The organism is Collinsella sp. wc0583, from assembly GCF_046116915.1.
Classification (GTDB): domain Bacteria; phylum Actinomycetota; class Coriobacteriia; order Coriobacteriales; family Coriobacteriaceae; genus Collinsella.
The window spans coordinates 1-57671 of sequence record NZ_JBJXBN010000002.1; the positions used below are offsets into that span (position 1 = coordinate 1).

General features: G+C 58.5%; 48 protein-coding genes, 9 tRNA genes and 1 pseudogene (1 of these 58 running past the window's edge). 29 read left to right on the top strand and 29 right to left on the bottom strand.

What is annotated here, in order from left to right; genetic code table 11:
- Positions 1-630: 630 nt before the first annotated feature.
- The 12 genes from ACKUUJ_RS01735 to ACKUUJ_RS01790 all read right to left on the bottom strand — a co-directional run bounded on the left by ACKUUJ_RS01735 (position 631) and on the right by ACKUUJ_RS01790 (position 12199).
- Positions 631-703 (bottom strand) — tRNA-Lys (locus tag ACKUUJ_RS01735).
- Positions 704-731: 28 nt separating this feature from the next.
- A complete protein-coding gene (locus ACKUUJ_RS01740) occupies positions 732-2012 on the bottom strand; it encodes an aminopeptidase (protein WP_409064462.1) in 1281 nt (426 codons plus the stop codon).
- An 89-nt stretch (positions 2013-2101) separates the two neighbouring features.
- Entirely contained in the window at positions 2102-2677 is a 576-nt protein-coding gene (locus tag ACKUUJ_RS01745) for a hypothetical protein (protein ID WP_118079980.1), read from the bottom strand.
- Positions 2678-3556, bottom strand: a complete 879-nt coding sequence (locus ACKUUJ_RS01750; protein WP_349074458.1) for a phosphoribosylaminoimidazolesuccinocarboxamide synthase — start codon at positions 3554-3556, stop codon at positions 2678-2680.
- 117 nt (positions 3557-3673) lie between these two features.
- Positions 3674-5239 (bottom strand): sensor histidine kinase, encoded by a 1566-nt coding sequence (locus ACKUUJ_RS01755; protein ID WP_409064463.1) that lies wholly within the window; start codon positions 5237-5239, stop codon positions 3674-3676.
- 11 nt (positions 5240-5250) lie between these two features.
- Positions 5251-5973, bottom strand: coding sequence for a response regulator transcription factor (locus ACKUUJ_RS01760; RefSeq protein WP_118079985.1), 723 nt, complete (start codon positions 5971-5973; stop codon positions 5251-5253).
- 152 nt (positions 5974-6125) lie between these two features.
- Complete coding sequence (locus tag ACKUUJ_RS01765) at positions 6126-7337, bottom strand: hypothetical protein (RefSeq protein ID WP_409064464.1); 1212 nt, start codon at positions 7335-7337, stop codon at positions 6126-6128.
- On the bottom strand, positions 7337-7600 hold the full coding sequence (locus ACKUUJ_RS01770; RefSeq protein WP_349104435.1) for a TIGR03905 family TSCPD domain-containing protein: 264 nt from the start codon (positions 7598-7600) through the stop codon (positions 7337-7339). The genes ACKUUJ_RS01765 and ACKUUJ_RS01770 overlap by 1 nt, the downstream gene beginning before the upstream one ends.
- A gap of 113 nt (positions 7601-7713) precedes the next feature.
- Complete coding sequence (locus ACKUUJ_RS01775) at positions 7714-9363, bottom strand: GGDEF domain-containing protein (protein WP_409064465.1); 1650 nt, start codon at positions 9361-9363, stop codon at positions 7714-7716.
- A 139-nt stretch (positions 9364-9502) separates the two neighbouring features.
- The gene (locus tag ACKUUJ_RS01780) at positions 9503-10345 is read right to left on the bottom strand and encodes a substrate-binding periplasmic protein (protein WP_409064466.1); all 843 of its coding nucleotides are present in this window, start codon (positions 10343-10345) and stop codon (positions 9503-9505) included.
- 138 nt (positions 10346-10483) lie between these two features.
- On the bottom strand, positions 10484-11830 hold the full coding sequence (gene purB, locus ACKUUJ_RS01785) for an adenylosuccinate lyase (protein WP_117803432.1): 1347 nt from the start codon (positions 11828-11830) through the stop codon (positions 10484-10486).
- A 294-nt stretch (positions 11831-12124) separates the two neighbouring features.
- A tRNA-Gly gene (locus tag ACKUUJ_RS01790) sits at positions 12125-12199 on the bottom strand.
- A gap of 297 nt (positions 12200-12496) precedes the next feature.
- Here ACKUUJ_RS01790 and ACKUUJ_RS01795 point away from each other — a divergent pair.
- A complete protein-coding gene (locus ACKUUJ_RS01795; protein WP_409064467.1) occupies positions 12497-15928 on the top strand; it encodes a SpaA isopeptide-forming pilin-related protein in 3432 nt (1143 codons plus the stop codon).
- A gap of 62 nt (positions 15929-15990) precedes the next feature.
- Here the strand turns inward: ACKUUJ_RS01795 and ACKUUJ_RS01800 are convergent, their stop codons facing one another.
- Both ACKUUJ_RS01800 and ACKUUJ_RS01805 read right to left on the bottom strand, forming a co-directional pair.
- Positions 15991-16209 carry a hypothetical protein gene (locus ACKUUJ_RS01800; protein WP_118080001.1) on the bottom strand — a complete coding sequence of 73 codons (219 nt, stop codon included), beginning with the start codon at positions 16207-16209 and terminating at the stop codon, positions 15991-15993.
- Between the two features lie 21 nt (positions 16210-16230).
- Positions 16231-19320: a M28 family peptidase gene (locus ACKUUJ_RS01805; RefSeq protein ID WP_409064468.1), complete on the bottom strand. Its 3090-nt coding sequence runs from the start codon at positions 19318-19320 to the stop codon at positions 16231-16233.
- Positions 19321-19484: 164 nt separating this feature from the next.
- Here ACKUUJ_RS01805 and ACKUUJ_RS01810 point away from each other — a divergent pair, with 164 nt between their 5' ends.
- Both ACKUUJ_RS01810 and ACKUUJ_RS01815 read left to right on the top strand, forming a co-directional pair.
- Complete coding sequence (locus tag ACKUUJ_RS01810; protein WP_409064469.1) at positions 19485-20540, top strand: helix-turn-helix transcriptional regulator; 1056 nt, start codon at positions 19485-19487, stop codon at positions 20538-20540.
- A complete protein-coding gene (locus ACKUUJ_RS01815; protein WP_409064470.1) occupies positions 20527-21444 on the top strand; it encodes a helix-turn-helix transcriptional regulator in 918 nt (305 codons plus the stop codon). Before ACKUUJ_RS01810 ends, ACKUUJ_RS01815 begins: the two co-directional genes overlap by 14 nt.
- On the opposite strand, the gene ACKUUJ_RS01820 is transcribed toward ACKUUJ_RS01815, so the two are convergent.
- Positions 21441-24335, bottom strand: coding sequence for a helicase C-terminal domain-containing protein (locus tag ACKUUJ_RS01820; RefSeq protein ID WP_409064471.1), 2895 nt, complete (start codon positions 24333-24335; stop codon positions 21441-21443). The genes ACKUUJ_RS01815 and ACKUUJ_RS01820 overlap by 4 nt on opposite strands.
- A complete protein-coding gene (locus ACKUUJ_RS01825; protein ID WP_409064472.1) occupies positions 24329-25294 on the bottom strand; it encodes a D-alanine--D-alanine ligase in 966 nt (321 codons plus the stop codon). Before ACKUUJ_RS01825 ends, ACKUUJ_RS01820 begins: the two co-directional genes overlap by 7 nt.
- Before the next feature lie 85 nt (positions 25295-25379).
- On the opposite strand from ACKUUJ_RS01825, the gene rlmN reads away from it, so the two are divergent.
- Complete coding sequence (gene rlmN, locus ACKUUJ_RS01830; protein ID WP_390399326.1) at positions 25380-26432, top strand: 23S rRNA (adenine(2503)-C(2))-methyltransferase RlmN; 1053 nt, start codon at positions 25380-25382, stop codon at positions 26430-26432.
- 192 nt (positions 26433-26624) lie between these two features.
- Here rlmN and ACKUUJ_RS01835 read toward each other — a convergent pair whose 3' ends face one another.
- From ACKUUJ_RS01835 to rpmH, 9 genes are all read right to left on the bottom strand, one after another.
- On the bottom strand, positions 26625-26879 hold the full coding sequence (locus tag ACKUUJ_RS01835; RefSeq protein WP_390399328.1) for a hypothetical protein: 255 nt from the start codon (positions 26877-26879) through the stop codon (positions 26625-26627).
- Complete coding sequence (locus ACKUUJ_RS01840) at positions 26869-27747, bottom strand: ParB/RepB/Spo0J family partition protein (RefSeq protein WP_409064473.1); 879 nt, start codon at positions 27745-27747, stop codon at positions 26869-26871. The genes ACKUUJ_RS01835 and ACKUUJ_RS01840 overlap by 11 nt, the downstream gene beginning before the upstream one ends.
- Positions 27748-27766: 19 nt before the next feature.
- Complete coding sequence (locus ACKUUJ_RS01845) at positions 27767-28567, bottom strand: ParA family protein (protein WP_390399330.1); 801 nt, start codon at positions 28565-28567, stop codon at positions 27767-27769.
- A gap of 132 nt (positions 28568-28699) precedes the next feature.
- Positions 28700-29437, bottom strand: a complete 738-nt coding sequence (gene rsmG / locus ACKUUJ_RS01850; RefSeq protein WP_409064474.1) for a 16S rRNA (guanine(527)-N(7))-methyltransferase RsmG — start codon at positions 29435-29437, stop codon at positions 28700-28702.
- Positions 29438-29532: 95 nt separating this feature from the next.
- Positions 29533-30102 (bottom strand): R3H domain-containing nucleic acid-binding protein, encoded by a 570-nt coding sequence (locus ACKUUJ_RS01855; RefSeq protein ID WP_349124844.1) that lies wholly within the window; start codon positions 30100-30102, stop codon positions 29533-29535.
- A 44-nt stretch (positions 30103-30146) separates the two neighbouring features.
- Positions 30147-30917 carry a YidC/Oxa1 family membrane protein insertase gene (locus tag ACKUUJ_RS01860; RefSeq protein WP_349124843.1) on the bottom strand — a complete coding sequence of 257 codons (771 nt, stop codon included), beginning with the start codon at positions 30915-30917 and terminating at the stop codon, positions 30147-30149.
- Between the two features lie 29 nt (positions 30918-30946).
- Complete coding sequence (gene yidD / locus ACKUUJ_RS01865; RefSeq protein ID WP_022093804.1) at positions 30947-31171, bottom strand: membrane protein insertion efficiency factor YidD; 225 nt, start codon at positions 31169-31171, stop codon at positions 30947-30949.
- Positions 31168-31506, bottom strand: a complete 339-nt coding sequence (gene rnpA, locus ACKUUJ_RS01870) for a ribonuclease P protein component (RefSeq protein WP_117716212.1) — start codon at positions 31504-31506, stop codon at positions 31168-31170. The genes yidD and rnpA overlap by 4 nt, the downstream gene beginning before the upstream one ends.
- Before the next feature lie 20 nt (positions 31507-31526).
- Positions 31527-31661, bottom strand: a complete 135-nt coding sequence (gene rpmH, locus ACKUUJ_RS01875; RefSeq protein ID WP_019127408.1) for a 50S ribosomal protein L34 — start codon at positions 31659-31661, stop codon at positions 31527-31529.
- A gap of 345 nt (positions 31662-32006) precedes the next feature.
- Between rpmH and ACKUUJ_RS01880 the strand changes: the two genes are divergently transcribed.
- The 16 genes from ACKUUJ_RS01880 (at position 32007) to typA (ending at position 47271) form a co-directional block, all read left to right on the top strand.
- Complete coding sequence (locus tag ACKUUJ_RS01880) at positions 32007-33335, top strand: ATP-binding protein (RefSeq protein ID WP_409064475.1); 1329 nt, start codon at positions 32007-32009, stop codon at positions 33333-33335.
- A 15-nt stretch (positions 33336-33350) separates the two neighbouring features.
- On the top strand, positions 33351-35057 hold the full coding sequence (locus tag ACKUUJ_RS01885) for a DnaA ATPase domain-containing protein (protein ID WP_409064476.1): 1707 nt from the start codon (positions 33351-33353) through the stop codon (positions 35055-35057).
- A gap of 238 nt (positions 35058-35295) precedes the next feature.
- Entirely contained in the window at positions 35296-36399 is a 1104-nt protein-coding gene (gene dnaN, locus ACKUUJ_RS01890; protein WP_409064477.1) for a DNA polymerase III subunit beta, read from the top strand.
- A gap of 9 nt (positions 36400-36408) precedes the next feature.
- Positions 36409-37515: a DNA replication/repair protein RecF gene (gene recF / locus ACKUUJ_RS01895; protein WP_409064478.1), complete on the top strand. Its 1107-nt coding sequence runs from the start codon at positions 36409-36411 to the stop codon at positions 37513-37515.
- Positions 37502-38065 carry a DciA family protein gene (locus tag ACKUUJ_RS01900; protein ID WP_409064479.1) on the top strand — a complete coding sequence of 188 codons (564 nt, stop codon included), beginning with the start codon at positions 37502-37504 and terminating at the stop codon, positions 38063-38065. The genes recF and ACKUUJ_RS01900 overlap by 14 nt, the downstream gene beginning before the upstream one ends.
- Positions 38066-38170: 105 nt before the next feature.
- Positions 38171-40201 (top strand): DNA topoisomerase (ATP-hydrolyzing) subunit B, encoded by a 2031-nt coding sequence (gene gyrB / locus ACKUUJ_RS01905; protein WP_409064480.1) that lies wholly within the window; start codon positions 38171-38173, stop codon positions 40199-40201.
- A gap of 41 nt (positions 40202-40242) precedes the next feature.
- Positions 40243-42960, top strand: coding sequence for a DNA gyrase subunit A (gene gyrA, locus ACKUUJ_RS01910; protein ID WP_409064605.1), 2718 nt, complete (start codon positions 40243-40245; stop codon positions 42958-42960).
- A 300-nt stretch (positions 42961-43260) separates the two neighbouring features.
- Positions 43261-43337: transfer RNA gene (locus tag ACKUUJ_RS01915), tRNA-Ile, on the top strand.
- 67 nt (positions 43338-43404) lie between these two features.
- Positions 43405-43480 (top strand) — tRNA-Ala (locus ACKUUJ_RS01920).
- A gap of 4 nt (positions 43481-43484) precedes the next feature.
- Positions 43485-43561 (top strand) — tRNA-Ile (locus ACKUUJ_RS01925).
- 67 nt (positions 43562-43628) lie between these two features.
- Positions 43629-43704 (top strand) — tRNA-Ala (locus ACKUUJ_RS01930).
- A gap of 4 nt (positions 43705-43708) precedes the next feature.
- Positions 43709-43785, top strand: a tRNA-Ile gene (locus ACKUUJ_RS01935).
- 159 nt (positions 43786-43944) lie between these two features.
- Positions 43945-44445 (top strand): bifunctional nuclease family protein, encoded by a 501-nt coding sequence (locus ACKUUJ_RS01940; protein ID WP_368141474.1) that lies wholly within the window; start codon positions 43945-43947, stop codon positions 44443-44445.
- A gap of 33 nt (positions 44446-44478) precedes the next feature.
- Positions 44479-44835 carry a hypothetical protein gene (locus ACKUUJ_RS01945; RefSeq protein ID WP_409064481.1) on the top strand — a complete coding sequence of 119 codons (357 nt, stop codon included), beginning with the start codon at positions 44479-44481 and terminating at the stop codon, positions 44833-44835.
- A 30-nt stretch (positions 44836-44865) separates the two neighbouring features.
- Positions 44866-45315, top strand: coding sequence for a hypothetical protein (locus ACKUUJ_RS01950; protein WP_409064482.1), 450 nt, complete (start codon positions 44866-44868; stop codon positions 45313-45315).
- 117 nt (positions 45316-45432) lie between these two features.
- Positions 45433-47271: a translational GTPase TypA gene (gene typA / locus ACKUUJ_RS01955; protein ID WP_006235837.1), complete on the top strand. Its 1839-nt coding sequence runs from the start codon at positions 45433-45435 to the stop codon at positions 47269-47271.
- A gap of 128 nt (positions 47272-47399) precedes the next feature.
- Here typA and ACKUUJ_RS01960 read toward each other — a convergent pair whose 3' ends face one another.
- The 4 genes from ACKUUJ_RS01960 to ACKUUJ_RS01975 form a co-directional block, all read right to left on the bottom strand.
- Positions 47400-48545: a hypothetical protein gene (locus ACKUUJ_RS01960; protein WP_409064483.1), complete on the bottom strand. Its 1146-nt coding sequence runs from the start codon at positions 48543-48545 to the stop codon at positions 47400-47402.
- A 106-nt stretch (positions 48546-48651) separates the two neighbouring features.
- Positions 48652-49341 (bottom strand): trimeric intracellular cation channel family protein, encoded by a 690-nt coding sequence (locus tag ACKUUJ_RS01965; protein ID WP_390396261.1) that lies wholly within the window; start codon positions 49339-49341, stop codon positions 48652-48654.
- A 428-nt stretch (positions 49342-49769) separates the two neighbouring features.
- Positions 49770-49860 (bottom strand) — tRNA-Ser (locus ACKUUJ_RS01970).
- Between the two features lie 48 nt (positions 49861-49908).
- A tRNA-Ser gene (locus ACKUUJ_RS01975) sits at positions 49909-49999 on the bottom strand.
- 506 nt (positions 50000-50505) lie between these two features.
- On the opposite strand from ACKUUJ_RS01975, the gene rpsF reads away from it, so the two are divergent.
- The 9 genes and pseudogenes from rpsF to ACKUUJ_RS02020 all read left to right on the top strand — a co-directional run.
- Positions 50506-50799: a 30S ribosomal protein S6 gene (gene rpsF / locus ACKUUJ_RS01980; protein WP_006235831.1), complete on the top strand. Its 294-nt coding sequence runs from the start codon at positions 50506-50508 to the stop codon at positions 50797-50799.
- 48 nt (positions 50800-50847) lie between these two features.
- Positions 50848-51300 carry a single-stranded DNA-binding protein gene (locus ACKUUJ_RS01985; protein ID WP_006235830.1) on the top strand — a complete coding sequence of 151 codons (453 nt, stop codon included), beginning with the start codon at positions 50848-50850 and terminating at the stop codon, positions 51298-51300.
- 72 nt (positions 51301-51372) lie between these two features.
- On the top strand, positions 51373-51639 hold the full coding sequence (gene rpsR, locus ACKUUJ_RS01990) for a 30S ribosomal protein S18 (RefSeq protein WP_117778657.1): 267 nt from the start codon (positions 51373-51375) through the stop codon (positions 51637-51639).
- Between the two features lie 15 nt (positions 51640-51654).
- Positions 51655-52194 carry a 50S ribosomal protein L9 gene (rplI, locus tag ACKUUJ_RS01995; protein ID WP_118080028.1) on the top strand — a complete coding sequence of 180 codons (540 nt, stop codon included), beginning with the start codon at positions 51655-51657 and terminating at the stop codon, positions 52192-52194.
- A 217-nt stretch (positions 52195-52411) separates the two neighbouring features.
- The gene (dnaB, locus tag ACKUUJ_RS02000) at positions 52412-53809 is read left to right on the top strand and encodes a replicative DNA helicase (RefSeq protein ID WP_409064606.1); all 1398 of its coding nucleotides are present in this window, start codon (positions 52412-52414) and stop codon (positions 53807-53809) included.
- 91 nt (positions 53810-53900) lie between these two features.
- Complete coding sequence (locus tag ACKUUJ_RS02005; RefSeq protein WP_409064484.1) at positions 53901-55187, top strand: adenylosuccinate synthase; 1287 nt, start codon at positions 53901-53903, stop codon at positions 55185-55187.
- A 118-nt stretch (positions 55188-55305) separates the two neighbouring features.
- A pseudogene (purD, locus tag ACKUUJ_RS02010) lies at positions 55306-56601 on the top strand (phosphoribosylamine--glycine ligase); the annotation flags it as partial.
- 30 nt (positions 56602-56631) lie between these two features.
- Complete coding sequence (locus ACKUUJ_RS02015; RefSeq protein ID WP_409064607.1) at positions 56632-57327, top strand: NUDIX domain-containing protein; 696 nt, start codon at positions 56632-56634, stop codon at positions 57325-57327.
- Between the two features lie 184 nt (positions 57328-57511).
- Positions 57512-57671, top strand: partial view of an ABC transporter ATP-binding protein gene (locus tag ACKUUJ_RS02020; protein WP_409064485.1) — the 5' portion only. The gene runs 1613 nt beyond the window's last position; only the first 160 of its 1773 coding nucleotides appear in the window; its start codon is at positions 57512-57514; the stop codon falls past the right edge of the window.

Sequence of the window (57671 nt, forward strand, 5' to 3'; positions counted from 1 at the left end):
AATGGTTCGATGTCTGCCCGGATGCGACACTGAAGTAAGTGTCCATCCTCGCAGTATCCGGTTCTCAAGGTGCACGCTTTGCGGCTGATCCGGTCTCACCGGGCCGCGCGGCAAGGAGATATATTGCCAGACCGGAGGGGCCCCGTGGGCGGGAATCTGGCACTCCATATTTTGTTCACAAATGAATCGATCCTTCAGTTGTTCCACTGAAGTCATGTCTGAAGCATCGGCTTCTGGTATTGGCGATGACCAGCTGGTTTATAGGTGTTGAGGCGTCGGCCATCTCTGCTGGGCTACTTTACTCTAAAGACATTAGGTTTTGGTTTCCTGTCGGTAAAAGGCTGGTTTTGGCCGCCAGGCGTCCTTATATATAGAGAAGATCTGGTTCGAACCCGCGTCGCGACAACAAAAAAGCGACCGGCATCCGCCAGTCGCTTTTCTATTCTATGGTGGGCCGTCAGGGGTTCGGGCCCGCTGCGCGGGCGACCGCTGCGGCGCTTTCGCGCCTTGCGCGCTGCGCTGGCAAACGCTCGCGCGTTTCCTCAGCTCCGCGCCCTTTCGGGTTCGAACCCATGAAGGGGCGACAAAAAAGACGGCCAACCGAAGTTGACCGCCTCAACAATCTTTGGGTGGGCCGTCAGGGGTTCGAACCCTGGACCTTGGGATTAAAAGTCCCCTGCTCTGCCAGCTGAGCTAACGGCCCGCGGGTGGCATTGTACCACGGTCTGGGACTATTCCCAACTCCATTGGCCGTTCTGGAAAATCACAACTTCGCGTCCATCGGGCGTAATGCCTACAATATCGATGTCGTCCGTGCCAATCATAAAGTCGACGTGCGTGCTCGAAACGTTGACGCCATGCTCAATGAGCTCCTCTTTGGACATATCATATCCACCCTCAATGCACTCGGGGAAGCCGACTCCCAGTGCAAGATGGCAGCTGGCATTCTCGTCATAGAGCGTGTCATAGAACAGGATGCCGCTTTCGCGAATCGGCGTGTTCTTGGAAATGAGCGCAACCTCTCCCAGATGAGCAGCGCCCTCGTCAGTATCGATGATACTTGCGAGTGTCGCCTTTCCCACACGGGCGTCGTAATCCACCACACGACCGTTCTCGAACTTGATCCAAAAATCGTCGACCTTGTTACCGTGATGGATAAGCGGCATTGCGGAATAGACGATTCCGTCAGCACGCATACGATCGGGCGAGGTGAAGACCTCCTCGGTGGGGATGTTAGGGAAGAAGGGGTGACCGTCGGGGGTCTCGCCCTTACCGCCGGCCCACTCATGCCCCTTCGTCATACCAATTACCAGGTCGGTTCCATTCGAAGCGGTATAGCGCAGACAGTCAAAACGATTGTCGTTTAGGAAGCGCAAGTTCTTTTCGAACGCCGCGTCATGAAGCTCCCAGTCGCTCTCCGGGTCCTGGCCATCGGCGCGAGCGGTGTGCAGAATCGCATTCCATAGTTTATAGATTGCAACCTCATCGGCGTCTCCCGGGAACACCTCGCGCGCCCAAGCCACGACCGGAGCGCCGGCGATGCACCACGGATTGATGTTGTAATCCAGTCCACGGCGGAAAACTTTGCACTGCGTATTCCTCGCCTTGGATGCCGCGGCCGGCTTGGCTGGATCGATGCCCTTGAGGGCTGCAGGATCCGCACCCTCAATAAAGATAAAGCAGGCACCGTCCTGGGCCAGGGAATCCAGCTGCAGGCGCTTCCACTCGGGCGTCTGCTCAAAATAGCTTTTATCGACATGCTCGTACGTGAACCTCGTCACGGCGTCATCGGCCCAAATGACCGTCACGTGACCAGCGCCGGCGGCATAAGCCTCCGCGACCACCACGCGGGCAAAAGGCGCGCACTCGACCGGAGACTGAACGACGACCTCCTGGCCGGGCTTGACGTTTACGCCCTTGCGGACGACCAGGCGCGCGTAGTTTTTAATCTTGGGCTCCAGGGCCTTCATGCCCTCCAAAGCCTCTTCGACCGTTAGGGCAGCTCGAATCATGTGCCACTCCATCTATCTATAGAACAGTAAAAAGGCGCGCCGCAAAAACGACGCGCCTTATATCTTAGCGATATGTATGGATACAAACGCTACTTCTTCTTGGAGTCCTTCTTGTCCTCCTCGGCAGCCGAGCGCTCGATAAGAGCGTTGAGCTTGTTCTCGGACATGCCCTCGGCCTGCGCGCGGTACATGTTGCGCAAGGGACGAATACGAACGAAGTCGTAGATAAAGTCACCCAGGATGATGACATAGGACAAAACGATGCCGACCATCTGAACAGGACTGGACACCGTGCCGCCGGGAGCGAAGTAGAGCGAAGCCCAAATTGCCACGACGAGTACCATGCCGATGGCGAGCACGGCCCACCAGATACGACGGCGCTTGGTGTAGTCCTCATCCTGCTTGAGAAGAATATTCGACACCGTATAGATACGATCCTCGCGAGCACGCTGCTTGGCCTTGCGGGCGCGCTTCTCCTCCTTGGAAAGGCCTTCCAGGTTTTCACCCTTCTCGAGCTCTTTGCGGCGAGCTTTAGACGAAGCCGGCACGACGCGAACGGAGCTCGCTGCTTGGCGGGCGGGTTTAGCAGATGCGGCGGACTTGCGCGCAACCCCGGTAACCTCGTGGGATTGCGTGCGCTTGTTCGTGGCGCTACGGGTACTCACTTATGCGTTCTCCTTCATGCTTGTGAACTGGGAGCCCGTGATGATCTGGAAGGCCTCGCGATAGCGCTCGGACGTGCCATCGATGACCTCGGCGGGCAGATGCGGGGTCTCCCCCGTCATATCCCAGTTGGCCTTGAGCCAATTGCGGACGAATTGCTTGTCGTAGCTAGGCTGGATCTTGCCCTCCTCGTAGCTGGCAGCAGGCCAGAAACGACTGGAGTCGGGCGTGAGGCACTCATCGATTAGCGTGACCTTGCCATCGATGACACCAAACTCGAACTTGGTGTCGGCGATGATGATGCCACGGGTCGCTGCATACTCGGCAGCAGCCTTGTAGATCTTGAGGGAAAGGTCGCGAATCTGCGTGGCGATGTCCTCGCCCACGATCTCGCAGCAACGCTCATACGAGATATTCTCGTCATGGTCACCGATCTCGGCCTTCGTGGACGGCGTGAACAGCGGCTCGGGAAGCTTGGAAGCCTCCGTCAGGCCCTCGGGCAGCTGAATGCCGCAGACGGTACCGTTCTCGTCGTAGGTCTTCTTGCCCGAACCGGTCAGATAGCCGCGGACGATGCACTCGATAGGAATCGTCTGGGCCTTCTTAACCAGCATGGCGCGACCAGCGAGATAGTCACGATACTCAGCAAACTCCTCGGGGAAATCCGCCGGGTCGATGGAAACGAGGTGGTTAGGAACAATGTCGGCAAACTTATCAAACCAAAATGCCGAGATGCGGTTGAGCACCTCTCCCTTAAACGGAATCTCGTCGGGGAGAATAAAATCGAACGCAGAAATGCGGTCGGTGGCGACCATCAGCAGGTTTTCACCGGCATCGTAGATATCACGAACCTTGCCACGGGAATCCGGACGACGCTCCATCGTTGTCACGTGAGTCACTCCTTACCTAAATACGACAGAAATGCGGGTTTCTTCCCGCACGTTTTCGCAAACACGGAACGGCAGGGACGGGACCCTCCTTCACCGAATAGCGAAAAGCTAGTGCTCCATTGTAGTAGATGCCGCGTCCGCCGTGTGCTCGCGGGGCAGATGAATCGTAAAAGTCGTACCCTTTCCAAGCTCCGACTCCACGGATATGTAGCCATGGTGACGCTCGACGATCTGCTTGGTCACGGCGAGGCCAACGCCCAGGCCGCCAGCTTCGCGGGCGCGGCTGGCATCGGCGCGCCAAAACCGCCCGAAGATGCGCGACAGATCGTCCTTGGCAATACCGATACCGGTATCCGAAACGGCAATACTGACATGCTTGCGGTCACTGAGCACCGACACCACGACCCAACCGCCCTCGGGGGTGTAGCGCATGGCGTTGCTCATGAGGTTGATGACACATTGCGTGATCATGTCGGGATCGGCCTCGACGACATCGTCGTGACCCTGGGTCTCGTCCGCAAAACGCAGGCGCAGATCGCGGTCGACAAACAGGCGCTCCTGGGCATTAACGATGGAACGCACGAAAGGAACCATGTCCACCGGCTCAAGGTTGAGCGGAGCCGTGCTGTTTTCCATACGCGACAGGTCGAGCATCTGCTGCACCAGACGAGCCAGGCGACGCGTCTCGGAAGCAACGGTCTCCAAATGCTCATCGTCGGTGGGATACACGCCATCCTGCATGGCCTCGACCGTTGCGAGCATGGCCATAAGCGGCGTGCGAAGCTCGTGTGCAACGTCTGAGGTCAGGCGCTTCTCGTGCTTCATATCCTTCTCGAGCGAAGTGGCCATCTCATCGAAGGTCTCACCCAGCTGATCGATCTCGTCATCACCGCGCAGTCCCGTGCGAGCCGACAGGTCGCCGTCACGGATTTGCTTTGCGGTACTGGTGATGCGATGAATCGGCTTGGTGAGCATGCGCGACACGAGCGATCCGATAACGACCGAGATGCAGACTGCAACAACCGCGGCGAGGGCCATGGCGTTAAAGGTCTTCTCCCTAAACGCAGAGTCAGCCTTGGTGAGCAGAGCGTCGGAGCCGATGGCCCACAGCTTTACCTGTCCGACATGCTCGCCGGAAGACGTTATGATTTCGACGTTGGCGACGCTATCGGAGTCGGTGGGCGCCGACGAGACCGGGCTATGCGAGGCCTTTTTACCGCTCGAGCTGCTCGACGGTGATTCGCTCTCGCGCACATCGGCGGTCGCACTTGCCGAAGGCCATGAGTCGTCATAGACGACAACGCCCTTTTTGTTGACAACCTGCATACTCAGGTCGTCGGACACCAAGCTCGATGTCGCGACCGTGCGTAGCTCGCCCGCAGTCCAGTTGCCGTTTTCCTCGTACGACGTCGCAAGCTTTTCGGCGGCAGAATTGGCAATCTCGACGATATTGGAGCGCGTGTAATCCGAAAAGACGGTACCCCACACAACGGAGACAACGCCCACCAGCACCAATACCGTCATGAGCGACGTCAGGGCAAAAGCCAAGGCCATGCGCGAGGGATAGCTCATCGCTGGCCGTGAATCGGAACGAGGCGTGTTCCAACTTGCCTTGGAACCCGCCTCGTTCTCCTGCTTATGCTTTTGCCCAATTTCAAAGCGCGCAGGTGTCATATGTGATTTCCCTATTTCTCGTCCGACTTATCGGTCTTGGCCGGAGCCTCGAAGCGATAACCGACGCCGTGAACGGTGTAGAGCCACTTAGGCTTCTTGGGGTCGTCGCCCAGCTTGGCGCGAAGGTTCTTGACGTGACTGTCGATGGTGCGCTCGTAGCCCTCAAAGTCATAGCCGAGCACCTTCTCGACCAGCTCCATACGGTTATAGACGCGACCGGGATGGCGAGCAAGCGTGGTGAGCAACTTAAACTCGGAAGCAGTCAGGTCTACTTCCTTGTCCTCGACCAAAATCTTGTGTCCTGAGATATCGATGACCAGATCGCCAAAGTCGAGCACCTCAACGGCGGGCTCGTCTGCCTGGTGAGCACGACGGAACAGGGCGCGGACGCGGGCGACGAGCTCACGCGGCGAGAACGGCTTAATCAGGTAGTCGTCGGCACCAAGCTCAAGGCCGATGATGCGATCCTCGATCTCGCCCTTGGCCGTCAGCATAATGATGGGGACATCCGAGGTGTCGCGAATGGTGCGGCAAACGCGCTCGCCGGGAATCTTGGGGAGCATAAGGTCGAGCACAACCAGGTCGAACTGGTGCTTCTCGAACTCCTCGATCGCAGACTGGCCGTCGCCGACGCCAACAACCCAGTAGCCCTCGCGCTCGAGATAGGCAGCGACAGCGTCACGGATTGCCTTCTCGTCCTCGACCAGCAGAATCTTTTTTGCATCTGAAGCCATAACACGGCCCCCCTGTCTCAATTAGCTAAGAACAAGCCCATTTTAACGCACCTATGCCCACCGAGCACCGCTACAGTGCGGCGGCTCGGCGGGCGGCACTCACAATTACAACGCGTTTATTCCCCCGTTGGCGCCCTTTTAACCCCTCGGCGCTAAAGAGAGAACAGGCGGGCGGTAACCGTCTCGGGAATTCCTTGGCTATTACGCACCGTGGCATAGGTTAAAAACGTATTCGATTTACCCGCCGTAGCTGGATAATCGCCATATTCGAGAGCGCGGTCGGGCGACAGCAGCGAACCATAGGTTTTGGCGGAGGTATCGATCAGAAAATGCGATGCCTGAACCTTAACCAGATATTTGCCTTTTCTGCCGGCAGCACACGCAAGCGGCTCGCGCGACAGGAATAGGAACGTCCCGTTCTCGTTACCGATATAGGTGCCCATGTTGCCTAGGCTCCCCACGCCGTTATAGGTGGCCTCGATGGAGAACACAAACGTGTCGCCCATATATACGGCCTCGAAGGGAGACACCGATGAGGGAAGGACCAGCTGAGCCCTCTTGGTATTGTTGCCGTCCGTCAGGTCGATCGCCGTCATGCCGTAGTAGACGCCCTCGTCGTTGCGCACACGCGGGGAAATGGTCAAGATGCCGTCGCTCACACGCGGGGCGGATGCGAAGCGGCCCGTCGACTTCCAAATAGTCTCAGGCTTGGACTCGTCGAGCGAGCGGCGGTAGCAATACGAGTCATGACTCGTCTTTTTGCCGCCCGCCGAAGGCATCTTGTACCAAATGACGGACGATTCGAACGCCGTAAACAGCGGCGGGTCGTAGTCCTTGCCGCCTCGGTCGAGCTCGACCACATCGCCGACAAGCGACGCACCTGCCCTATTTTGCGCATAGAGCTTCCATGATGCATTCGCAAAGTTCATCTCGACCCAAGCAAATACGCCATCGCCGGCGCGGACATCGTAAAACGAATACCCCGCACCTTCGACGGGGTCCTCGATGAGCGTTGTGAGTGAACCGTCACCCAAGTTGAGCACACCGAGCGTGTTGGCATGCCGCGCCGATGCGGGCGCCAACATCGCCGCGGCGTAATCGCCGTCGCAGTAGTACAGCAGCGTACCCAGAGGCAATGTCCATGAAGCTGCAGGCTCGAGGTCGATTTCGACGGCCTCGTACTCATCCGTAATCGAGACAATCTTTGAATCGTCCTTGATAACCTGCGGCTCGCCGGCGGCATCATCGCTGGTGCCCGTTTTTTTCGAGCATCCGGCAAGCACCGTGGCAGCGCCCGCGGCAGCTCCACCGAGCACAAAGCCGCGACGCGATATTCCGTTCTTGATGTGATCGACGATACCCATTAGGCAATCTCGGCGCGTGCGGCCTCGATAGCGCGCGTAAGCTGATCGGCGCAAGAGGTCTTTTTCATACCGCAGGTATTACCGGCGAGAACCTCGATCACGCGGTCGGCGGGAGCGCCCTCGACCAGCCTGGAGATGGCCTTGAGGTTGCCATCGCAGCCGCCGGTAAACTCCACGCCTAGCACTTTGCTGCCGTCATCGGAAAGATTGAGGTGGATATTGCGAGCGCATACACCCTGAGGCTTGTAGTCAAAACTAATCATTGAGATCCCCTCTCAGAAAGAAATTTCAGACGTCTATTATCCCCGCCTGGACCGACTTATTATCGCAAGCACCGATTCAACATCCTACGATGCTTGGACTAGTGGGGGCAAGATTAGCAGTCCGCACCCTGTACGTGAACCATGCGCTTCTCCCGATACATATTGTGGTCGGCGACGCGATATACATCGGCCAGCGTATTTCCAGCCGTCTCGACGGTCGCCACGCCAATCGATGCGCTGACCGTCAGGGCCTCATCGCTTACCGCGGCAAGACCGAGACGAAGATCCTGTTCCAGTCCAAGCGCAGACTCGTTGTCAGTATGGGGGCAGACCAGCAAAAACTCGTCGCCGCCAACGCGCATCGGCAGGTAATCCGCACCAGCCACCCGTCGCAGCACGGACGCCGTCCGTCGCAGCAGTTCATCCCCCATCTCGTGACCATAGATGTCGTTGGTCCGCTTGAGATAATTGCAGTCCACCATAATCACGCTCACTGGCAAGCCCTCGTTTACCAGGCTATCTCCGCGCGATTCAAGATAGTTGCGGTTGCGAAGCCCCGTCAGTTTATCTTGGTATGACAGCTCCTCGGCATGCTTGACCATCGATATGTTGTGCGTCGCCACGACGACCGACTCAAGCCGGCCTTGCTCATCGCGATGCTGGGGGACAACCTGTAGCGAGTACCAAGCGCCTCGACAATCTCGCACCTCGGCAGCCAAGTACGGTACGCCCTCCATACGTTCACGAAGCGTACTTATATCTACGAGTTCCACAACCGCGTCGCGGCTTTCGGGGCTCACGATATCCCGGCAGACCGTGTCCATAAAGTCATATGCCTCGTTGTGCTCGGCAAATATCTTTGCTATCGCCGGCGACATATTGATTCCCTCGATCTCGAGGGTGTCGAGATGCAAAAGGAAGGTCGAATCGTAGATGGCGCTTATGGCATTGATAATGCCGAGCTGTTTATCCTTTTCGACCAAATTGCGGTGGTCAACGATATTTCGAGCCAACAGTACCACGACCCAAAACGCAAGGCATACCAAGACGCCGACGGCGACAAATGAAATCCTGTCAGACATGACCTCAGATTTGGGATATAGCGCAAACAGGCGGTAGTCCTTATATGCCGCACGCACGGCGTACCATTTGTCTCCTCGATATTCGATGGGCGTCAGGCCGTCGTCTTTCCACTCAACCCCTGCACTGGTGAGGAGTCGGGCGAGCGACACGTCAGCATCGGCACTGTTGGATGAGACAATCTCCGCATCCTCCATAACAAGCACCGTGGGGCCCTGGTGGAAGGTGCTGTTCGAAAGCACGTCGGCTATGGCATATGAATAGTCGTCCGCCGTATCGGGAACAAATGAGCGGTATGCCAGGGCAACGCCGTCGCCATACGGGACAGCACAGACGGCAAAAACGACACCACGGCGCTCAACGACAGTTGAGTAGGTCACTTTGGAACCTTGATACATCGATGCGACCGGCGAACAGGCCAGCTCCTCTCGCCACAACATGAGCGGATCGCGACCATCGATGTCGTAGTGGGCAGCCATATGGCCATCGGAGTCCATGACCATCAACCCCGAAAGGTTCTCGGCATGGACAAATTGCTCGATAAGGTCGTTGTTAACCTCAACGCGATCAGAGGACAGGAACGTCGCAAACGATTCGACCGCGGCGAGCAAATCGTGCGTCTCCTCGGCTTTTCTCCCCTGTTTGTAGCGGTCATATTTTTCGCAAGCGTTTTCCAAAAACACCATGGTTTCTTGGCCAAACCCAAGCGTTTTTTCGAGGCAGCAATGGGTTCCAACCGTATACAACAAGCCTAACAAGACAGCGCTGACAATAACGCCGATAGCTATGACGGTCAGAGTCTTTCGACGCAAGCGGTGCTCATCATTTGTCATGATTTGCTCCTTGCCCGCCTGTCGTCGCTCCTGTCTTGTAATTGCCCACAATACGGTCAATCGTGCCATCTCGATCCATGGCAAACAATGCAGTATTGAGATCCTTTACGATCGGTCCTTCATAGCTGTCATCAAACGCGACGCCCAGATCGACCGTCATAATGTTGTCGGCGAACACGCGGTAAAGGCCGGGATACTGGGCGACAAGTCGGTCAAGCGGCTGAACGTCCGCCATCCAACAGTCGACATACCCTTTGGCAAGGGCGGCTTTGCAGAGCTCGGCAGAACCATACGATTTGATTTGCACGTCCGGCGAGATTTCCAGATCCCCTGCGAGCAATCGGCGTTCGCTCAACGAGCCCGCAATCACCGCGATGGTCTTGCTTCCATCGAGATGCGCCAAGGACTTGATGCCACTCGTTTTCTTGGCGACAACCGAGACCGTCACGGTTAGATACGGCTCGGTCCAGTAATACTTATCCTCGCGATAACAAGGAGAATAATCACACCACAGGCAATCGATATCACCGTTTTTGAGCAGCCGGTCGCGATCGTTCCAGTCAATATCGACAAACTGTGGCTTAATCCCCGCACGCTTGCAGGCCTCGCGGGCGATGTCGATATCGATACCGGCGTAATCGCCCGTGGTATCGACATACACATAGGGGTCGTTATCCGTAACGCCGATTTTGAGTACCGGGAGATTTTTGTCGGCTTCATTCGAGGAGGAAGAACTGCTTCGAACGGTATACGTCAGGGCGCCCGCACAGGCGGCAACAAGGAGCATGAGCGTAAACGAGACGATGGCGGCTCGCTTGGTGCGTCCGGGCACGCGCCTCCCTTCATCGAAACAGCAGTCGGATTTCATTGTATACCCGGGGCTGATGCGGCAATAAAAAAGCGCCTCACCCAAAATGGGCAAGGCGCCAAAGATTGAAATGCATCCGCAAGCGGTCGAATTAGGTCAACCCTACTCGAAGCTCAACTGCTCCAGGCGATCGAAGACCGTATCGATACGGGTGAGGAAGTCCCACGGATCGAAGATTTCGTCGAGCTTCTCCTGGCTGACGGTGCAGCGCGGATCGGCCTCGAGACGCTCCTTAAAGGTGGGGCCGGAGACACAATCCTGCACCTCGTGCCAGGTGGCCATGGCGTTTTCCTGCACGATAGCGTAGGCGTCCTCGCGGGTGATGCCCGTATCGACGAGGGCAAGCAGCACCTTGGAGGAGAAGATGAGGCCGCGGGTCTTGTTGAGGTTGGCCATCATGCGGGCCGGATACAGCTGCAGGCCGTCGATAACGCGAATGAGGCACTGGAACATGTGGTCGAGCGCGATGAAGCTATCGGCCTGGGCGACACGCTCGGCGGAAGAGTGCGAAATGTCGCGCTCGTGCCACAGGGCAACGTTGTCAAAGGCGACCTGAGCGTTGGACTTCACGACGCGCGACAGGCCGCAGACCTTCTCCATGGTGATGGGGTTGCGCTTGTGCGGCATGGCGGAGCTGCCTTTTTGGCCCTTGCGGAAGGGCTCCTCGGCCTCGAGCGTATCGGTCTTCTGTAGGTTGCGGACCTCGGTCGCGATACGCTCGCAGGTGGCCGCTGTAGTGGCAAGCACGCCGGCAAGGTAGGCGTGGTGATCGCGGCTGATGACCTGCGTGGACAGCGGGTCGTGGACCAGGCCCAGGTGCTCGCAGACGTACTCCTCGACGAACGGCTCGATGGAGCTGTAGGTGCCGACGGCACCGGAGATGGCACCGAAGGCAACGTTCTTGCGGGCGTCCTCAAGACGATCGAGATCGCGCTTGAGCTCCCATGCCCAAGAGCCAAACTTCATGCCGAAGGTCATCGGCTCGGCATGGATGCCATGGGTGCGGCCGGCGCAGAGCGTATTGCGCTCCTCGAAGGCGCGACGCTTGCAAATCACACCGAGCTTCTTAACGTCCTCGATAATCAGGTCACACGCCTGAGTAAGCTGATAGCACAGAGCCGTATCACCCAGGTCGGAGCTGGTCATACCGTAGTGGACCCAGCGGCTAGGCTTGGGCTCGCCCTCGGGAACATCGGCGTCGATATATTCCTTCATGTTGGTCAGGAAGGCGATGACATCGTGGCGCGTGACCTCCTCGATCTCGTCAACCTTCGCCTTCTCGAAGTTGGCGTGGTCGCGAATCCACTGGGCCTCTTCTTTGGAAATACCGATCTTGCCGAGCTCCGCCTGAGCCTCGCAGGCCAGGACCTCAATCTCCTGCCAAATGGCGTACTTGTTCTCGAGGGAGAAGATGTGTCCCATCTCCGGGCGGGTATAGCGATCGATCATAGCGGCTCCTTTTTGGTTATTGGCACGTTGGTCGTAACCCAACCATTGTACCGTGCGCGGGTGCGAGTAGCGATAACGGGCATTAACCTAACATTTTGCCGCAAGAGCGGCCATGGGGACGTCCGCGTATTTGCTTCGCAAATCCGCACCGGCTTTAGGCGCCTGCCGGCGCCTTCGCCTGCTCGCTACAAACGCTTCGCGTTTGCTTTACGCTCGCACCCTGGCGGGTTCGAGTCCCGGCACTTTATTGAAAAAAGCACGGCACCGTAATGGTGCCGTGCTTGTGCTTTTAACTGGAGCGGGCAACGGGACTCGAACCCGCGAGTGTCAGCTTGGGAAGCTGATGCCTTACCACTTGGCGATGCCCGCATATGTGGGGGATAGTATAACGCGGTTGTCTTGTTCGATACAAGGGTGACGATACTTGTTTTAGCTGTGGAGAATCCTCCTAAAAATAGGCCAATTGTGTAGATGAGGACCTGTAGGCTCTTTTATTTACCATTGTCTACCTGCAGATTTATTCCATTGTCTTTCGTAGGCGCCATTTGTCAGATATCGGGCAAGCTTTTGGTCAGGCTCCGGTACTTACCCGCATGAACCTCGGGGGTAGCCTCATCCCAAGCGCCGCGGCCTCCCCGTGCGGCGCACGAGGGATAAGGAGCAGCCATGTCCAACGCACCCACGCACTCTGTCCACAGCGCAATCACAGCAGGATCGCTGCTCCTAGTCCTCTTTTTACTTTTAGGCTGCATGACACCGGATGCCGCGCTCGCCGTCGACGGTTATGAATCGCTCGGATTCCGCACTATCAGCAATGAATGCGGTCCTTTTGAAGTTGGCAAATACGAGGCACAGGATTCTTCGATTGCCTACTGCATGAACCAGGAGCGCTTTGGCCCTAGCACACCGGGCGGACCCTGGCTCACCTACAATCAGGGCTGGGTATGGCTCGAAGACGAATTCGCGGCCATCATCTGTCATGGCTACCCCACCGCCACATCCTTTGGCGGGCATAACCTATCCCCCGATCGAGCACGTGCCGCAACCCAACTTGCTGTCTGGATGCTCAACGGCACCACCCATACCGACGGATCATTCTCATATACAACCGCCCGGGGCGTCACAGAGAGGGGAAATTTTTCCGGCGACAATGAGGTCGTTGCCGCAGCGCGCTGGCTCCACGACGGCGCCAAGTCGGGAAGCATTAAAGCCGCACCGCATCGCGCGCGGCGCTATTTGGGAGCTGTGTCGGGCGGCAGTAAACGTCAAGACATGCTCTACGTGCTCCCGGCCGTCTCCGTATCCTTCCAAAAACAGTCAGCCAACGCCGCCATCACGAGCGAAAACGATACCTACAGGCTCGACGGAGCGAGGTTCGACATCTATGAGAGCGTCGGCGACAAGCGTGTCGGCAGCATCCAGATGGACAGCAGCGGTCGCGCGCAGGCGACACTTTTGCCCAACGCGGCATATTACCTGGTCGAAACCAAAGCTCCGGCGGGTTATATCCCCAGGAGTGACCACATCGCCTTTTCCACCGGCAATGACGGCGGGAATGTCGTCATCGATGAGCAGCCCGGTACCATTACCCTGCGCATCGCAAAGGTCGATGCCGCGACAGGGGCAGGTCCTCAAGTCGGCGCGTCACTTGCCGGCGCTGAGTTCACCTGCGTCTCACAGTCTACCCCGGGCTGGACGCACACCCTCACGACGGATGAGGACGGCCGGGCAACACTTACCGACATCCCCCTAGGCACCTTTACCATCTATGAGTCGAGAGCTCCCGAGGGCTATCTTCCCTCCGATGAAACCTGGAGCTACACCATCGGTGCCGACCAGCCCGGAGACGCGGGCGTCGTTGAGCTCGAGCGTCGCATCCCCAACATCCCCATCGCTTTTGACCTCGAGATTTCAAAGTTCAAGGACTACGGCAATAGCGATGGGTCTGGTATAGAGCAGCCGGCGAAAGGCGTGATCTTCGAAGTGGTAAGCAACACTTCGCAGCAGGTTGTTGGTACACTGACCACCAATATCTACGGCTTCGCATCGACCAAAGACCAGGCTGGAGCATGGTTTGGCGCAGGAGAGCGCCCCGATGGCGTCAGTGGAACCATACCGTATGACCGTGCCGGCTACACCATTCGTGAGGTTGTCGACACTGTGCCCGACGGCTTTAAGCAGGCAGGGGAATGGACTATCACGGCAGAGCAGATCACTGACGGCGCAGAGCTTCAGTACATCGTAGACAACCACGCCCTGTCGACACATCTTCAAATCGTGAAGCGCGATGCTCAGACCGGCAGCGCCGTACCACGCGTCGGGTTCACCTTTCAGCTGCTCAATGGCAACCGTGAACCCATCTCGCAAACATCTTGGCATCCTGCCCATACCGTTATGAATACCTTTACGACCGATGAAACCGGCACCGTCACTCTGCCCGAATCGCTTAACCCGGGCACGTATTACATACGAGAGACTTCCGCCAAGGAGCCGTATCTTGTTGGAGAAGATCTGGAGATAACGATTCCCGCCGACATGAACTTAACGCCCGTCGCGGTCGCCTCGTTTTACGACGACGCAGCAACAGGAAGCATCGAGATCGTTAAGAACGATACCGTAGACGGACACGCCCTTGCCGGCGCTGTTTTTGATATCCGCGCCGCGGGCGATATCGTGCGCCCCGACGGCAGCATTGTTGCCCTGGACGGTGAAACCGTCACCACCATCACAACCGACGAGCGGGGATTTGCGTGCGCGAATCATCTTTCGCTGGGGTGCGGAACTGCCATCTATGAGGTTATTGAGGTACAGGCACCCGAAGGATACCTGCTCGACCAAAGCGCGCACACCATCGAGCTGTCGTATGCCGACCAGGAAACACCCACGGTCAAAGCGCACCTCGATATCTCTAACGACTACACCAAAATCGACATCTCCAAAGTCGATCTGACCGGCAAACAAGAAGTGGATGGCGCTCGGCTCTCCCTCCACGGTGCCGACGGAACCGAAATTGACGCTTGGACCTCCTCCGACAAACCGCATCGCATCGAGCATCTTTTGCCCGGCACCTACACCCTGCGCGAAGCAATGTCCCCGCGCACTTACGACCTTGCTCAAGACATGACGTTTGAAATTGAGGCCACAGGAGAAGTGCAGACGGTAACCGTGAAGGACACACCCATCGAGATCGAGGGCAGAGTCGACAAGCGGCAAGAGATCGCCCGCCCTATCGGTAAGGGCCTCGTCGCTAACGGCGATGGCAAAAACCGGGCCGTGGCACAATCTGATACGAACGGTTCCTTCTCCTATACGCTCGATGCTAAAAATGAGTCGAATACCTGGGTTGATGAATTCACCATCACCGACGATCTCGAATGCGCCAAAGACGGCACTGCCAGGCTCATCGCCATCGAAACCCCTGTCGCGGCTGGGGACATCGACGGTCTTTGCAACGTGTGGTACCGAACGTCTCCAGTGGGAAGTATCGATACGGGCGAACAGGCCAATGCAACGCTCAGCGACGGGCATGACAACCCCTGGCTCAAAACGGACGAGGTCAAAAAGCTCCTAGGTGACGATTTGCGCATGGTCGATTACGACGATTGGCATCTTTGGAAAGCAAATATTCCAACAACGGAATCAGTCACCCTCGAGGCAAAAGAGCTCGCTCTTTTGGACGATACCGCCGTCACGGGCATTCGTCTTGAGTACGGGGCCGTATCGGCCGACTTCACGACAAGAGGCGCTGCAGAATCTTGGACCCGCGAGGACCTCAAAGACGAGCATGACGACCTTGATGATGTGAACGCCGTCCTTGACTCGGATATTCACGGTGCCGTCATCCATATGCAGGCCGCGTCGTCTTACACGCCTCAGACCGCACTCGCCAACAGCGCTCGCGTTGACCTCTGTCGCAATGGCGGCGGTAGCAACCTCGAATCACATGACGAGGATCGCGTCATCCAGCGATGCGCCATGCCGCAAGATTTACCGGCAACGGGCTCCCTTCCCATTGCCGCCTGCCTCACCGCCTTCGTGACCTCCGGCGCCGCGGCAATCTGGTTTGCCCATCTAAAGCTGGCGTCAAAACGTCGCTGACGCAATAAAAAAGAGGCGAGCCCGTCTCCCGGCTCGCCTCTTATTCGTTCGTGGCGAAATGGCTATTCCCCAGATGCAGACCCACCGTCGATGAGCGCTTGATCGGACTCGGAGATGCCATCGGCTCCCAAACTCTGCTCGTGCTCCACTTCTTCGCTAATCGTGGACTCAGGCGTTGAGCCTTTAACGCCCACGATATACGCGGCCCCGAAACCAAGGACAATGGCGATCAGGGCCAAGATGAGATAGACGGGCCAGTGGCGCTTGATGTACGAAAACACGCAGACTCCTTATAGGTCAACCTACGAACGACGAATGACCTCGGTCACGACCTCGGACACCGTAGCGATATTTGTCGGATTGACGTTGTACGGCAGATCGTCCTCAGTGTGAGCGCATGCCAAACGTGGGCCGTCGACGCCGGCAATGGTAAGGGCGCGTCGGCTTGCCTCGAGAGCAGCATAGGCATCGGTCTTGGCATAGGGCATCTCAAATGCACCGCAATCGACATGGAACGACTTGCACACCTTGTTGACCAAGTTCATGATGCGTCGGTCACCCTTGAGCAGCTGCTGCTCGCCCTCGACCGTCACGACCGAAAGCCTACCGGCACCAATGGACTCAAGGTTGATAAAGAACACGCCGCGGAGCTTGTCGCGATGCGCGGCCAGGAACGCCTTCATGCCGGCGCCGTCGCAATCGGAAGCGCCTGTAGCCACAAACCAGATGTCGTGGCCAAGCAGCTCGTCATCGCCCATGGAGGCAACGGCAGCGAGCATATCCTCGGCGGAAGCTCCATCGGAAGACGTGGCACCGCCCTTCCAGCCGTCGTCGTCATCCTCGAAGTTATCCCACGAGCCGATACCGCGACCAGACTTCTTGGCGTCGTAATCATCCTCGACACCAAGCCAATCGCTCATGCTGTCCTGCTCGTTTTTCTTTTTGCGACCGAACAGACCGCCCAAGCCGCGCTTTTGCGGCTTGGCGGCCGGAGCGGCAGGAGCCGAGATAGTCTCAAGCGGCTGAACATCCGAGCTGACCGGCATGGGGGGAACAACCGGAGCCGATGTGGGCTCGGGCCCCTGTGCCGTCGCGAAGGGATCGTTAACCTGAGCCGAAGGGTCGGGAAGGTCGAACAGCGAGGTGCGCGAGGCGACATTGGCCTGCTGCATCGAAGGCATCGAGGGATCGGGGACCGAGGCCAGCGGGGACGCAGAGGGCATGGGAGCCGGCGCGGATGCCGGGTCGGGAACGTTCATGTTCGGGCGCGGCGACGCCTGAGACGAGATTTGAGCCATCAGAGCATCGACCGTCTCGGCCTGCGACGGAGCAGCATTGGCAACCGTGGCGCCGGGATCACTCGGCGCGGGCATGGTGAAGATCTGCGTAGAGTAGGGCCTCGACTCATCCGCCTGCGGAGCTTCGGGGGCCACGGGCTCAGGCTCTTGCTCGGAGCTGTCCGCAGCGACCTGTTCCGCCACAGATTGATCCTCGACCGTATCGGGCGCAGCGGGCTCGTCCTCGACAGGAGCGGAAAGGGGCTCGGCGATAGCGGTGCCCTGCTTCTCAAACGTCATCGTGGCATCAAACGACACAGTGCTGTCGACCGGCTGTTGGGTTTCGAAAGTCGCCGTCTCCCCGGCAACATCCGCAGGCGAAGGCTGCGGCGCCTCGAAAGACGTCGTGGCGTCGGCAACATCAACAGATACCGGCTGCTCGGCGTCGTTTTGCTCAAATTCCTGTGCCGCGCGCTCGCGCTCGGCCTCGTCCGCCTGTTGCTGGGCTGCAGCCTCGCGCTCGGCTGCCTCGCGGGCAGCGGCGCGCTTTTCCTCAAAGTCGTCAACGAGTTTCTTGCCCTTTTCGAATGCCCCCTTAAAGAAATGGGAGGCGCTGGCACCGATCGAAGAAAACGCGGAAGCGATATCGGCATGGGGCGTCGTCACCGGAAGCTCGGCAGAAAAATCGGTGTCGCTCTCGTAGGACACACGCTGCGGATACGCATCGTAGTCGTCCTCGGTATTATCGAGCTCCTCGGGCGCCGGGGCAGGCGCCATGACGTCCAGACCGGCTGCGGGATCGATAGCAGTCTCCGCATCGGCTTCCGTCTCGACGGCATTGGCCTCATCGGGCTGCGCAGCCACGACCGGATCGGGCTGGGGCGCGGGCTCGAACGTCGGTTCCTCGCCCTCTTCGTAATCGAGCGTGCAGGACTCGGGAAGCATGCCCAGGGCACGGATGGCATCCGAGCCAAATCGGATGTTGCCGGCGGCATTGCGATAAAGCTTGGGCTTGGGCTCGGGCTCCTCAGCCGCGGCAGGCTCGCCTGCCGACTCGGCAGTGGACTCGTCCGCAACGGGCTCCTCGTCCGGAATATCTTGGACCTGGGGCTCGGGTGCGATGACGCCAATCAGGGTCTCGTCGGCAGAAGCACCTTCGAATCCATCGATTTGCTCATCAGAAGCCTCGCCCTGCTCACCCTCGGGAGCGACCGGCTGGCCATACTCATCCTCGGTATAGGCAGGCTCTTCGTACTCGATGGTGTTGCCGTAGTCGTTTTGCTGCTGGGCCGCGGCATACTCGGCCGCCGCACGCGCCATCTCCTCGGCGCGACGCTTCTGCTCGCCAAAATACGTGTCAAACGGAATATCGTCAGGGAACTCGTTCTCACCCTGATAGGGGGCGACGTTATCCATGACACCCAACATGGCGGCAACAGACGACTTGTTGCAAACCGAGCCGGACGTGTAGGGAAGAACAAAACGATTGGAAATAATATTGGCGGCATTGGCAAGAGCCACGAGAGAGGCAAGGATCGCGACAATCCACAGCAGGACCTTCAACGCGCCGGGAAGCGGCAAGATGCGCAGGATGGCAATAGCCGCGGGAGCAATCGTGGCAATCGGGAGCAATTTGGCGATCAGCGCTCGGTACGGCGCATAGGGCTCGCGAGCGAGCAGTTCGGCGCGCGGGGAGTCATAGTGCGCGACAACGACAACCGGGCGATTGCGCGGAGAGGCAAGCGGGCCCGACGCCTTGTGGTAGGCGATGACATTTTGGCTCACACCGGTCTTTCCCAGGCGCGAAACCACGGGACGCCCCGTGCGTTCGAGCACGTAGAGCACGGCGCCGACAATGGCCAGCAAGGTGCCGACCAAGCCGATACCGCCACCGATGCCCATCAGCAGGGCGCCGGCAAACGCCAGAATACCGGTAACGGCAAACGCCAATCTGCTGGGCGCGGGAGCATTAAATTCCTGCACCTCGGGGTCAAAGCCGTGGTTGCGGAAAATCTGAGCGATATCCTCGGCAGCCAGGCGCTCTTCTTCACTGCACGCCGGCGTAATGCCGGTGTTCTGCAGCAGGTGGTTAATATAGTTCTGGGTGTTCGCCATGTGCGCTCCACATCCATAATCCGACAAATAGGCCCAATGCATGCACATTAGAACCGTATATAGTCGAAAGTATACCCCGAGCGAGCGCAAACGACCGAATTCGGGCCATCTTAACGCCGCGAGCGGACAAGGATATAGCCTAATCTCCATATCGGACTAAAATCATGGCATCAAACACCTTCCCATGCGAGGATTCTATGACGGCAAGCGATACAACCGTAACGAATAAAAATGGGGCGCCGGAACCCGGTTTCGACAAGACCGCCCAGCGCATCCTCAATCTGTTCTTTGTCCTCAACAGCTCTCCCGAGCCATTGACCACAGAGCAAATTGTCCTGGATTCCGATCTTGGCTATGGGTCGGGCAATATCGACTCGGACAAGCGCAAGTTTCGCCGCGATCGCGAAAAACTCCTCGAACGCGGAATCACGATCAAGGAAGTTCGCGCAGCAGGCGCCCAAGAAACCGAAGAAAGCGCGTGGACCATCGATCGCGAGCACACGTTTGCGGCCGGTGGCCTCATCACCGCAGACGACGCGGACATCTTGCTCGACGCTATCGACCAGACCCTTGCGACCGGTTCGGCCGCGTTTGCCACGCCGCTTGCAGACATACGCTCCAAGATCGCCTACCTCACCGGCGCATCGACCGCAGAAGAGCCTCCCGCCCGTCGCTTACCCGCCGTCGCTGCGGTGTGGAGCGCTTTCGCCGAACGCTGCGCACTGCGCTTTTTGTATCAAAACGGGCACGGGGAGCAAAAAGAGCGCACCGTCTGCGTATACGGCATGTTTGAGCACGAGGGTGTGGCGTATTTTTGCGGACTCGACAACGCCACCGATGAAATCAGGACGTTTCGCTGCGACCGTATCGTTCGCGCATGGCGCCCCTCGAAGGCCTACTCCATCCCCGCCGACTTTAACCTGAACGATCGCCTGTTCTTCGAGTTTGATTTTGCCGATTGCAAGCCCGTTATGGCGACCTTTTCGTTTGCCCCGCAAGCCCAGGCCGACATGGTCAGCGGCCTAACGCGCGGTCGCGGGGAGCTCACGCACACCGAAGAGGGTTGGACCTGGACCGTCGGCGTGCGCGACCTTAATGCCGCTGCCTCGTTTTGTATGGAGCACGCCATGGACGGCATGAGACCCGTTGCCCCCGATGCACTTAAACTGGCGTGGAACCACCTCATCGAAAGGACGGTGCACGAGCATGCCCGCGCGTAAACTCACCAGCGAGCAAAGGCTCTCGCGTGCGATTGACATCATGGAGGCCCTCTACGCTGCCGGTGAGACCGGTATGACACGAGGGGATATCTGCAGCCGTTTTGATATCACGGGTGCGGCGCTCGACGAAATTATCGATATCGTCTCGACCCTCGCTGACCGTGAGTCGGGCGCACGCATCATCTGCGAACGCCACGGCGAGTGCATCATCCTGACAGGCGATGCGGGGCGTGTGCTGCCCTTGCGCCTAAGTGCCGCCGAAGGTGCCGTGCTCAACCACGAACTCGAATCGATGGGAATCGACTCTCGGGCAGCAGAGCGTATCCGACACGCCCTCCTACCCGAGAAACTCGGCTACAACCAGCGCGTCGTCGATACCGTTGCCCGAGGATCGCACTGGCAACAGCTGAACTGCGCGATTCAAGACGGCGTTCGATGCCGCATCATCTACCGTTCGATGGACGACACACGGCCGCGTGAGCGTCTCATCGACCCCCTGCGCATCGCGACGCATGGCGACCAAACATATCTGATTGCCTGGGATGTCGAAGTTGATGCGCAGCGCTCCTACCGCATGGACAAAATCGAAGGCCTTGCCCTTACCGACGATTCTGTGGAGCGCCACACATCCGCGTCCTTGTCCCTCCACGAATCCCTTTCCCAAGCGGAGCAGAGCGCAAAACTCCTCATGCCGCTCGACATGGCAGAGCGCCTAGACTGGGCCGGCATCATGTCGATTGAGCCAAACGGGGCAGACATGGCGACGGTGACCGTGCGTTATGGGTCAGAGCACTGGCTGTTCTGCCAGGTAATCGCAGCGGGCGGAGCCATCCGCATACTGGATGACCCCGCCTCGGCAAAGCGTCTATGCGATATGGCGAAGAGCCTGACCTGCCCGCTTTAACGGCGTCGCTCGTGGCGTGCACGCCACAGCTGCAAATAATGACCGATCTGCGCCGACTCGATACGCTGGTAGGAAGTCGTGGGCAGCGACGTCAAGAACTTCTTGCCGTAGCCCTTTGTCACCAAGCGCGGATCTGCCAAGATGAGCACGCCGCAATCAGTCGACGAGCGGATGAGACGGCCGGCGGCCTGCTTGACTTCGAGCACCGCCTCGGGCAGCGAGTAGCGCGCCCAAGCGCGGTCCTCGCGCAGGTTGCGCTCACACGAAAGAGGATCCGTGGGGCTCGAGAACGGCAGCTTGGGGATAATGACGCAACGCAGTGTCTCGCCGCTGGCGTCAAAGCCCTCCCAAAAGGCCTTGAGCGCAAAGAGCGATGAAGTCGGCTCGTTGATAAACCGATCGCGCAGACGACGTGGGGACGAGTTACGCTGTTGGCAATTGAGTTCCAGACCCGCTCGCGCCAATTTGGGCTCGACACGGGCATACAGATCCTCCATATCGCGCCTGTTAGTGAAGAGCGTGAGCACCGATCCACCCATGGCGAGATGGGCATCGACCAGCACGCACTCGAGCGCCGACAGATAGCGCTCACGATCGCGCGGATCGGGAATGTCCCCCGCCACGACCACGGCCATATTCGAGTCAAAGTCATAGCTCGAATCCAGGTGCAGCGATGAGGATGTCGACGCACCGATGCGATCAAGGCCGACGGCATGGTTGAAATGCTCAAAGCTCTTGGACACCGTCATGGTCGCCGAAGCGAAGATGGCCGTGTGCACCTCGGGCAACCACTCGTTCGCCAGGGCCTCGCCGATATCGATGCGCTCGGCGGTCATAGACTCCCCGCCCGCACGCAGCCGACGGTTAACCTGCAGCGAGTACACGTAGTGCTCATCCGTGCCTTCAATGATGAGCTTGAGATTCTCGACCAACTCGTGCAGACGGCGCGAAATGTCGCCCAGGTCGACGACGACCTCGGGCTTATCGGCGGCGACGGCCTGCACCAGCGCGTCTACGCTTTTATCCGCCTGGCCCAGCGCATCAATTGCGGTATGGGCCGACTGCAAAAAATCGTGCCAGTCATCCGACACGCGCAGCTCGGGGCCAATCCACAGATTCGCGTTGTCATAGCCCCCGCGGGCACGGCGGCCAAGCTCGTGCACGCCATCGAACACATCGGCAATCGCCATGCTCGCGCGGGCAGCCGTCGACGTCGCCTTGGCAGTAAGACCCAGGTAGAGCGTAGAGCCCTCCGAGGTTGCCAAATCGCGGGAAACCTGGCTCAGCGCACCGGTGCTCGAGCCACCCAGGCGCTCAAACAGAACGCGCGATTCATCCGCCGACACCACGCGCGCCCATTGACGGCGCGCCTCGCGCTCGATGGAGTGGGCCTCATCGATCACCCAGTGGCGAATCGGAGGCAAGATTCTGCCCTCGGCCGCAACATTGCGGAACAACAGGGAATGGTTGGTGACCACCACATCGGCATGCGCCGCGCGGCGGCGGGCGCCGTGGACCAGGCATTTATCGGGGAAAAACGGGCATAAGCGACGGGCGCACTCGCGCGAGGCCGTCGTAAAGTCGGGACGGTTGACGCTGCGCCAACGAATGCCGAGCGAGTCGAGGTCGCCATCGGCCGACTGACACACGTACGCCATGATGACCGCGACCGCCGTAAGCGTGTCGGCAGGATCACGCTTAGTCGTAATTTCGACTTGGCTACGGCTCATGCGCTCAAGCTTGCGCAAGCATGGATAGTGGTCATAGCCCTTGAGGGCGCAAAACGATAAGCCTCCGTCCAGCTGATCGGCAAGTTTGGGCAGCTCATGATACATGAGCTGGTCGGCAAGATTATTCGATTTAGTCGCGATACCAACCGTGATGTTGTTGCGGCGTGCGGCCTCGGCAAAAGGCACCAGGTAAGCCATCGATTTGCCGACGCCCGTCCCCGCCTCAATCACGCGATGCGTTCCCGTAACGAGCGCGTCACGGACCTCGAGCGCCATCGCGATTTGCTCATCGCGCGGCTCGTACGTGGGATACATGCGATTGACTAGGCCACCGGGGGCATAATCCGCCTCGATCTCTTCACGGCTCGGCATCTTAAGGACCGGCAACTCGTCCGCATCAACGCGATCGTCTGCACGATCGGCCTTGAGCACGTCAGCACGAGCGGCGCTGAGCGAAAATATCGAACCCGGGTTCTGGCCGGCCAAAAAAGAAAAAATGGGGCGATAGGACCAAGGCACGTCCGCGTGCATGTCCGCCAAGCGCGCCATAAGGCCCGAAGGCAGGTCGGTAAGCGCAACCAACAGCACGCGCCACACACCGCACAGGGCATCAACGTCTGCGTTCGCGCGATGCGACACCGAATCGCACCCAAACAAGTCGGCCATAAAAGACAGCTTGTGCGAGGCCAAGCGCGGAAGTGCGATGCGCGACAGTGCCAGCGAATCGATCCAGATGTCGCTGACGTTGACACCGCCCTTGACCGACTCGATAAACGAACGGTCGAAGGTGGCGTTATGCGCAATCACCGGGCAGCCGCCGACAAAATCGGCGAGAGCGGCCACGGCATCGACGGCCGATGGGGCATCCACCACATCGGCGTTTGTAATGCTCGTGAGTTCGGTAATCTCGGCGGGAATCAGCTGCTTGGGGTGCACGAAGGTATCGAACCGGTCGACGATCTCGCGGCCCGAAAGACGGGCAGCCGAGATCTCAATCAGTTCATTGTCCTGCACCGAAAGACCCGTGGTTTCGGTATCGAGGACGATAACATCTTCCTCGATGAGACCAAACGATTGGGTTTTGGCACGCTCGGCAAGCGTGGCATAGGAATCGATGACAAACTGCGGCGTTCCCGACGAAACAGCGTCCTCGATTAGCATGCAACGCCCGCTCGACGAAGTCCCATACGAATCAGACTGTCACAGACCTGTGGGAACGTCATGTCATCGGTGTGGCGAATCTCATCCGGATACAGCGACGTATCGGTCATGCCGGGAATCGTGTTGGTCTCGAGGATGACGGGGCCATCCTCGCTCACGATAAAGTCGCTGCGCGAGATACCCAGGCAGCCGAGTGCCTTATGGGCAGCACAGGCGAGCTCCTGAGCACGAGCATAGTTCTCGGGCGAAATCTGCGCCGGAATGCGATGGATATCCGTGGGGTCCACATACTTCACGTCCAGATCGTAGAACTCGCAGTCCTCGGGCTTACGGATCTCAACAATCGGCAGGGCGCGCACGTCATCCTCGCCGTATACGCCGACGGTAATCTCGGTACCCTCGATGCACTTCTCGACCAGCACTTTGTCGCCGTACTCAAACGCCTTGGCGATTGCCGCGGGTAGCTCGGAGGGCTCATGGACCAGAGAGATGCCATAGCTGGAGCCGTTGACGGCGGGCTTTACAAAGCACCGCTCGCCACAAATCTCGACGATACGATCGATATCGACCTCGTCGCCCGCCTCAAGCGCCAGGCCGGGGGCAATGGGGATGCCCGCCTTGGCATACAGAAGCTTTGAAACCTCTTTATCGGCGCCACATGCGCTGGCGAGCACGCCTGACGCCGTGTAGGGGATACCCAGCGTCTCCATGGCCCCCTGCATGGCGCCATCCTCGCCGCCGGCGCCGTGCATGGCGATAAACGCCACGTCGAAGCCACCGGTCGCCATAGTCACCATAAAGCCATCGGCGGCGGTGTCGAGCAGCTCCACCGAGGTGTAGCCGGCCTCCTTCAGTGCCACCACGACATTCTTTCCAGAATTGAGCGAAATCTCGCGTTCGGCGGAATGGCCGCCCGCCAAGACCGCTACGTGCATGTTCTCTAGGCTTTTACCCGGCATGGGCAGACTCCTCCTCTATAATTCCTGCAGCTGATACCATATTGTAGCGATACCCTCTACGTTTCCCCAAAATCGAAAGGCTTCCATGAATCCCAGGACTAAATCTCAAGACATTCGCGACTTGAGCCAAAACGATATTCGCGAACTTGTCGCCGAACTCGGCCAACCCGCTTTTCGCGCAAAGCAGCTCATCGAATGGGTTTTTGAGAAGAACGTTTGTTCGTTTGATGACATGACCAACCTTCCCAAGGCCTTCCGCGAGCAGCTGAAGGAGGCATTTGCCTTCGACACGCCGACCGAGCTCGCCAAGCAGGTGTCTAAGGATGGCTCTCGTAAATACCTACTCGAGTACCACGACGGTATCTCCGTCGAGACCGTCGGCATGCCTCGTCGCAACAAGCTGTCTGTCTGCGTATCTACCCAAGCCGGCTGTGGTATGGGCTGCGCTTTTTGCGCTACCGGTCTGAACGGCCTCAAGCGCTCACTGACCGCTCAAGAGATCGTTGACCAGGTACTGCATGTTTCCAACGACTTTGGTGAGCGCGCGACGAGCGTCGTGTTCATGGGCCAGGGTGAGCCTTTCGCCAACTACGACGAGGTCCTCAAGGCACTGCGTATTCTTAATGACCCCGATGGAATCGGTATTGGAGCACGTCATCTCACTGTCTCCACCAGCGGCGTCATTCCTGGTATTCGCAAGTTTGCCGACATTCCCGAGCAGTTCACGCTCGCCGTCTCGCTGCACTCTGCCATTCAGTCCACGCGCAATAAGCTCATGCCGGGCGTTAAGAAGTACACGCTTTTGCGCCTTCACGAGGCCCTTCAGCTCTACACCGAAAAGACCGGCCGCCGTCCGACATACGAATACGCCATGATCGAGGGCGTCAATGACACCAACCCCGAGATGCAGGCGCTCTGCGACTTCTGCGAGGGCACGCTGTGCCACGTCAACCTGATCCAGCTCAACGATATCGAGGGCAGTCCTCTCAAACCGTCACCGATTCATAAGGTTGAAGACCTTCAGCGTCGTCTTGAGTCCCGTGGCATTGAGACCACGATCCGTAACTCTCGCGGCAACGATATCGACGCTGCTTGCGGCCAACTCAAGCAGCGCTTCAAGGTTCAGAAGAACGCGTAGGGGAGACCAACCTAAACGTTTCATGTGAAACATCGAACAGCCCCGGTTGCTTAATTGCAACCGGGGCTGTTTCATATCTATCGCTAATTCGCATCGAGCGATTGTTCAACAACTTTTTCGAAAGAAATAAGGGGTCCTTGTTCTGGCGTTCAGACAAGGACCCCTTAAAAAAGGCTAGTAATTGTTAGGTACCTAAAAGCCTACATTTTCCCATTGATGGTTAACCCAATCTTGATTAATCTTGGGATTCTTAGTTACCTGAGCTGTACGCATAGCGACATCCTCAGTCATAACATCCATTTTCTTTTTGGACGTATCGACGATATCTTGCGCTCCGCGAAGCAGACGACCACGCAATTCATCGTCTGTTGCGATCTTAAATCCCGCAAACGCACCAACCGCTACAGTTGCAGCCAAAGCAAGAGCAGTCAGAACTTTATTCTTCATCCTGATCTCCCTGGTCAAATTGAATCATCTCGCCAAGAATGCGAGACAGCTCTTCCTCATCCTTAAACTCGATCTCGATTTTATTCTTGCCGCGCGAGCTCTTGACGCGAACGTTCGTGTTAAACACCTGACGCAGAACGCGTGCAGCCTTCTTAAAAGACTGAGGCGTTGCAGGGCGAGGTGTTTTAGGCGTCTCTCCGGCAGAAAACAGTGGGGCAAGATTTTCTGTCGCACGGACAGACAATCCCTCTGCAACAACCTTCTCAGCAAGATTAATGCGCGCATCTTCATACGGAACCGCAAGAATTGCACGCGCATGACCAGCAGTCAGTTTGCCTTCGAAGATCATCTGCTGAACTACCTCTGGAAGATCAAGCAGGCGCAACGAATTGGTGATTGCGGAACGAGACTTGCTGACAGCCTTTGACAAGGCTTCTTGAGTCATACCGCTCGCATCGATGAGCTGTCGATATCCCTTTGCCTCTTCGACGGGGTTAAGGTCAGAGCGCTGAAGGTTTTCAATCAGTGCGAGTGCAAGCATCTGCTCATCATCAACATCTTTAATGATGACGGGGAGCTCCTCAAGACCCGCAAGTTTCGAAGCCTGATAACGGCGCTCACCCGCGATAATCTCATAGCCATTACCGTGCTTGCGCACAAGAAGCGGCTGAAGAACGCCATGCTCCTGAATTGACTCACTCAACTCTCGAAGCTCGGTCTCGTTGAAGTGAATTCGTGGCTGATTTGGGTTCGGAACGATGTCTTCGATTGGAAGCTTAGTTTCCGAAACGGCATTTGATGCTGACGCTGCAGATCCACCAGTCTCATATTCAGCTTCTGAGACCAGTGCATTGAGACCACGACCCAAGCCGCCGCGCTTCTTAGGACTAGGCACGCTTAATCACCTCTTTAGCAAGGTTCATATACGCCTTTGCGCCCTTGTTCTGTGGCGCATAGGTAATTACTGGCTCTCCGAACGAGGGTGCTTCTGAAATTTTAACTGTGCGTGGAATCAAGGTCTTGAATGCCTTGTCACCAAAATACGATTGAACCTCTTCCACAACCTGGTTCGAAAGCGATGTACGCGAATCGTACATAGTCATGAGCACGCCATAAGTATCAAGGCTCTTATTAAGGCGTGTTTTAACCATCTTCATCGATTCAAGCAGCTTTGTGACACCTTCGAGTGCGTAATATTCGCATTGAATAGGAATCAAAACACTGTCTGCTGCTGTTAACGCATTGATGGTCAGCAAACCAAGCGATGGCGGGCAATCGATGAATATAAAATCAAACTCATCCTGAACAGGCTCAAGCAGATCCTTTAAGCGAGTCTCACGGGCAATCGCACTGACAAGTTCGATTTCCGCACCCGCAAGCTGGATAGTTGCCGGGATTACAAATACCTTATTGCAATTTGTATCAAGAACGAGCGATTCCGCCGGAACATCGTTCAGCAATGCATCATAGATGCAGTGATCGAGTTCTTCTTTTTCGATTCCAAAACCACTCGTACTATTACCCTGCGGGTCAAAATCGACAATTAACGTCTTTCGGCCCAGTTCACCCAACGCTGCTGCAAGATTTACAGCCGTGGTGGACTTACCTACGCCGCCTTTTTGGTTGATGATAGCAATGACACGCGTGTCTTTTGCACTCTTAGAACGCTTAACGTCGCGAAATCCCACGGTCCCTCCTGGTGTATTTAAAGCTGTTGAATGGAGGATGTTTCACGTGAAACAATCCGATTCGGCATCGATTGTTATGTTTCACGTGAAACATAACAATCGACACTATCCATTATGTTTCACGTGAAACATCTAGGCAAGCGGATTCTTTTTTGCCATGCCATTAGCACGAGGAAGAGAAACCGAGGCATGACGAGTCTTTTTAAGGATAATAAATTCACGGTGACCCAGACCATTCGGCAAATCAAGGTCGTCCGTCATAAGCGTGGTAAAGCCGCATATCTTTGCAGCAGCAATACCAGATTGAAACTCTTCATCAGATGGATTCCCCTTCGTAATAACAAAGAGACCACCATCTTTTAGAAAAGGAGAAGCATATTCAACGAGAACCGGTAATGGTGCGAGCGCACGGGCGGTCACAACTGAAAATTGCTTCTTATGGGATCGAGCATATTCCTCAAGACGATCGTGAACGGCATAAGCATGCTTGAGTCTAAGCGCACTAACAAAGGAGTTAACAGCATCTACTTTCTTGCCAACGGAATCGATATAGGTAGCCTTTCGCCCACTTGCAATAGTCAACGGAATACCTGGAAATCCAGCACCGGTACCCATATCAAGCAAAGCACCTTCAGGAGCTTTATCAATATAGGGCAGTAAAACAAGTGAGTCCAGAATATGAAGGACGGCTGCATCATCAACATTCAGGATGCGCGTTAGATTAGTAGTCTTATTGGCCTCCAGAACAAGATCAAGATGCTTGATACAGACACGAAGGCTCTCGTCGGAGACCTTCAAAGAATAGTCTTTGCGATACGAAATAAGACGGCCCAGCATTTGGCTTGCCTGCTCATCAGTTAAAACAAACAAGACGACTCCTTTCTGACAAAAATCAGTGTATCGAGAACTTTTGACAAAAAAAGGGGACGTGGAAACCACGTCCCCTTAGCATAGACTCGAGAAGATTATCGAGCAACAATCACAACATGGCGATCGGGGTCAGAGCCCTCAGAATGCGTGTCGACAGCATCGTTACCACGAAGGGCAATATGAACCAGTCGACGTTCGTAGGCATTCATAGGCGGCAAGGAAACACTTTTATGAGTGCGAATAGCGCGCTCGGCAGCGGACTGGGCCATAGAAGCAACCTTGTCCTGTCGCCGGCTCTTATAACCTTCGACGTCGACGACGACCGGATACCTAAAGCCAAGCTTGCGACTCACCAACAGGGAGAACATAACTTGAAGAGCATCGAGGGTACGTCCATGACGGCCAATGAGAACAGCAAGATCAGGAGCAGTTACGTCCAGGATCAACTCGCCCTCGTCACCCTCATACTCATCGATGGGTGAGTTCGCCGCATCGAAGTGCGAAAGGATGGAACGCAGAATGGAAATAGCCACATCGGCAATGGTGTCGAGCTCCTCATCGGTCAGCTCTTCACCAGCCTTGTAACGCTGTGCAATCTCGGGATAATCGCCCGCGACCCGCGGGGCAACCTCCTCAAGCATATCCTCGACGATCTCTTCAGACATAACGAACTCCAAAAGTTAGGTACCTAAATAAGAATACTATCCCACTACTTCTTCTTGTGCGGACGCGGCTTCTTCTCGCGACGGGTAACCTCGACCTGCAGCGGAGCGTTCTTGAGGCGCTCCTCCTCATCGGCCTTAGCCTTGTCGATAACCTTCTGCGTCACGAAGATCTGCTGGATAACCTGCCAGGCAGAAGACACATCGTAGTACAGCAGAACGCCGACGGGCAGGCTCCAGCCCATCCAAAGCATCATGACGGTCATGACGACGGCCATCATGCGCATGCTCTGGGCCTGCTGACCGGTCTGATTGCGAGACATATACAGCTGCGGAATCAGGGTCAAGACAGCGAACAGAATCAGGCAAACCAGTGCAGGCAGCGCAACCATAAAGCCATCGGCAAAAGAAGCGCTCGGCGTGGTGGTAAGGTCAGGCAGGATGTTGAAGAACGAGAACGTGCCGTCGCTAAAGTACTGCGGCAGGTTACGCAGCAGCGTAAACAGGGCGAACAGGACAGGCATCTGGATCAACAGCGGCAGACAACCAGCCATGGGGTTGAACTTGTTCTCGCTGTAGAACTTCTGCATCTCCTCGGCCTGACGCTGGGGATCGTCGGCATAGCGCTCCTGGATCTCGAGCATCTTAGGCTGCAGCACCTGCATGCGAGCCGTCGACTTGGTCGACTTGAGCATAAGCGGCGTCAGCAGCAGACGGATGATGACCACCAGGATGATGATGGACAGGCCCCAGTCGACCGCAAAGGTCTGGATGAGCTTGAGCAGCTCGAAAAGGATGTTAACGATCCAATCCCACATGTAAGTTTTCCTCCGATAGCGAGTGCCCGCTAGGGCACAGGGTCATAACCGCCGACGTGCAGGGGATTGCAGCGAGCGATGCGCCTCACGGCAAGCCAGCAGCCTCTCAAAACACCGTACTTCTCAATCGCCTGAACGGCATATTGCGAGCACGTTGGGTAATAAATGCAGGCGTCAGGCAATAAGGGCGAAATAACCTGTTGATATATGCGAATAGGAGCGATGGCAACACGTCGCAAAACGTGATTGCTCATCGCTCCTCCCCGGCAACGCCGGCGCGTTTCATAAGCGAACGCAATGCCTTGTCCATCTCCTGAGGCGAAGAGATCCTCGTCTTGGGAGTAGCGAACAAGATGATGTCATAACCCGCAACGGGAAATCCGCAGCTGCGGGCGGCCTCGCGCATCACACGCTTAGAACGGTTGCGCACGACTGCGCAACCGAGCCGTTTAGCACCAACGAAGGCGACCCTTCCGGAGTCGCCTTCGCCAACCGATTCACATATGGTCATTCGAATCAGAGGGTGATTGAAACGACGCCCCTGACTGAACACATGCTCGAAATCTTGCCGAGACTTAATAGTCTTCATGCGAGATGTGTGTATCGCTGCTAGACAGTGAGACGCTTGCGGCCCTTGGCGCGGCGACGGGCGAGCACGGCACGACCACCCTTGGTGGCCATACGGGCACGGAAGCCATGGGTCTTGGCACGCTTACGCTTATTAGGCTGATACGTACGCTTCATCTTAAGTTCCTCCTGCTGCATTTCGAGTGTCCGCGGGAGCGCGGACGCAGATATAGACACGTGAGCTTGAAGATTGTAGGGAAATCAATGTTCAAATGTCAAGAAATCAAAGGTAAAAGGTTGCGTAGTTCACACGGTTCCCCCATAAGCTCAACCGAAATTTGCGCCGCATTACAACTTTTCACGATATTTCATCGAGTTTTCGACAGGTCATGTTGGCAATGTTGAGAACTTTTCGCCTGTTTTCCAAAGTTTTCAACAGGTTTTGAAAAGTTGTCGAAAGATGAGAAACATTGCACGGTGAGCTACTATTTGTTCGAAACCTTTTGAAAGATTGCGAGCGGCATGTCTGACGACTTTTACACCATGGTCGATTCCGGAGACCCGGCACCCGACAACGAGCACATCACCGGCGTGCGCGAAAAGCGTGGCGAGGAAGAGCAGGCCGCTGCGAAAACGCAGACTGCCATGTATGCCGCACGCATCGCGGTCTATGACGACATGCTGTCGACGCCGCGCGTCATCGTCATCGAACCTAAGGACGTGCGCACCTATCTGGAAGAGACAACCAACACCGTCTACCAGTGCATGAAAGAACAGGGCGGGCACATCTCGCTCATGGTTATCCGCGAGATTGTCGAAAACTTTATCCACGCCCACTTTGCAGAGCCCATCATCTCGATCCTAGACGGCGGCGACACCATCCGATTCGCAGACCAGGGACCGGGGATCGACGACAAGGAGCGCGCGTTCGACTTTGGCGTTACCAGCGCAAACAGCAACATGAAACGATACATCCGCGGAACCGGAGCCGGGTTTCCCATGGTGCAGGAGTACCTGGAAAACGCCGGCGGCGCTGTATCCATCGAGGACAACATGGGCAACGGCACCGTGGTCACGGTAAGCCTGAATCCCAAGCGCGTACAGGAAATCGAGCGCGCCGGAGGGCGAGGGGCCGCCGTGCGCCCCGAGACGGAGCAGCCGGCGTATCCCCTATCCAGCACGTTTGCACAGCAGCCCGTGGCGCAGCAGATGCAGCAGCCTGGAAGTTTTCCCATGCAAGACCCCCAGACACCGCTGGGCAACCCAGTGCAAAACATGCCGGAGGGGATAGGCTCGGCAGATCCGGACACAGGCGCCGTGCAGCAGACGGCGGCCATGCCAAACGTCGCGCAAATGGGCTACCAACCGTACCCACAAGGGTATCCTCCCCAATATATGCCGCAGCAGGGATATGCCCAGCCGTATCCACAGCAGTATCCTCAGCCGTACCAGCAGCCGTATCAGCAGATGCCGCAGGGAAACCTCAACCCCTGGACTCAGCAGATGCCGCCGCAGCCTTACCAACAGTGGCCGCAAAGTTTTCAACAGCAGATGCCGCCCATGCAGAGTTCTCAACAACCAGCAGCTCAAATGATGTATCCTAATGCGGCGAATCAATACGCACAACCGCAGTCGGACGTGTTTATAAGCGAACGCGGCAACGCTGCATTAGGGTATCTGGCCCAACATCAAGAGTGCGGCGCGACGGACTTGGCGCGGGCGTTTGGAAACTCTGCACCCACCTGGTCGCGCACGCTCAACGATTTGGCGCAGACGGGCTTGATAGTCAAACATGGGCAGAAATACCATCTGACCGAAATCGGAAGCGCTCGCGTGCGGGCCCAAGATTAAGGAACGGGAGAGACAGTGGACGAGGAAGCAAGCATCATCCTGGGGGATGCCATCGCCTTTTGTCAGCGCGACGGCCAAGATGCGCGCCTCATCAACATGCTGGGGCAATCGCGTGCTGTGAGCCTGACCGAGGACACCTTGACGATTGAGGCCCCCTCACGATTTGCCATCGCTCAGCTCAAAAAGCATCAGCCGACCATCGAGGCGTACCTGGAAGAGATCGCCTTTGCACCGATTGCGCTCAACATCGTGGCACCACAGGGCTCCGCGGCAGATAACGCCGCACCCGCGGCACCCGTCGTTCCCCCGGCGGCGCCAGCTACCACCACAGTGTCGGCTCCCGAGCATCAAATCGGCGATGTTTCCCGTGAAACCATGCCCACCGTCTCGACGCCGGCGGCCCCCATGTCCGCTGCCACACACATGCCTATCGCGCACGACGCAACACCGGGCGAGAATTCGGGCATCGCAATCAAAAACACGCTTTCGGCCGACGATTTCCGCCGCATGATGAACCAGATGAAAGGCGAGGCGCCTGCAAAGAGTGCAAAACCAGCCTCCACATCGCCCATGAGCGTCCCCGCAGCTGCGGCACCGATCGAGCAGAACACCGACGGCGCGCCGCTCGCGGCCAACTCGAAATTCACCTTCGAAAACTTTGTCTACGGCCCAGAAAACAGCCATGCCTATCGCTCAGCCCTCAAGTTTGCCGCGCTCGCGGACGAACGCGGCACATGCACATCCCTGTTCATCTATGGCAAATCGGGGCTGGGCAAGACCCATCTGCTGCTCGCCATCAAAAACGAGCTCGCCGAAAAGTCGCCCGAGATCAAGGTAAAGTACGCCAACTCACAGGCGTACCTCGATGACCTGATGACGGAGTTCGACCGCCAAAAGAAGAGCAACGCCCCCATCATGCAGGCATACCACGACGTGGACGTGCTCATCATCGACGACATTCAAAACATCATCGGCAAGCGCGCGAGCGTGGACTACTTCTTCCAGCTCATGGACGAGTTTATCCGCAACAACAAAAAAGTCGTCATCGCAGCCGACCGTGCGCCCAAAGACCTGAGCATGGACGAGCGCCTTACCAGCCGTTTTAATGCCGGTATGCTCTGTTTGGTGGCGGAGCCCAGCTACGAGATGAAATACAAGATCTTGCAGCGCTACTACGAGAACACGATAGCCGCCGCACCCGAGGCGGGTGACGACTCGCTGCTGGCGGCCTATGGCGGCGATGGTGGGCATCTGACCGACGAGCACTTTAAGCACATGGCAGAAGTCTCGGGAACCAACATCCGCGAACTCGAGAGCTTCTGCGAACGCTGCGCCGGCGAGGCAGGAGACCGCGAACGCGAGGGCAGCGAGCTCAGTTTCGACGACATCGACGCCATCGCAAGTCAGTACTTCGATACGTCGGCCAAAAAGATCAACGTGCAGACGGTCCAGTCTGTCATTGAAGAGCAGTACGGCGTGACGCACGAGGAGCTCATCGGCCCGCGCCGCAACGCCAACATAGCCAAAGCCCGCCATATCGCCATATATCTGGCCATCGAGATGTGCGAGATGACGACTACGGCGGTGGGCGCGGAGTTTGGCAACCGCAACCACTCAACCGTCAGTACGAGCTATAAAAAGGTTCAGAAGATGATTCAGGAAGACCGCACCATAACCGAGGATCTCAAATCGCTGCGAGATAGAATTACACTGCGCTCGTAGGGAAATAGAGACACCTGTTGAAAACTTGTCGAAACGCCGGGCATAACGTGTCTAAAACTCGCCCCAAGGCGACGAAAAGTTTTCCGCAGGTTTTGAACGTGGAAAACACGGTCGGTTGCGCACAGGTTGCTGTCGATTCTCTTTTTGGGGTTGACCAGCGCTTTTGGGAGTAATCAACAGTTTCGTCAGTGCTATTACTATTATTAAGATATTTATATCTATAGAAAGGTATTAAAAGATGAAGTTTACCGTCAGCCAAAGCTCGCTCACGCAAGCCATTGGCGTCGTTATGAAAGGCGTCGCTTCGGCATCTACCCTTCCCATCCTGTCGGGCGTGCTCGTTAAGGCGCAGGACGGCATCTTGGAATTCCAAACCTCTAACTACACCATCTCGATTCGTCATCGCATTGCCGCGCATGTCGAAGAAGAGGGCGAGATGGTGATTCCCTGCAAGATGCTCTCGAACATTACGAAGACCCTTCCCGACGCCCCGGTTACCTTTGAGCTCTCGGAGCGTCAGGTGCTGATCGGATGCGAGAAGAGCTCCTTCCGCCTCAACACGCTCGACGCCAACGATTTCCCCGAGTTCCCCGCCTATGCCATCGAAAGTGCGGTGGAGCTCCCGACCGATATCCTGTCCGAGATGGTCAGCCGCGTGTGGCGCGTCACTTCGACTGATAAGGCCCGCCCCGTCCTGGGAGGCGTGCACATGAAGGTCGAGAACAACACCGTGCGCCTGGTGGCAACCGACTCCTTCCGTCTGGCTGTATGCGACACCCAGGTCGAGACCTCGACGCTCGAGGGGTCCTTTGAGCTCAACGTTCCGGCCGACGCCTTCAACGACGCCCTGAGCATCATGGCCAGCCAGGCGACCATCATGATCGGCGCCACCGACACCCAGGTTGTCTTTGAGGCCGGCAACACCACCTACGTGTCGCGCCGTATCGAGGGCGTGTACCCCAACTACAAGCAGCTCATCCCCGATTCGTGCGTGACGAGCGTCAAGATCGACGTGGCGGCTTTTAATGCCGCCCTCAAGCGCGTGGCGGTCATCGCGAGCGCGAACCCCGCAGTCAAGTTCGAGATCGATGTCGAGAACGGCCAGATGGGCCTGTCCTCCATCTCCAATGACCAGGATCTGGCGCAGGAGACAATCGATGTCGAGGCCGAGGGCGAGTCGGGCACCATCGCCTTTAACTACCACTACATCTTTGGCTGCCTCAATGCCCTATCCAAGGAGAAGGAGATCACGCTGGAGCTCAAGAGCTACTCGCAGGCGGGTATCTTTAAGTCCTACGACAAGATCAACTATCTGTACCTGGTCATGCCGGTTCGCATCTAGCGCTGCGCCATGACCATGTTTGCCCGCAACCTTTCCGTCGCGCGCTACCGCAGTTTCGATAGCTACCGTCTTGACCTGGACGAAGGCGTGACGGTGCTTGCGGGACCCAACGCGGCGGGAAAGACCAACCTTATAGAGGCGCTGCAGCTTTTGACGAGCGGCGCCTCGTTTAAGCATCCCACCGCTACCGAGCTCGTGCACGACGGCACGGGCTCGTGCAGGCTCGAGTTGAGACTCGAGGGCGATGGCCGCGTGCTCGATATGGGGCTGGGCGTTGAGGACGGCAAGCGCTCGTTTAGCCGTAACGGCAAGAGATGTTCGGCCGCCGGCGTGCGCGGGGTTTTGCCGAGCGTGCTTTTTTGCCCCGATCATCTGGATATGGTCAAACGCGGTGCCAGCGTGCGTCGGGCCGCCCTCGACGACTTTGGCGTGCAACTGAGCGCCCGTTACGCCGACCTGGCGAGCACCTACGGGCGTTGCGTGACGCAGCGCAACGCCCTGCTCAAGGAGTCCTGGTGCTGCCGCGAGATGCTCGGCGCATGGAATGACTCCATCGCTCGCGCCGGGTCCGCCCTGCTCGTGCATCGTTTGGCCCTGCTCGACCGACTGGCAGGCCATGTGCGCGCCGCGTATGGGCAGGTGGCGTCCGGTGAGGACGCAGGCGTGTCCTATGTGTCCACACTGGGGGATTTGCCTCAAACCGAGGGGCGCGAGGAACTTAAGGGCTGGGCGTACGAGCATATGCTCGCGGCCCTCGATGAGCGTGCCGATGAGGAGATGCGCCGCGGCGTGACGCTTGTGGGTCCGCATCGCGACGAGATTGAGTTTACCGTTGCGGGTCGATCTGCCCGTTCGTTTGCCAGCCAAGGGCAGCAGCGAACGCTGGTGCTTGCCTGGAAGGTGGCAGAAGTGGCCGTGGCGCGCGATATCCTGGGCACCGCGCCACTGCTGCTTTTGGACGACGTGATGAGCGAGCTCGATGCCGGGCGTCGAGGCGCTTTTCTGCAGCTGATCGGTGATGACATCCAGACGGTCATAACCACCACCAACTTGGGGTACTTTACTGATGACCTGCTTGAACGAGCCAAGGTGGTGAGCATGGGTGAGGCGTGCTAATTACGAGCGCGAGAACGGAACGGTTGCCTTTGGCGGCTTTTTGGATGCCGAGCGTCAGCGCATCCTGGCGGCCGCGACACCTGAGCGCCGCGCGCAAATGGAGGCTGCCGAGGAGTCGCGCGCGGTCTATCGTGCCTGGAATGCGGTGTGCTCGGGCACGCGCGAGGGACGCCACGTGACGGGCCTACGCTACCTGCCCGAGTCCAATGAGCTGCTGGTGTATCTCGATTCGCCCTCGTGGACGCAGGAGATGACGCTGCTGCGCGAGATCATCCGGGCGCGCATGGAGCGGGCCGGCGCGCATGTGGACGGCCTGGTGTTCAAAACGACCGCGCTCGGTCACACGCCGCCGGCTGCCAAGGAGCGCCTGCGCCCGGCCGTGACCGAGCGACCGCCGGTTCCGCACGCCGATCTAAGCGAAGCCGAACGCGGCGAGATCGAGCGCCAAGTGGCGCCCATCGAAGACCAAAAACTGCGCGAGGCCCTCGAGAATGCCATGAGAGCCAGTGCCGAGTGGGTCAAGGGCGTGCAAAGCAAGAAAGAGCCTTAAATCGCATCTGGTGGCCTTGTAGAGCCAAATACCCTCGCTCCCGAGGGTATTTTTTTACGATAAACTAGTAAGGCTGTACACATTTTCTTAGCTGAAGGAGGACGTGTGGCAAACGAAAACGATTACGATGGCGGCGAGATTAAGATTCTCGAAGGTCTCGAGGCCGTTCGTAAGCGCCCGGGCATGTATATCGGCTCGACGAGCGCCAGCGGCCTGCATCACCTGGTGTGGGAGATCGTTGACAACTCCGTTGACGAGGCCATGGCCGGTTTCTGCACCGAGATTCACGTGACGGTCCACGCCGACAACTCCATCACGGTCGTCGACAACGGGCGAGGCATCCCCGTCGACGAGCATCCCATCAAAAAGATCCCGACGCTCGAGGTCGTTATGACGATCCTGCACGCCGGCGGTAAGTTCGATAACTCGGCCTACAAGGTCTCGGGCGGACTGCACGGCGTGGGCATCTCCGTCGTCAACGCACTGTCCAAGCGCGTGGTCGTGCAGGTGCGCCGTGATGGCAGCGTCTACGAGATGGAGTTCTCGCGCGGCAAGACCGTCAAGAAGATGGAGGTCGTGGGCACCTCGGATTCGACGGGCACCACCGTCAGCTTCTGGCCCGACGACGAGATTTTCGAGACCTGTGTCTACGATTTCGATACGCTGCACAACCGTCTGCAGGAGACGGCGTTCCTCAATAAGAATCTAAAGATTGTGCTGACCGACGAGCGCGAGGCGACTCCCCACGTGGAGGAGTTCTGCTACGAGGGTGGCATCATCGACTTCGTCAAGTTCCTCAACGACGGCAAAGACGTTCCCGAGGCCTTCAAGGAGCCCATCTATATCGAGGGCAAGTCGGATCCGGATGCGCCCGTGACCAAGATGGGCGAGGTCGAGGTGTCCCTGCAGTGGAATGCCGGCTACGGCGAGAACGTCATGTCGTTTGCCAACGACATCTACACCCCCGAGGGCGGCATGCATCTCGAGGGTTTCCGCACCGCTCTCACCCGCGTGATTAACGATTACGCCCGCAAGCAGAACCTGCTCAAGGAGAAGGACGCCAACCTGAGCGGTGACGACGTGCGCGAGGGCCTTTCGGCCGTCATTTCGGTTAAACTGCCCGATCCGCAGTTTGAGGGCCAGACCAAGGCCAAGCTCGGCAGCTCCTACATGCGCGCGCTCACGCTCAAGATCGTGACCGATGGACTGACCGATTATCTGGAGGAGCACCCCAAGCCCGCCCGCGAGATCGTCAAGAAGGCCCAGCAGGCCTGCAAGGCCCGCAACGCCGCCCGCAAGGCGCGCGAGGCGACCCGTCGCAAAAGTCTGCTCGAGACGGCGTCGCTGCCCGGCAAGCTCGCCGACTGCTCGGTGCGCGATGCCGAGCTGACCGAGCTCTTTATCGTAGAGGGCGACTCGGCAGGCGGTTCGGCCAAGGACGGCCGTCGCCGAGACATCCAGGCGATTCTGCCCCTGCGCGGCAAGATTTTGAACGTCGAGCGCGTGGGTGACCACCGCGCGTTCTCGAGCGACACCATCCAATCCCTGATCACCGCGATCGGCTGCGGCGTCACGACGAGCGCCGGCGACGGTGGCGACTTCGATATCAGCAAGGCGCGCTACCACAAGATCATCATCATGACCGATGCAGACGTTGACGGTGCGCATATCCGCATCCTGCTGCTGACGTTCTTCTACAAGTACATGCGCCCGCTGATCGATGCCGGCTATGTCTATGTTGCCTGCCCGCCCATCTTTGGCATTAAGGTACGCAACAAGATCCATTACGTGTATCCCAACGGCCGCCAGCCCGAAGACGAGATTCTGCGCGACACCATTCAGAGCTTGGGCCTGAACCCCGACGACAACGACGAGGACGGCAAGGCCAAGGACGGCAAGATCACCAAGAAGCGCAAGGGCTATACCGTTCAGCGCTACAAGGGCCTGGGCGAGATGGACCCCAAGCAGCTTGCCTCGACGACGATGGACCCCAAGACCCGTATCCTGCAGCGCGTGTCGATCGAGGACGCCGTGGTGGCGGACCGCGCCGTGCGCGAGCTCATGGGTTCCGAGGTCGGCTATCGCCGTGAGTACATTGAAAAGCATGCGCATGATGCACGATTCCTTGACGCTTAAGAGGAGGTAACGTGGCAGACGATATCAACAACAACGAGGGTATGGACGAGGCCGGCGACGCCGGCATGCCCGATGATCTGAAGCGCCTGCTCGCCCGCGCTGAGCAGGGCGAGGACGGCGATCCGGATTCCTATAACCCCGACGCCGAGGATGAAGAGGATGAGGATGACGACGCCGAGCTCGAGGAGAGCTTCGGTGCGGTCGATCGTGGCGCCTCGGCCGGCGAGGATATCAACGGCGGTCAGCTCCAGATTTCGGAGTTCGGCCGCGAGATGAAGCAGTCGTTCATCGAGTACTCGATGTCGGTCATCACGGCGCGCGCCCTGCCGGACGTGCGCGACGGCCTAAAGCCGGTGCACCGCCGCATCCTGTACGCCATGAACGAGAGCGGCATCTACCCCAACCGCCCGCATAAGAAGTCGGCCTGGACGGTCGGCGAAGTTATCGGCAAGTACCATCCGCACGGTGACTTCGCGGTTTACGAGGCCATGGTTCGTCTGGCGCAGTGGTTCTCCATGCGCACACCGCTCATCGATGGCCACGGCAACTTCGGCAACATCGATGGCGACGGCGCGGCGGCCATGCGTTATACCGAGAGCCGCCTGGCAAAGCCTGCCATGGAGCTGCTGCGCGACCTGCAAAAGGATACCGTCGACTGGCAGCCCAACTACGACGAGTCGCTCGCCGAGCCCGTGGCGCTGCCCGCGCGCTTTCCCAACCTGCTGGTCAACGGTAGTCAGGGCATCGCCGTCGGCATGGCCACCAATATCGCCCCGCATAACCTCACCGAGGCGATCGAGGCCACCTGCTACCTGATCGACAATCCCGACGCCACCGTCGACGAGCTTATGCAGATCATGCCCGGTCCGGACTTCCCCACCGGCGCCATCATCATGGGCAGCGCCGGCATTAGGCAGAGCTACGAGACCGGTCGCGGCTCCATTACCGTGCGTGCCAAGGCTCACGTGGAATCCACCAAGACCGGTCGCAGCCGCCTGGTCTTTACCGAGATCCCTTACATGGTCAACAAGGGCACCCTGCAGGAGAAGATCGCCCAGCTCGTGAACGACAAGCGCATCGAGGGCATCTCGGACATGCGCGACGAGTCCAACCAAAAGGGCATCCGTCTGGTCATCGAGCTCAAGAAGGGCGTCATTCCGCAGGTCGTGCTCAACAACCTGTATAAGTACACCTCGCTGCAGACGACTTTTGGCGCCAACAACTTGGCGCTCGTCAATGGCGTTCCCAAATGCCTGAGCCTGCGCGAGATGCTGCAGCACTACATCGACCACCAGGTCGACGTCGTTACCCGCCGCACTCGCTTTGACCTTAAGAAGGCCCAGGCGCGTGCCCATATCCTCGAGGGCTACTTGATGGCTCTCGACCATATCGACGAGGTCATCAGCATTATCCGTTCCTCGCAGACCGACTCCGAGGCAAGCGGCCGCCTGATCGAGCGCTTTGGCTTTACGCCCGAGCAGACCACGGCCATCCTCGAGATGAAGCTGCGCCGCCTGACTGGCCTGGAGCGCGACAAGATCCAGGAAGAGCTGGACGGTCTGCGCCGCGCCATTGCCTACTACGAGGACCTGCTGGCGCATGAGGAGAAGATCCTGGGCGTCATCAAGGAGGAGATGCGTGAGATTTCGAAAAAGTTCGGCGACAAACGCCGCACCGAGATCAGCCATGTCGAAAAGGATCTGGATGTCGAGGACCTCATCGCCGACGAGGACATGGTCGTGACCATCACCCACACCGGCTACGTGAAGCGCATCCCGGTGGCTGCCTACCGCGCCCAGAAGCGCGGCGGCAAGGGCGTGTCGGGCGTCAACCTTAAAGAGGACGACGTCATCGACGAGATGTTTATCGCATCCACGCACGAGTACGTGCTGTTCTTCTCGAGCAAGGGCAAGGTCTACCGCCTGAAGGTACACGAGCTGCCGGTGGGTACGCGCCAGGCGCGTGGCACCGCGATCGTCAACCTGCTGCCCTTTGAGGAAGGCGAGAAGATCGCGAGCGTCATCAGCTGCCGCGAGTTCCCCGCCGACGAGTACCTGATGTTTGCCACCAAGAGCGGCATGGTCAAGAAGACCGTGATGAGCGCTTACGACCGCAGCCGCCGTGATGGCCTGATCGCCATCAATCTGAGAGACGACGACGCGCTGCTCGCCGTGCGCCGTGTGCGCGAGGGCGACAAGATCATCCTGGCCACCACTGCGGGCAAGGCGATCATGTTCCCCGAGGACCAGGTTCGCGCCACGGGACGCGACACCAGCGGCGTTCGCGGTATTAGCATGAAGGACGGCGTGAGCGTTTTGGGTATGGAGGTTACCAACGGCAACGGCGACCTGTTTGTCATCACCGAGCGCGGCTACGGCAAGCGCACGCCGGTCGCGGACTATCCGGAGCAGAACCGCGGCGGTCAGGGCGTCTACACCATCCAGATGACCGAGCGTAAGGGAAACCTCGCGGCCATGAAGACGGTGGGTCCGCAGCACGAGCTGTTCATCGTGACGGAAGGCGCGACGGTCATTCGCGTCAAGACCGATGAGATTAGCCAGACCGGCCGAGCCACCCAGGGCGTCAAGATGATGACCGTCGACGACAACGACCGTGTGTGCGCTGTCGCCCGCATGACGGCAGCTAAGGAAAAGCCCGAAGGCGAAGGCGCCGAGGCCGAGGCAACGGTCGATGCCGAAAATACCCCAGTCGACCTAGGCGACGGCAACGACATGCCAGAGGATCTCCTAGACGAGTAAGAGGCCCTAGCTGGTAGAAAATATCAGACCCCATATATCGGCGGTCGGCGCACTGCGCGCCGACCGCTTTTTTGAAAACCTCGGGACTCGCGTTCGCCCCGGCCGCACGGCGGCATGTGAAGTCGATCGCGAGTTCCGCACGAGCCAGAGAGCACTTAATGTGCTCTCTGCGCGAGTCGGGACTGTCCGAGCAGGCGACTTCACATGCCGCCGTGCGGCCGGGGCGAACACCCTCCAAAGATTTTCAAAAAAGTTGTTGACGCGCGCGTAACGACTCGTCTAATATATCCCTTGCGCGATGGACCTGTAGCTCAGTTGGTTAGAGCGTCCGGCTGATAACCGGGAGGTCACAAGTTCGAATCTTGTCAGGTCCACCACTTTCTTTCGCAATAAACACCCCAGCGAGAGCCGAGTCGCCGCTGGGGTGTTTATTACTGTCTCCGTGGGGGTTTAGCTCAGCTGGGAGAGCGCGGGCTTTGCAAGCCTGAGGTCAGGGGTTCGATCCCCCTAACCTCCACCATGATGGACCTGTAGCTCAGTTGGTTAGAGCGTCCGGCTGATAACCGGGAGGTCACAAGTTCGAATCTTGTCAGGTCCACCACTTTCTTTCGCAATAAACACCCCAGCGAGAGCCGAGTCGCCGCTGGGGTGTTTATTACTGTCTCCGTGGGGGTTTAGCTCAGCTGGGAGAGCGCGGGCTTTGCAAGCCTGAGGTCAGGGGTTCGATCCCCCTAACCTCCACCATGATGGACCTGTAGCTCAGTTGGTTAGAGCGTCCGGCTGATAACCGGGAGGTCACAAGTTCGAATCTTGTCAGGTCCACCATCAAAACTGTGAAGAGCCTCGAGGCATGGCCTCGGGGCTTTTTTCTTGTGTGTGATAAAACTCATTTTGGTTTTGTGTGCTGTGCGAAAGATTGGGTAGTATAGCTATTCAATGCGGCGAAGGCGCCGCGTGTTAACCGCTACGTACCGGAGGTGTTCCATGGTTCGTGTCGACATAGAGACCATCGTCATGGCCGCCGGTCCCGTGCCATCGCTTATCGTACTTCGCGAGCGCTGCAGCAAATCGGACTCCCCTGCGCCGCTGCGCTCCCTTTCTATCCAAACTGGTTCGTTTGAGGCTGCGGCTATTAGCCGCGGTATCGACAGCGGTCGTGCCGAGCGCCCGATCGCCCATGACCTGCTGCTCGACACGCTTGATGCCCTGGATGCAAAACTCGAGCGCATCGAGATTGTCCGTGCCGAGCCTCCCGTGTTCTATGCGACGGTCGTTGTTTTGGCCGACAGCAACGAGCATAGGATCGATGCGCGTCCGAGCGATGCCATCGCCCTCGCCGTGCGCAGCAATGCTCCCATGTTTGTTGAGGACGACATCATGAACCGCCTGGGGACCGTCTCTCCGGTTGCCGAGGAAGTCGATGACGAGCAGGAATTTGAGAAGTTCGACGAGTTCGTCCATACGCTCTCGCCCGATGATTTTTAAATGACGAGTAGCCATGAGACGGAGTGTGCACTGATGGGTCGCGGCGTTTCAGCCGAGGCCGCCGCCATTGCCCGCGAGGCCCAGATGCGCTCGGAGGCATCCGAGGCCGCACGCATTGCCTATGTGACGCAGGCCCGCACACTTCGCGAGCGCCGTGCCTCCTTTATCAAGATGGTTGCCGCCTCCGCACTTGTCGCGGTAATCTCATCGCGCCTTCGTGGTACAGTTGGTGCGCTTGGGTTTTCGATTTCGACGGGCTTGGTCATCTGGGGCGTGGTCGATGCCGTGATGCTGACTAACCAGATCAAGGTACTCGATAAGCGCGCCGCCGATATGATGCGCGCCCGCGACGCCGCCGCCAAGATCGCTGCCGAGGCACAAGAGATGTAACGACGCCGGACTCGATGGGAAGGTCTAAAAATGGCACAGGATATGCAGGACGCCGGAAACGTCTCCGCCGAGCTCGACGCCATGGTGTGCGACCTCATCGGGGCATTTTTAGACGATCTTGCCGCTGGTGAGAACCCCGGCGTTGTCGTTGCGATCGAAGACGCCGTGTCCAACCGCTATCTGGCGGCACTCGACGAGGACGGCGAGGAGGCATGCCTCGAGGCTGCCACCAACTTTATCTCCGAGCACAAGATGGGCCTTAAGGACGAGGGCCTGGGTCGCATCGCCCGTTACGCCATCGGCTACACCGGTTGTGTCGAGATCGATGGCGGCTACCATGACGCCCTGCTTGTGAGTTTCTTTGAGACGACGCTCGAGAGCGGCTTTTCGGCATACGTACTGTACGAGGGTGTGGGCGCCGGCGATGGTTTTATGTGGAGCGACCCTGAACCTGCAGGCGAGGAAACCCCTCTTATCTAAAATCGCTAAAATAAACGAGTTTTCGGTAAAAGGCTCAAAATTCCCGCCGAACGTTGTGTTGCTGGGCGGGTCGCATACGCGTGCCGGTTGTATATAGATAGAAGATAGGGGAACTACATGCGCGTAGACAATCTGAGGAACATCGCCATCATCGCTCACGTCGACCACGGCAAGACGACGATGGTCGACAAGCTCCTGCGTGCCACGGACGCCTTCCGTGCCAACCAGCAGGTCGAGGACCGCGTCCTGGATTCTAACGACCAGGAGCGCGAGCGCGGCATTACGATTCTCGCCAAGAACATCTCTATCGAGTACAAGGACGTTAAGATCAACGTCATCGACACCCCGGGCCACGCTGACTTTGGCGGCGAGGTCGAGCGCGTGCTGCGTATGGCCGACGGCGCCCTGCTGCTGGTCGATGCCTTTGAGGGCCCCATGCCCCAGACCCGCTTCGTGCTGCGTCACGCCATCGACACCGGCCTCAAGATCATGATCGTCATCAACAAGATCGACCGTCCGGGCGCCAACCCCGAGAAGGCCTACAACGACTGCCTGGACCTGATGGCCGACCTGGGCGCCACCGACGACCAGCTTGAGTTCGCCATGGAGCACGTGGTCTACGCCAGCGCCATGAATGGCTTTGCCCGCCTTGACCCCAACGACGGCAACATGGACATGTATCCGCTGCTCGATATGATCATCGACGACATGCCCGCGCCCGAGGTTGACGAGAACGCCCCGCTGGCCATGCAGTGTGTGACCATCGACCACTCCAACTTCGTTGGCCGCATCGGTATCGGTCGCGTGTACTCCGGCACCATTCACCAGGGCGATCAGATCCTGGTCGTCAAGAACGACGGTTCCAGCGCTACCGCTACCGTCAAGCAGCTCTTTACTTTCGACTACCTGGGTCGCACCGAGTGCCAGGAAGTCGGCGCCGGTGATATCGCCGCCGTCGTGGGCATCGACCGCACCGATATCGGCGATGTCTACACCGATCCCGAGAACCCCGTTGAGCTCGAACCCATCGAGATCGACCCGCCGACCCTGTCCATCGTCTTTGAGGCTTCGACCTCCCCGCTCGTCGGCCGCGACGGCGACATCGTGGGTGCCCGTCAGCTCAAGGAGCGCCTGTTCAACGAGGCCGAGAACAACGTGACCATGAAGATCGAGGAGCTCGAGGACAAGAGCGGCGTCGAGGTCTCGGGCCGCGGCATTCTGCACCTGTCCGTCCTGATGGAGTCCATGCGTCGCGAGGGCTTTGAGTTCCAGGTCGGCCGTCCCCGCGTTCTGTTTAAGAAGGACGAGAACGGCAATAAGATGGAGCCCGTCGAGCAGGCCGTCGTCGAGTGCCCGGACGAGTATTCGGGCAAGGTCGTTGAGGTCTTCGGCACCTCCGGCGGCATCATGACGAGCATGGATACCTCGGGTATCGTGACGCACCTCGAGTTTAAGATCCCGACCCGCGGCATCATGGGTCTTAAGAACCGCATCATGAACGTCACTCACGGCGAGGGCGTGTTCTACCACACCTTCCTGGAGTACGGCCCCTATGCCGGCGAGATCGGCAACCGCCAGAACGGCGCCATGATCTCCATGACCACCGAGAAAGCCGTTGCCTACGCTCTGGGCACGCTGCAGGAGCGCGGCCAGCTGTTTGTTGAGCCGGGTACCGAGTGCTACGAGGGCATGATCGTGGGCGAGCGCAGCAAGGCCGGCGACATGGTCGTCAACATCGCCCGTACCAAGAACCTGGGCAACCAGCGTTCCTCGACCTCCGATATCTCCGTCCAGCTGGTGCCGCCCCGCACCTTCTCGCTGGAGGAGGCGCTGGAGTACATCGCCGACGACGAGCTGGTGGAGATCACTCCCAAGAACATCCGCCTGCGCAAGCGTCTGCTCAATGCCACCGACCGCAAGAAGGCCGCCGTCCGCGCCGGTCAGGTCAACAAATAAGCGCTGAGCTTTATAGCGACTAACAAGAAAGGGCGCCGACCATCGCGGTCGGTGCCCTTTTTTGTGTACAGGGATTGAGTTGGTCTGCACCCCCACAAAGGTGCCTGTCCCCTTTGTGGGGCTGACGGCTAGGCGGTGGGGAGTCCTGGCGTGTTGGAGGCTTGTTGCGGCTTGAGGCGGGCGTTGCGCCAGATGATCTGGATGACGTAGCCGAGCGTAAAGACGAAGGCTACGCCGCTGACAAAGCTGCCCATAAGGGGAAGTGCCGTGAGTACGCCCGCGGCGATACCGCCCATGGCGGCCATGGCGTAGCGGTTCTGGTTGTGTCCGACCATGCGTGCGATCGCGGTGCCCGTAAATGCCGCCGAGACCAGAGCGATGCCGATCACGGCGCACATGAGAGCTCCGGCGAGCGACAGACCTGCAATCGAGATGGTGAGCAGCAGGACGGCGGGAACGGCGGCCACCGTGCCCAAAAGACCGCTCACCCACAGAGGGGTAGGTCGTTGACGAAGCATGCCGGCGGCGCTGGCGGTCGCGCGCGGAAGGACGAGCTCGAGGAGGATTGCGACAAAGCAGGTAGAAAGCGCCGCGGCGACGATGCCGCCGATGGTGTCGTTAATCGTTGAGGTGTCCTCGTTCTCGGTGCGGTCGATCTTGAGGGCTCCGACCTGAGCGCCCTCGGCCCGCTCGGGATCCTCGGAGATGTGGGCGTTCACCGTGCCGGTGATGCGGGCATTTTTGCCCAAGACGAGCTTATCGGCCCAGACCTCGATATCGCCATCGACGGTGCCGTCGATGGTTACCGTACTGCCCGCGAGCGCTGCCGACTTGGCGGAGCCACGCAGGGCAACCGTCTCGCCCATCGCGTAAAAACAGTTGGCGGTGCTACCGGTGTTGAGCACGACGTGCTGACCGGCTACCGTCACGCTGCCATCGATTGCGGTTTTGGAGATATCGATGGTGCGCGCCGCCAGGCGAATGGCGCCGCCTACGGTGCAGTCGCGAATCGATAGGCTGTCGCCTGCCGCGATAATATCGCGGCCGATGGAGGCATCGTCCAGGTTAAGGCTTTGGCCAGCCCAGTACAGGTCGCCCTCGGCGCCAGACGGATTTGAGTCAGCTTCGGTTGCGAGTACGTTGCCCGCGGTGTCTGTGCCGGCGAACGACGCCGTGGGAAGTACGGTCAGCGCAAGCGCAATCAGTACGAATAGGAGGGCGATGCGGGCCTGCGCTTTGTGGCGCTTGGTCGACGGTTCTAGGTTGCAAGGCATAGTGAATCCTTCGTTAGATACTCGGCATATATCTAACAGGGTACCCAACGTGCGAGCGCTCTAAAAGAACCTCTCGGTTGCATTTCGAAAGGTCGTGCCGTGCTATCTACTTTTTGCGATGTAAAAAGTGCGCGATGTCTTCTTCGGTGGGGCTTTTGATGTCAAAGCGCAGCGAGAGCCAGCGCAGACCCATGGTCACGATAACGCATACGACCAGCGCGGCGACATTGCTGACCAAGCCACTCATGACGAGGCTTACATAGCTTGCCGATCCGGCGATGGCCGCGATGGCATAAAAGTTGGTGCGTTGGAAAATGCCCGGAACCACGCCCATAAAGCCGTCGCGCAGCATGCCGCCGCCCACCGCGGTGAAAAAGCCCATCATGATGCAAACGACGGGTGCAAATCCGTAGACCAGTGCCTTGTCTGCGCCGGTTGCCGCATAGATGCCGACCGAGATGATGTCGAGCAGGGGGATGAGTTTGTCGGGCTTATCGACGATTGCCGGGAAGATGTAAATGATGGCCGCCGTGGCGATGGAGAGCGGCAGCGCCATTGGCTGGTTGAGGATGTAGACGTTGCCGACCTGGAGTGTCATGTCGCGCAAAAGACCGCCGCCCAGACCGCAGACTACCGCGAGTGCGACCGCGCCCACCAGGTCGAGCTTGTGTTCGCGCGCAACCAGCACACCCGAGATCGATGCGGCGACAACGGCGAACATCTCGAGCCAAAATGGGATAGCGACCATGGCATCCGAGGCATGTGAGGTAACGGTTATGGCGGCGACGACGGGCAAGATGGGGTCCTTTGAGTTACGGGATTGGACAATGCCCGTACATAGTACATGTTCGGCGACGATCGCGACCCTATTGCTCGGCAAACGGTCGGGACTGGGTACGGTCATAGGGCCCAAGCATGTACATCACCCTCCAAAGATGTCGAACAATGCCGTTTTTGGAGGGTGATGTACGTGTTTGGGGATCTGGGTTGATGCTGAATGCGATGGGGGCGTGGCTGAATAGGAGGGATGTCCAAATTTTGAGCGGAGCTCAAAATTTATTCGGTCGGCTTGCGCCGACCGCGCTGCGCTAAAAACGCGCCACCGGCGCGTTTTCTTTACGCTCCGCGCCCTGGCGGGTTCGAATCCCTCCTCCTCCGCCGTATTTATTTGTAAGGGACTCAAAACAAAAAAGCCCCCATTCCCGGGAGCTTTCTCAACCAAAATGGCGGAGGAGGAGGGATTCGAACCCTCGTGACCTTATACAGGCCAAACGGTTTTCGAGACCGCCGCATTCAACCACTCTGCCACCCCTCCGCGTGGGGTAAAAACAAAGCAGGCACTAAGGCCTGCTTTGGAATTAACTGGCGGAGAGTCAGGGATTTGAACCCTGGAGACGCTTTTGACGCCTACACGATTTCCAATCGTGCTCCTTCGGCCACTCGGACAACTCTCCGTTAAATGCGAAAGTCAGTATACACGAGGAATCGAAAAGTGCAAACAGAAAACTTGGCATTTTTTAAAGCGCTCGCTCCGCACCCGTATCCGGCATGTGCCAGATGAGTACTAAAAAAGCATCCTGACCAGCCAGATCCCGCTCGATGATCTGTTCAAAATAGGTATTCATGAATGACGTGGCAGCGAATTTAAAAATTTTGAGGCAATCGATCGAACCGGTGGTATGCATTTCGTGACCACAACCCTGCAATCGGCGACCTGCGGTTTGACTCAGGTTGTCCTCGCCGCAGCGTATCCTGCTATCGAATTTGTCAAGCTCTTGGTCAGCATTTGGTTGGAATACGCGAGAAGTGCCGTGTAAGCATGGGTATATGTGGAGGTCATGAGGTTGTAGCTGTATATTCTTGCAGCCTGGGAGGTTGAAAGATATTATTACCAAGTCTTTTCCTGCTTCAGGCGCACCTTCACGACCTGAAGCCACATTTGCCCAGAGGAGGTGACAATATGAAGGCTTATGAACTGCTGTTCTTTGTTGACCCGTCGCTCGACCCCGAGACTCGTCTCGCTGTTATGAAGCGTATCGATACCACGATCGCTGAGGGCGCTGGCAAGGTCGACTCCGTTGACGAGTGGGGCAAGCGCAAGCTCGCCTACGAGATCAACGACCTCACCGATGGTGACTACACCCTCATCAACTTCCACGCAGATCCTACCCAGATCGCCGAGCTTGATCGCGTCCTGCGCATCACCGACGCTGTGGTCCGCCACATGATCGTCCGTCGCGACGACCAGGAGTAAGACTGTCGTTTTGGACTGGGCTTGTGCCCCAAGAGGAAGTAGTGAGTTATGAGCATCAATCGAGTGAACATCACCGGTAACCTCACCCGCGATCCCGAGCTGCGCGCCACCGCCGGCGGAACCCAGGTTCTGTCCTTTGGCGTCGCCGTGAACGATCGTCGCCGCAACGCGCAGACTGGCGAGTGGGAGGACTATCCCAACTTTGTCGACTGCACTATGTTCGGCACCCGCGCCGAGGCCGTGAGCCGTTTCCTGGCAAAGGGAAACAAGGTCGCGATCGAGGGCAAGCTGCGCTACAGCTCTTGGGAGCGCGACGGTCAGCGCAGGAGCAAGCTTGAGGTCATCGTCGATGAGATCGAGTTTATGAGCTCCCGTGGTGGCCAGGGTGGCTACGATCAGGGCGGTTACGCCCCCGCAGCTCCCGCGCCCGCAGCACGTCCTGCCGCACCGGTGGCTACGCCGCCCGCGGTCGACGTCTACGATGAGGACATCCCGTTCTAAGGGTTGTTCACCTATTTTTGAGTGAGAGGCGGCTTCGGCTCGCCGAAGTTGCCAAACGAAAGGTATTTTGACATGGCTAATGATTATTCTGCACGTCAGCCGCGTCGTAAGTACTGCCAGTTCTGCAAGGAGAACACTGAGTTCATCGACTATAAGGACACTCAGCTTCTCCGTAAGTACATGACCGACCGTGGCAAGATCAAGCCCCGTCGCGTCACTGGCGCTTGCACGCAGCATCAGCATGACATCGCCAACGCCATCAAGCGCGCCCGCGAGATGGCTCTCCTGCCGTACACCGTCCCCGTGGTTTCCTCTCGTGGCAACCGCGACCGCGGCTAAGAAGGGAGACGCATCATGAAGGTTATTCTTCTCGATGAGATCAAGGGCAAGGGCGGCGAGGGTGACGTCGTAGAGGTCGCTCAGGGTTACGCTGAGAACTTCCTGTTCCCCAAGAAGCTCGCTGTTGCCGCCACCAAGGGCAACCTCAAGCAGCTTGACGAGCGTCGCAACAACATCGCCAAGCGCGAGGCCGTCCGTCTGGCTACCGCCAACGAGACCAAGGCTGCCTTCGAGGGCAAGCAGGTCACCGTTGACGTCAAGGTTGGCGACGAGGGCATCCTCTTTGGCTCCGTTACCGCCGCTATGATCGCTGACGCCATCAAGGATCAGCTCGGTATGGATATCGACCGCAAGCGCGTCGAGCTCGGTAAGCCCATCAAGGTTGCCGGTGCCCACACCGTCGCTATCTCGCTGTACCGCGAGATCAAGGCCGAGGTTGTCGTTCTCGTCGGCGTTACCGCCGAGGAGCTCGCTGCCGAGGCTGAGGTTGAGGAGACCGCTGAGGTCGCCGAGACCGAGACCGCCGAGGTCGAGACCGAGGCTGCTGCCGAGTAGCATTTGCTGCAACGCAACAATCTTGTTCTAAGAAGGGCGCTCTGGGAGACCAGGGCGCCCTTTTATTTTTTGCGCCGGGTGAGTTCATAGCAGTCATTGAGATGCGGTCCCGTGTATAGGACCGTTCATCCGTTTGGTTCGGTGATGATTGCCAAGGCGCGGCTCGATTTATAGCCGTGGCTGATACTATGGATGCTCGCAAGCGATATGAATGAGGATGCTCATGGCATATGACGATAGGGAGACGGGGCTGACGGTCGAGGACCGTGGCTCCAAGTTGGGTCTCCCCCAAAACCAAGATGCAGAGGCCAACGTGCTGGCCGCTATGCTGCTCTCGCCCGATGTGGTCGAAGAGGCCCAGGTCGAGCTGCAGCCCGATGACTTCTACCGGCCCATTCATAAGACCATCTATACCGCGATGGTCGATATGTATAACAGTCGCATCCCCATTGACTCTATCTCGCTGATCGATTACCTGCGAAGCATCAACAAGCTCGATGCCGTGGGCGGCGAGGCGTACATTTTGGAGCTGATGGGACAGACTCTGTCGCTCGTCAACTGGCAGCACCATGCCGCCATCGTTCGCCGCGACTCGATGCTGCGCGAGCTGATTGGCGCCACCAACGAGATCAACGCGCTGGCCTACAACGCCCCCACCGACACCAAAGAGGTCGTGGAGCTGGCCGAGAGCAAACTGCTCAAGGTCACGGCGCGTGAGGTTAAGTCGAGCTACAAGACGCTGACCGAGTTTATGGTCGAGGCCTATAACGAGGCCGAGGAAGTGTGCAAGGCTGGCGGTCAGGCTGCAGGCGTGCCCACGGGCTTCCCGTCGCTCGACCGTATGCTCATGGGCTTCCGCGAGGGCCAGCTCATCATTATCGGCGCCCGCCCCGCCGTGGGTAAGACGTCGTTCGCCCTGAACTTGGCACTCAATGCCGCCGCCGCTGGCTATACCGTCGGCTTCTTCTCGCTGGAGATGTCGGGCAAGGAAATTGCCCAGCGTCTGATTTGCGCCTATGCCATGATCTCGATCAGCGACTTCCGTACGGGTCGCATTAGCCCCGAGCAGTGGGCCAACATCAATGAGGCCACGCAGACGCTGTCCAAGCTCGATATTCTGATTGACGATACGCCCGGCACCACGGTGACCGAGATTCGCGCCAAGAGCCGCCGCATGCTCCATAACAAGGAGAAGGCCATCATCATCCTGGACTACTTGCAGCTGGTGAGCCCCCCGCCGGGACGTCGTTCCGAGAGCCGCACCGTCGAGGTCTCCGAGATGTCGCGTGGCCTGAAGATTATGGCCAAGGAGCTCAAGATTCCGCTGATCGCGCTGTCGCAGCTGTCGCGTCAGGTTGAATCCCGTACCGGCAAGCGCCCGCAGCTGTCCGACCTGCGTGAATCGGGCTCCATCGAGCAGGATGCCGATATCGTCATGTTCTTGGACCGATCCGCCGACGAGGCCGAGGCCTCGCGCGACGACCGACCCGACGAGGGCGTTACGCGTATCGTCGTGGCCAAGAACCGTTCGGGCCCGATTGGCGACGTCGACCTGATGTTCCTGCCGGCATCCACCAAGTTCTATGAGCTTGATGGGGCGCATACCGAGGAGTAGGACAGGCGCCCGTTGCACGGGTATACTGGGAATGTTTTGTGCTTCTGCGCACTTGCGGTGTGCGGACAGTCCATGAATGTGAGGAGTAAACATGCCGTCAACCGTTTTGGTCGGTGCCCAGTGGGGCGATGAGGGCAAGGGTAAGATCTGCGACCTGGTCGCCGGCGACTTTGATGCCGTCGTGCGCTATTCGGGCGGCAACAACGCCGGCCACACCATCGTCGTCAACGGCAAGAAGTACGGCCTGCACCAGGTGCCCTCCGGCATCATGTATTCCGACCACGTGTCGGTGATCGGTAACGGCTGCGTCGTCAACCCCAAGGTCGTCCTTGAGGAGATCGACATGTTCGAGGCCGACGGCATCACCACCAAGAATCTCAAGATCAGCGGCAACGCGCATGTCATCATGCCGTACCACATCGATCTGGATGGCGCCTTTGAGCAGAAGCTCGGCAAGAAGAACATCGGTACCACCAAGCGCGGCATCGGTCCGTGCTACCAAGACAAGATGGCCCGCATCGGCCTGCGTATGCAGGACATGCTGGACGAGGCGCTGTTCCGCGATAAGCTGGAGACCGCTCTTGCCCGCGTGAACCCCGAGCTGGAGCTCATCTACCACCTGCCCACCTACACTGTGGATCAGATTTGCGACGAGTACCTGCCTATGGCCGAGCGCCTGCGCCCCTACATCACCGAGACGAGCCTGCTGCTCAACAACATGATTGATGAGGGCAAGGATTTGCTGTTTGAGGGCGCCCAGGCGACGCTGCTCGACATCGATCACGGCACCTATCCGTACGTGACGTCTTCTAACTGCACCGCCGGCGGCGCCATTACCGGTTCCGGCGTCGGCATGAAGAACGTCGACCGCGTGCTAGGCGTCATGAAGGCCTATATCACCCGCGTCGGTTCGGGCCCCATGCCCACCGAGCTTTCCTATGAGACCGAGGCCGGCCACACGCTGACCGAGGAGGGCCACGAGTACGGCGTGACCACCGGTCGCCGTCGTCGTTGCGGCTGGTTTGACGGCCCTATCGCCAACTATGCCTCGCGCGTCAACGGCCTCACCGATATCGCCGTGACCAAGCTCGACGTGCTTTCGGCCTTCGACACCATTAAGGTGTGCGTTGCCTATGACGTCGACGGCGAGCGCTACACGAGCGTGCCCGAGCACCAGGTGCGTTTTGAGCATGCCAAGCCCATCTACGAGGAGCTCCCTGGCTGGAAGTGCGACATCACCGGCTGCCGCAGCTTTGATGAGCTGCCGCAGGAGGCTCAGGACTACGTGGCGTTTATCGAGGATCTGGCACACACCCGCGTGACGTTCATCGGCGTTGGCGCCGGTCGCGAGCAGATCATCAACCGATTCTGGAAGTAATCGGCGTTATTTGGTTATTGCGATATACCCCTTTGCAGTCCAGATGGGCGGCCGAGGGGTATATTTGCTTGTAATAGGCCCGCGCGGAGCGGGCCGGTAATCCATAGAGGAGGCACCCTTGAAGGCGGACACTCAAACCATCGACATCCTGTTGTTGGGCAGCGGCGGCCGCGAGCATGCTCTGGCAGCCAAGCTCGCAGCATCACCGCGCGCCGGCAAGCTCTACATCGCGCCGGGTAACGGCGGCACCGCGAGCTGCGGCGAGAATGTGGTTCTCGACGATTGCGATCCTGCGGCCGTGGCGGCGTTTGCCCAGAGCCATGGATGCGGACTCGTGGTGATTGGCCCCGAGGCTCCGCTCGTGGCGGGCGTTGCAGACGCCGTCCGCGCGGCGGGCATCCCGTGCTTTGGCCCGGGTGCCGAGGGCGCCCAGATGGAGGGCTCTAAGCTGTTCTCCAAGCAGCTCATGGAGCGCGCCGGTATCCCGACGGCAGCCTATGGCTCATTTACCGACGAGGCTTCGGCTCTTGCCTATGTGCGCGAGCAGGGCGCTCCGCTGGTCGTCAAGGCCGACGGCCTTGCCGCGGGCAAGGGCGTTATCGTGGCAACCGAGCTTTCGCAGGCCGAGGAGGCTGTGCGTGAGTGTTTTGGCGGCACCTTTGGCGATGCCGGCAACACGGTGGTCATCGAGGAGATGCTGACCGGCCCCGAGTGCTCGCTGCTGGCCTTTACCGACGGCAAGACCGTGCGTCCCATGGCCACCTCGCAGGATCACAAGCGTGCGCTCGAGGGCGACAAGGGCCCCAACACGGGCGGCATGGGCGTCTACAGCCCGGTGCCCATCGTGACCGACGAGGAGCACGCCACCATGGTGAAGGTCATGGAGCAGACCGTGGCAGAGCTCGCTGCCGAGGGTATCGACTATCGCGGCTGCCTGTACGGCGGCTTTATGCTCACCCCTGCCGGCCCCAAGGTGCTGGAGTTCAATGCCCGCTTTGGCGATCCTGAGACGCAGGTCGTGCTGCCGCGCCTTAAGAACGACCTGGTCGAGGTCATGCTGGCTTGCGCCAACTGCGAGCTCGATCAGGTTGAACTCGATTGGCGTGACGAGTGGGCCGTTGCCGTTGTCCTGACGAGCGCGGGCTATCCCGGCAGCTACGAGAAGGGCAAGGTCATTACCGGTATCGAGGATGCCGAGGCCATGGAGAACGTGACGGTGTACCACGCCGGCACCGCTGTGGTGGACGGCAAGCTCGTGACCAACGGCGGTCGTGTACTCGCCGTGACCGCACTGGGCGATACGTTCGAGAACGCTCGCGACCTTGCCTACGAGGCCTGCGAGAAGATCAACTTTGAGGGCAAGACCCTGCGTCACGACATTGGTCTGCGCGCACTGCGCGGCCGCGATGCCTGGGATGCCCAAAATCCGAGAGGAATGAGACGGATGGACGAGAAGAACGAAGAGCTCGTGGACGCGCAGATCGTCGAGGAAGACGGCCGCGTGTATGGGCACGCCGAGGGCGAGCCTGGTGGCGAGGTCGCTGACGAGCCGGCGCTGGTGCTGGGGGACGAAGACCCGCATGACGCCCTGCTGCACGAGAAGATTCTTTCGGAGGAGTGCGCCTGGAAGGGCAAGATCCTCGACGTCCACCGTCTTGAGGTTGAGCTGCCCAACGGTCACCGCAGCGCCCGCGATATCGTTCGCCATCCGGGTGCGGCGGCCGTTGTGGCACTGACCGAGAGTGGCAAGATCGTGCTGGTACGTCAGTATCGCACCGCCATCGACCGCGTGACGGTCGAGATTCCCGCCGGCAAGCTCGATCCGGGCGAGGACCCGCTCGATTGCGCCAAGCGCGAGCTGCATGAGGAGACGGGCTTTAGGGCTGGTCGCATTCGCTTTTTGACGTCGATTGTCACGACCTGCGGTTTTTGCGACGAGATCATTCACATCTACCTGGCCACCAAGCTCGAGTTTGATGCGCCCGACCCCGACGATGACGAGTTTGTCAACGTCGACCTGGTGCCACTGCATGAGCTGATCGACGCCGTGCTCGACGGCAAGATCGAAGACGCCAAGACCGTCGTGGGTGCCTTGGCTTGCGACAGCATTGCTCATCGTTTGGGTGGAGCGGAACTTTAACGAGCGGGGATGACCCCGCAGGTTTGTGTAAATCAGCGAAAGTGCTCCATTTGAGGCAAGGTGGCCTAAAAGAGGAGGGAAGCGTATGGATATACGCGACCGACGATTGAAGGCCAGATTGTCCAAATGGAGCACTTGCAGCGTCGAGACGAAACGCGGTTTGGTAAAACCGCGTAAGGTGACTATGTTTAAGAGGTTTCTTTCGTATTACAAGCCCCAGATGGGGCTTTTTGTTGCTGATACTCTTTGTGCTCTGGTGCTTGCCGCCATTGACCTGGCGTTCCCCATTATCTTGCGCAATCTGACCGGCGGGCTCTTTACCCAGGGTCAGGCTGCTATTATGC

Bases quoted from the DNA above. Each gene is read 5' to 3' on its own strand.
- ACKUUJ_RS01755 (WP_409064463.1), bottom strand. From the start codon at position 5,239: ATGACACCTGCGCGCTTTGAAATTGGGCAAAAGCATAAGCAGGAGAAC.
- ACKUUJ_RS01765 (WP_409064464.1), bottom strand. From the start codon at position 7,337: ATGGGTATCGTCGATCACATCAAGAACGGAATATCGCGTCGCGGCTTT.
- ACKUUJ_RS01940 (WP_368141474.1), top strand. From the start codon at position 43,945: ATGGTTCGTGTCGACATAGAGACCATCGTCATGGCCGCCGGTCCCGTG.
- ACKUUJ_RS02005 (WP_409064484.1), top strand. From the start codon at position 53,901: ATGCCGTCAACCGTTTTGGTCGGTGCCCAGTGGGGCGATGAGGGCAAG.
- ACKUUJ_RS01945 (WP_409064481.1), top strand. From the start codon at position 44,479: ATGGGTCGCGGCGTTTCAGCCGAGGCCGCCGCCATTGCCCGCGAGGCC.
- yidD (WP_022093804.1), bottom strand. From the start codon at position 31,171: ATGAGCAATCACGTTTTGCGACGTGTTGCCATCGCTCCTATTCGCATA.
- typA (WP_006235837.1), top strand. From the start codon at position 45,433: ATGCGCGTAGACAATCTGAGGAACATCGCCATCATCGCTCACGTCGAC.
- dnaB (WP_409064606.1), top strand. From the start codon at position 52,412: ATGCTCATGGCATATGACGATAGGGAGACGGGGCTGACGGTCGAGGAC.
- ACKUUJ_RS01750 (WP_349074458.1), bottom strand. From the start codon at position 3,556: ATGGAGCGTCGTCCGGATTCCCGTGGCAAGGTTCGTGATATCTACGAT.
- rnpA (WP_117716212.1), bottom strand. From the start codon at position 31,506: ATGAAGACTATTAAGTCTCGGCAAGATTTCGAGCATGTGTTCAGTCAG.
- ACKUUJ_RS01820 (WP_409064471.1), bottom strand. From the start codon at position 24,335: ATGCTAATCGAGGACGCTGTTTCGTCGGGAACGCCGCAGTTTGTCATC.
- rpmH (WP_019127408.1), bottom strand. From the start codon at position 31,661: ATGAAGCGTACGTATCAGCCTAATAAGCGTAAGCGTGCCAAGACCCAT.
- recF (WP_409064478.1), top strand. From the start codon at position 36,409: ATGACCATGTTTGCCCGCAACCTTTCCGTCGCGCGCTACCGCAGTTTC.
- ACKUUJ_RS01740 (WP_409064462.1), bottom strand. From the start codon at position 2,012: ATGATTCGAGCTGCCCTAACGGTCGAAGAGGCTTTGGAGGGCATGAAG.
- ACKUUJ_RS01855 (WP_349124844.1), bottom strand. From the start codon at position 30,102: ATGTCTGAAGAGATCGTCGAGGATATGCTTGAGGAGGTTGCCCCGCGG.
- ACKUUJ_RS01950 (WP_409064482.1), top strand. From the start codon at position 44,866: ATGGCACAGGATATGCAGGACGCCGGAAACGTCTCCGCCGAGCTCGAC.
- ACKUUJ_RS01880 (WP_409064475.1), top strand. From the start codon at position 32,007: ATGTCTGACGACTTTTACACCATGGTCGATTCCGGAGACCCGGCACCC.
- ACKUUJ_RS01795 (WP_409064467.1), top strand. From the start codon at position 12,497: ATGTCCAACGCACCCACGCACTCTGTCCACAGCGCAATCACAGCAGGA.
- ACKUUJ_RS01825 (WP_409064472.1), bottom strand. From the start codon at position 25,294: ATGCCGGGTAAAAGCCTAGAGAACATGCACGTAGCGGTCTTGGCGGGC.
- gyrA (WP_409064605.1), top strand. From the start codon at position 40,243: ATGGACGAGGCCGGCGACGCCGGCATGCCCGATGATCTGAAGCGCCTG.
- purB (WP_117803432.1), bottom strand. From the start codon at position 11,830: ATGATCGATCGCTATACCCGCCCGGAGATGGGACACATCTTCTCCCTC.
- ACKUUJ_RS01810 (WP_409064469.1), top strand. From the start codon at position 19,485: ATGGCATCAAACACCTTCCCATGCGAGGATTCTATGACGGCAAGCGAT.
- ACKUUJ_RS01985 (WP_006235830.1), top strand. From the start codon at position 50,848: ATGAGCATCAATCGAGTGAACATCACCGGTAACCTCACCCGCGATCCC.
- ACKUUJ_RS01770 (WP_349104435.1), bottom strand. From the start codon at position 7,600: ATGATTAGTTTTGACTACAAGCCTCAGGGTGTATGCGCTCGCAATATC.
- rplI (WP_118080028.1), top strand. From the start codon at position 51,655: ATGAAGGTTATTCTTCTCGATGAGATCAAGGGCAAGGGCGGCGAGGGT.
- ACKUUJ_RS01815 (WP_409064470.1), top strand. From the start codon at position 20,527: ATGCCCGCGCGTAAACTCACCAGCGAGCAAAGGCTCTCGCGTGCGATT.
- ACKUUJ_RS01960 (WP_409064483.1), bottom strand. From the start codon at position 48,545: ATGCCTTGCAACCTAGAACCGTCGACCAAGCGCCACAAAGCGCAGGCC.
- rpsR (WP_117778657.1), top strand. From the start codon at position 51,373: ATGGCTAATGATTATTCTGCACGTCAGCCGCGTCGTAAGTACTGCCAG.
- ACKUUJ_RS01760 (WP_118079985.1), bottom strand. From the start codon at position 5,973: ATGGCTTCAGATGCAAAAAAGATTCTGCTGGTCGAGGACGAGAAGGCA.
- ACKUUJ_RS01805 (WP_409064468.1), bottom strand. From the start codon at position 19,320: ATGGCGAACACCCAGAACTATATTAACCACCTGCTGCAGAACACCGGC.
- ACKUUJ_RS02015 (WP_409064607.1), top strand. From the start codon at position 56,632: ATGGACGAGAAGAACGAAGAGCTCGTGGACGCGCAGATCGTCGAGGAA.
- dnaN (WP_409064477.1), top strand. From the start codon at position 35,296: ATGAAGTTTACCGTCAGCCAAAGCTCGCTCACGCAAGCCATTGGCGTC.
- ACKUUJ_RS01835 (WP_390399328.1), bottom strand. From the start codon at position 26,879: ATGAAGAATAAAGTTCTGACTGCTCTTGCTTTGGCTGCAACTGTAGCG.
- rlmN (WP_390399326.1), top strand. From the start codon at position 25,380: ATGAATCCCAGGACTAAATCTCAAGACATTCGCGACTTGAGCCAAAAC.
- rpsF (WP_006235831.1), top strand. From the start codon at position 50,506: ATGAAGGCTTATGAACTGCTGTTCTTTGTTGACCCGTCGCTCGACCCC.
- ACKUUJ_RS01860 (WP_349124843.1), bottom strand. From the start codon at position 30,917: ATGTGGGATTGGATCGTTAACATCCTTTTCGAGCTGCTCAAGCTCATC.